The sequence below is a fragment of the Streptomyces sp. NPDC051738 genome (genome assembly GCF_044453205.1).
In the GTDB taxonomy this organism is placed as follows: Bacteria; Actinomycetota; Actinomycetes; order Streptomycetales; family Streptomycetaceae; genus Streptomyces.
This window is the reverse complement of sequence record NZ_JBITCM010000027.1, coordinates 1-57,671: the sequence shown is the minus strand read 5'-3', so window position 1 is coordinate 57,671 and position 57,671 is coordinate 1. Positions and strand designations below refer to the sequence as shown.

Below are 57,671 nucleotides of genomic sequence, written 5' to 3'. Positions count from 1 at the left end.
GCCGGTGAGAAGAGCCACGGTGCCGGCGGACAGCCAGGGCGCCGTTCCCGCACGGGTCAGAGCGGCGAGAAACAGCCCGGTCGCCGCGAACACACCGGCCGCACCGAGCCAGTCCACGCGTACCGACGTCCCTGTCTGAGGTTGATCGTTCAGGTGGCGCCGGATCTGGAGCAGGCAGAACAGTCCGAGGGGCAGGTTGAGCAAGAAGATCCAACGCCATGAGGCATACGTCACGAAGACGCCGCCCAAGGCCGGCCCGGCCACCGCTGCCGAGACCCAGACGGTGGACAGGGCAGCCTGGATCTTTCCGCGCTCCTGCTTGTCGTACAGGTCCCCAGCGATGGTCTGAACCAGCCCCTGGATGGCTCCGCCGCCCAGGCCTTGCAGGACACGGAAGGTGATCAGCGACGGCATGTTCCACGCCACGGCACACAAAGCCGATCCCAGCAGGAAGACCGATACCCCGACGATGAGCGCGCGCTGACGCCCGTACAGGTCGGCCAACCTGCCATACACAGGAAGCATCACGGTCACGGCGAGCAGGTAGCCCGCGATCAGCCACGCGAAATAGGCCAGTCCGCCCAGGTCGCTGACGATCTGGGGAATGCACGTGGCGATCACGGTCGAGTCCATGGCCGCCAGCGCCATGACGAGCATCAGGGCGACGACCACGGGCCGACGGCGGACCGTCGGCCCGCCGGGAACCGGACCGTCGACGACGTCCGCCCGGTTTCGGGCGAGGGCGCCACCCGCTCCGGGTCGCACGTCACCTGGCGGTTCGTAGGATTCCTCGGGTGTCTTTGGCTGCTTCCTGCTTCGCATGCGTCTCGTCTCACTATGTACGGGAAAACGGCCCGTCGGCTGCGGCCTGTTCAGGCTGCGATCAGGTGGAGCCCGTCCACCACGGCAGAGCTGAGGGCCGGCAGAGCGAGGCTCGGGAGGCGTCGAGCAGACCAGCCGTGATGAAAGCGTCCCGGGCGCCGGGCAGTCGCCGGGGGCCGGGACGCTTTCATCAGGCGGGGGTGGCCGTCAGCCGTCAGGCGCTTCCGAGTGCGCGATCCGTCCTCAAAGCCCAGCCGCTCCAGCACCTCGCAGTTTGCCTCCAGCAAGGCGCTGGTCGCCGGGGCGGACGCGCAAGGCACACTGTGCGAGAGCTCCACGAACGAGCTCAAGACCGACTCTGTGGTCTCCTTGGCGGTCACCGAGGCACATACTGGCCGACCGTGCTGAACCAGGGCCTCCACGGAGAACTCCTGACCCCCGACCTTCTCCTCGACGAGTACGTTCTAGCTGGGGGAAAGCCGGTGAGGGTCGTAGCCCGTCTCTCGTCGCGATATCCAGGTCATGCCATATTCAGCACAGTTCGGCCGGCGTATCAGAGAATCGAGTACTTCCCATCCTGGGGTTCGTTGCAGTGGTCCGAAGCGCCGGTACCGACTCCCACACAAAGCCTTCCAGGCTTCATCGGTTCTGCTGATGAAATCCGACGCATTCTCCGGCCGCATGATGTCTTCGAACTCGGCGTCCTGTGCACCAGCCGGGCTAAAGCCCGCCGCTGGATATCACTGAAGGCTGGAGTATTGCGCGAGGAGGGGCGAGTCGCACCGACTGGCTTGAAGTCCAGTTCAAGCATGAGTTCCTGGACAAGATGGGTGCCAATTTTCTGAGGGGAGGTAATCAATACACGCTCAGAGAGAAACACGGAAATCCTGTCGGCCATGTACGGGACTGAAAGTTGGCACGAGGAACGGAATTCCGCCCCCGCGACTTACGATCATTCCGATCCTCCGTTGCCTCGTCAACGATCATTTCAGGCCGCCAAGGTGTCTCATAAGAGTCCTGGGAGAATCTTGAGCAAGTGCGGTGAAGTTTTTGCCGGATCTCTGTTTGCTGGCCCTGCGCTGAGGGAATCACTGGCACTCCGCATACCCTCGCTTCGATTTGACCGGTTTAACGGCGTTTGTGACATACTTTCGGCGCGCCTTATGAGCTTGTTCACTCAGAGCTCGTGACGCAATCCTCTGCAACTACCTGGCCTGCGGCCGGCGTCGACCAGCTGCACCGCATCCTGCTCGCCGAATCGAACGCGGCCGACGAACTCGACTGGTCTCGGGCGTGAGTGGACGGCTCCGCACACCCCCGCGGAAAGAAGGGGGAGCCGACACCGGCCCGTCGCCGGTCGACCGGCGGAAGACGGGCAGCGGACACCACCTGATCTGCGACGGACACGGCACCCCGCTCAACGTCATCGCCACCGCGGCCAGAGGCCGATGACCTGGGTCCTTCGGGGCGAAATCCGGGTCCGGGTGACCCAGGGTGAGGGCGGCGTCGGCGGAGCCCCTCGGCCGGCAGGATCCGCCGCACCCCGGAGCGGTGGATGCCGATGTCTGAGCGTGAGGCGGTGGTAGGGGTACTCAAGGGTCCACTCACCAAAGCGGTCGCGTCATCGGCCACCCGGGGGCGCTGCGCGCCAGCTCGGTGACTCGCGAACGTCTTCCGCCCTGGCGTCGAGTGGTCTGCCGCGACGGTGCAAGACGGCATGCGGGACGGCCAGGGGGGAGCCGAGGGAGTGGGCGATGACCACGTGGGGTTGGCGCGCGGCGATCGTTTCGGCGACCCGTGTGCGTGCCGCGATTGCGGGTGGGTCCTTCTGGGTGGCGCAGGTAGGCGGTGACCTCGCGGAAGAAGAGGGCGACGAACCACTCGGTGGCGTGCCCGGCGGGTACGCCGGCGGGCACGCCGATCTGGGCCGGCAACTCCTGGAGGAGCTCGCGTTCGAGGCCGTAGAGGTCTCCCTCTCCTTGGCGGCCGGGGCGCTGCAATTGAACTCCTCCTCGTCGGGCATCCCGATCTCGATTCGAAGGTTGGCGACCTCTCGGCTGTGCGTCGCGACTTGGTCTTCCGGGAACATGACCGCGCCCACAGCGACGAGCTCGCCGAGGCTGCCGCTGCCCGCTGTCGTCCACGAAGACCAGCCGCATATCGCCACCTCGGCCCCTGGTTCCGTTGCACCGGTTGCACGCGAGTGGGCTCGCTGATCGTCCCAGATGGTTCATCGGGTACCCGTGCAAGTCGGCATCCGCCCGCGGCGCGCCATCACCACCTCTGCGCCGCGGCCGAGGAAACGGAGGCATGAGCAGGGACTTCCGTATGAGGCCCACGGGGAACGCATGCTCAGCTGCCCCGGCCTGGCGTCATGAGCTGCATGACCAACGCCTTGGCGGCGCCGTCGAGTTTGCGCCTGTAGAGGACCTCGCGCCGGTGGACGATCCGGGGCGTCGCGAGGGGGACGGCCGTTCCGACGGTGCTCTCCCTCGCCACGGACCACGGCAGTACGACCTGGCCGAGACCCGCTTCGGCCAGTCCCTGCAGGGTTCGTACGTCCAGGCCCTCGTAGCGGAGGGACACCGGAAACGCTTTGCTGTGACAGATCGCGCGCAGTTCGGTGAGGGCGGCCGACGTGCTGGGGGCATCGATCCATTGGGCGTCGCAGAGGTCGGCCAGGTGGAGCCTGGGGCGGCCCTTGAGGGGGTGGTCGGCGGGGAGGAGGACGGCCACGGGTTCCTCTGCGACGCGTATGGCCTTGAGAGGGCCGACGTCGACCAGGGGCAGTGGGTCGTCGGGGGCCCCTATGCCGTCGATGAGCCCGAGATCGAACGTGCCCGTCGAGACCTCCGCGGCGATGGCCTCCCGCGTGGCCATGCGCAGGGTGATGGCGGTGCGGGGGCTCGCGGCGCGCGCCAGGGCGAGGGCGGACACGGCCTCGCGGGTCATCGCGAGGGGGCTGACGCCGAGGACCAGTGCGCCCGCGGGGGCCGTCAACTGGCGGGTGACATCGCTGCGGGCGGCTTCCAGACGGTGCAGCAGGGGCTGTGCGTGCTCCAGCAGTCGATGCCCTTCCGCAGTGAGGGACACGGGCCGCCGGTTCAGCAGCTGAACTCCGAGGTCATTTTCCAGGGCGGCCACTTGCTGGGAGACGGCGGACTGCGTGTACCCCAGTGCGCGTGCGGCATCCGAGAACGACCGTCGCTGAGCCACCGCGACGAAGGTCTTGAGCACATGAAGATCCACACCGATCAGTATGGCTAATGATTCTGTAGCGATTGTTGTTGGAGTCCGCCGGGGTCCGATTGCGATGATGCGTCTTATGACCGCAGCCCGGGGGGGACGTATGACTTGCGTTGCGCTGGTGGGTGACAGGGCCTCGCACGTACGTGCGCACAGCCATGTACCGCAACTTTTGGCCGCCATCGCGGACAGCCATGACCTGCTCATCGACACCTACTGGGTGCGCACCAGCGACGTGGACGAACGCAGCCTGAAGGAATTCGACGCGATCTGGCTGGTCCCCGGGAGCCCCTACCGGAGCGAGAAGGGTGCCGTGGAGGCCGCGCGCATCGCCCGCGTACACGGCATCCCCTTCCTGGGAACGTGTGGCGGATTCCAGCACGCCATGCTGGAGTTCGCGCGCAACGAGTGCGGGTTCCCCGACATCGGCCACGCCGAGAACGCGCCCTGGGCCGACGAGCACCTGATCATTCCCCTGGCCTGCTCGCTCATGGCCTGGGAAGGCGCCGTACACGTACAGTTCGGCTCCCTCGCGGAGCGCATCCTCGGCACGGATCTGATCATGGGCCGCTATCAGTGTGCCTACGGCCTTTCCTCCGCCTACCACGACGTGCTGCAACAGCACGGGATGCGGTGGAGCGGCGTCGACGAGGACGGGGAGGTCCGCATCGCGGAACTCCCGGACCACCCCTTCTTCCTGGCCACGCTGTTCCAGCCCGAGCTCGCCAAGGACGACGAGAGCGCGCAGGCGATCACCGCGGCCCTGGCAACGGCCGCGGTCGCTCACAAGGCAAGGCGGCTGACCCCCGTCGGGCCCTCGGCCTGAGCCGGGCGATCCGAGCAGAACGCGGCAAGCGGAACGCACCAGGCGGAACGCACCAAGCAGACCACTGCGGACAGGGCCGCCCAGCCGGGCACGCACGCGTCCGGCACTGAGGCCTGACCTGCCTCCGTACACAACCCCTGCCCGAATGCATCCCACATGGATGCCTTCGTTCATTTCGACCGCAAGGAGTAGCTCCGTCATGGATCCCTATCACCAAGTTCTCCTCGTGTACTGCCGCGGCGGCGCACCGCTCGAATACGCGATCCCGAAGATCGCGGAGCGCGCGCAGGTGCACGTCCTGGCACTGCAGCAGATGCCGTCGCACACGGAGGACGCCTGGCGTCCGCACGTCAGCGCCGTCATTCCGGCGTGGGACGAGCGTGTCGAAGGCGACGCCCTGGTCGGCCTGATCGTCGAGGAGGCCCAACGGGTCGGCGCGGACGCGGTGTTCACGCTGTCCGAGTTCGCCGTCCTCGCCGTGGCCGAGGCGGCCGAGCGGCTCGGTCTGCGCGGCGCGGGGCCGAAGACGGCCCAGTCCCGGGACAAGCGCCTCATGCGGGAGATCTGGGAGCAGCAAGGCGTGCCCAGCCCCCGCTTCCGTCGCGTCACCTCCGAGGACGAACTGAAGTCGGCCTACGCGGAGTTGACCCCTCCGCTGCTGCTCAAGTCCGCTTGGGGCGCCGGCGCCGTCGGCCAGCTCGTCATCGACTCTCCCGAGCGGATCGCCGAGGCGTGGGCCGAGACGACCGCGACGGTGGCGGACGCCCACGCGACCGGCTTCATGGAGCTCCAACAGGTGGGCGCCGAACACGACTTCCTCGTCGAGGAGATCATCCCCGGCTCCATCCGGAGCTGGTGGGACGCCGACAGCGGTTACGGCGACTACCTCAGCGTCGAAGGCATCGTCGCCGACGGCGTGTACCACCCGCTGTGCATCACGTCGCGCATCCCGACCATCCCGCCCTTCACCGAGCTCAGCAACCTCGCCCCGTGCGCCCTGCCGCAGGACCTGCAGCGCAAGGTCGAATCGGTGGCCCGCGCCGCCGTCGACGCGCTGGGCCTGGAGACGTGCGGCACGCACACCGAGATCAAGCTCATGGATGACGGCGGCCTGTCCGTGCTGGAGTCGGCGGCGCGGCTCGGTGGCGTCATGGTCGCCCCCGAGATCGAGCACGTCTTCGGCTACGAACCGGTCGGCATGCTCATCGACTGCCTCCTGGGGCTGCCGGTCACGTTCCCCGAGCGGATGCTCACCGACGAGGACGCCAAGGGCGCGGCCGGTTCCCTCTCGCTCATCGCGACGGACGACGAGGGCAACCCGTGGGCCGAGGAACTGACGTGGGACGAGGACCTCGTGGACTGGTCCGGCATCCTCAGCCCGGGCAGCCGGATCGAGGCCGTTCCGGGGCTCAGCATCACCAAGGGCACCGCGATGCCGCGCTACGACTTGTCCAGCGGAGCCCTCGGCTACGGCGGCATCTTCTTCCTGCGCACCACCAGCGCGGAGACCCTGGTCCGCGACTCCCACTCCGTGCTCAACAACCTCGAAGCCGCCCTGTCCAAGGGCTGGCGTGAGAAGAACGCCCAGACGGAAGGCCACTGAATTGATCATCTGTGGGCTCAAACTGACCCACGACGGTGCGGTCGCCCTCATAGAGGACGGACAGCTCGTCTTCAGTGTCGAGGTGGAGAAGCTCGCCAACAACCCTCGCTACAGCCAGGTGGAGAGCAGCTCGATCATCACCACGCTGCTCAGGGAGTTCGGCTATCAGGCCTCCGACGTCGACCGCTGGGTCATCGACGGCTGGGACGGCAGGCACACCGGCTACGCGAACCTCGCCGACCAGGGCAAGCCCGTCACCCTGAACCTGGCGCCCTACCGGGAGACCGACGCGGTCCCCGACGTGTTCCGGCCGGGCCGCGAGGGCACGTTCCCGCTGGCCGGGGCGGCCGTACCGTACAGCAGCTACGTGCACATCGCGGGGCACATCGCGAGCGCCTACTGCACCAGCGAGTTCGCGCAGCGCGGCGAGCCCTCGCTCGTCCTCGTCTGGGACGGCGGCCTCTTCCCCCGCCTGTACTGGGTCGACCCCGAAACCGGCGTCGAGAACGGCGGCGAGCTCTTCCCGCTGATCGGCCACACCTACGCCACGGCGGCCCACCACTTCGGGCCGTTCCGCCGCGCGAACGAGGCGCGTACGGTCGACGACCTGTCGGTCGCGGGCAAGCTGATGGCCTACATCGCCCTCGGCAAGCCCCAGCAGGGGATCCTCGACGTTCTGCGGGCGACGTTCGACGAGCACTTCGAGGGCGCGTCGGACAAGGCGTCCGAGTTCCGGTCGAAGGTCGGCGGGTTCGGCAGCACGTCCGAGCCGTCGATGTCCTTCGTGCACGCCTACTTCAACGAGGTGCAGGAGCGGCTCGCCGGGGCCGGGTTCTCCGACGAGGACGTCCTCGCCGGCGTCCACCAGTTCCTGGAGGACCTGCTCATCGAGCGTCTCGTGGCCAAGGTGAAGGAGTGGAAGGGCGACGGCCCCTGGAATCTGTGCTTCGTCGGCGGCTGCGCGCTGAACATCAAGTGGAACAGCGCCATCCGACGCCAGGACGTCTTCACCGACGTATGGGTCCCGCCGTTCCCGAACGACTCGGGGTCCGCCATCGGCGCGGCCGCCCTCGGGCTCGTCGCTGAGACGGGCCGCCCGGTCGCCATCGGCTGGAACCCCCGCCTCGGTCCGGCCCTGAAGCCCACTGCCGAGGTACCGGAGGGCTGGCGGACCACGCCCTGCTCGCCGGAGGAGCTCGCCGCCCTGCTGCACGAGACCGGTGAGCCCGTGGTGGTCCTCGACGGCCGCGCCGAGCTCGGCCCCCGGGCACTCGGTGGACGCAGCATTCTCGCCGCGGCGGTGGAGCCGCGGATGAAGACCGTCCTCAACGACGTGAAGAAGCGCGAGCCGTATCGGCCGGTCGCCCCGATATGCCTGGAGGAGCACGCTCCCGCGATCTTCTCCCCCGGCACCCCGGACCCGCACATGCTGTTCGACCACGTGGTCCGCCCCGAGTGGCGCGACCGCGTCCCGGCGATCCTCCACCTGGACGACACCGCGCGCCTGCAGACCGTGGGCACGGACGACGACGAGACGCTGCGGCGCATCCTCGTCGCCTACCACGACCTCAGTGGCATCCCGGTCCTGTGCAACACCAGCGCGAACCTCAACGGCAGCGGCTTCTTCCCCGACGTGGCCTCGGCCCTCGCGTGGGGGCGCGTGGACATGGTGTGGAGCGAGAACACGCTCTACCGCAAGGTCCCCTCAGCCTGACGAGCCCGCAGCGGCACCACGGCACGACGGCACCACGGCACAGCCGCGTGCCCAGACCATTCCTGCACGGAAGCAAGGACCAAAGGATCAGATGAGCTACGTCCTCGGAATCAACCTCAGCCACGACCGCTCCGCCGCCATCGTCAAGGACGGTGAGCTCGTGGTCGCCATCGAAGAAGAACGCCTGGACCGGATCAAGCACTCCGAAGGGTTCCTCATACAGGGCCACTTCGAACGCCTGACGAAGACCATCCCCATGAAGGCGATCGCCTACTGCCTCGACGCAGCGGGCATCGGCATCGACGACGTCGACCTGGTTCTCGGCAACCGCCCGCTGGGCGACGGCGCCGTATGGCGCATCCTGCGCGAACTGCCCATCAAGGACAAGAGCAAGGTCCACGCCCTGCCCTTCCCCTCGCACCACCTCGGGCACGCGTCGGCCACCTACTACACCTCGCCCTTCGACGACGCGGCCGTCCTCATCATCGACCAGGCCGGCAGCCGCAGCGCCGACGGCATCATCGAGAAGCACACCGCCTTCGTCGGCGAGGGCACCGCGCTGCGCTCCGTGGCCGCCACGTCGTACCCGGCGGACTACACGGACATGAGCCTCGGCCTGTTCTACGACTTCTTCACCGCGAAGATGAACTTCCTGACCCGCTACGGCACCCCGGACTTCGGCGTCTTCGAGTGCGGCGGCTACCCGGAGGCGGGCAAGACCATGGGCCTCGCCCCCTACGGCCGCCCCCGCCCGGAGTGGGGCGACTGGCTGGTCCTCGACGGCTTCGACATCAAGGTCTCCCAGGCGGACCTGGAGCAGATCTGGAAGGAGCTCCTGGCGGCCGAGGGAGCCGACTACGAGCCGTCCGCACGCGGCTCCTGGAACCACCAGTTCGCCAAGGACGTGGCCTACAAGGTCCAGGACGAGCTGGAGCGCGCCGTCCTGCATCTGGCGCGCCACACCCACGAGTTGACCGGCAAGCGCAACCTCTGCCTGGCCGGCGGTGTCACCCTGAACTCGGTCGCCAACCAGCGCGTGCGCGCCGAGGGTCCCTTCGACGACGTCTACATTCCCGCTCCCGCCGGCGACTCCGGCGTGGCCATCGGCGCCGCCCTCTACGGCTGGCACGAGATGCTCGGCGGGAAGCAGCGGTTCCGTATGCGCTCGGCGGCGACCGGCCGCACGTACACGCGTGAACGCGCCGAGCAGGCGCTCGCCCGCTACGAGGGCACCCTCGAATGGCGCGAGGCGACAGTCGACGAGGTTGCCGAACTGATCGCCGGGCACCACTTCGTGGGCTGGTTCCAGGGCGCCTCCGAGATGGGCCCCCGCGCGCTCGGCCACCGCAGCATGCTCGCCGACCCGCGCCACCCCGAGACCCGCGACTACCTCAACACCACGATCAAGCACCGCGAGGTCTTCCGCCCGTACGCCCCCTCGGTCCTCGCCGAACACGTCTCGGACTGGTTCGAGTTCACCGGGGAGAGCCCGTTCATGCTGCTCGTGCCGGAGGTGCGCGAGGAGCGGCGCGCCGAGGTCCCGGCGATCACGCACGTCGACGGCACCGCTCGGGTGCAGACCGTGCACGCGGACATCGACCCCGCGTACCACGCCCTGATCAGCGCCTTCCGTGAGCGGACCGGCGTGCCGATGCTGCTCAACACCTCGTACAACGACAACGGCGAACCGATCGTCGAGACGCCGGAGGACGCCCTGCGCACCTTCCACCGGACGGAACTCGACTACCTCTACCTGGACGGTCTGCTGGTCACCAAGACCGGCCGCTCGCTGCCCGCGGGGCACCCGCGCGAGACCCCGCTCGCTCAGCGCTGACGGTTCCGAGGGCGGCCGCCGCGCCCGGCGGCCGCCCTCGGGCCACGCACGTCCACCCCACGTCCGAGAGGCACCATGTTCCCGTCACACGCGCCGATGCCCGAAGTGAGCGCCTTCCGCAACTGGTACGAACGCGCAGGCGTCCGGGCCGATCCGAGACGGCTCCTCGACATCGAGGACGACATCCACAAGAGGTTCTTCCCCGAGGAACTCGTACCGCACCTCGCTCACCCCCACGTGGACCCCGACGACCACCTCCTGCGCCGCTATCTGATCGCGCAGCACTGCTACCAGTGGCTGCGCTTCACCATGCACTTCGAGGTCGCCGTGGTCTGCCGCGCGACCCAGCTGATAGCCGACGGCAGCACCGGTCTGTCGCTCACCGACGCCTCGCGCATGGACGCGTACCGGATCGTCGTGGACGAGGGCTACCACTCGCTGTACAGCCTCGACGTCCAGAGCCAGTTGGAGAACCGCTCCGGCATCAAGGCCCTGGAGTACGACTTCGGCCCGTTCATCAAGGGCCTCGACGCGGTCGGCGCCGACATGCCCGACCACCGGCTGCTCGTGCAACTGCTCCAGGTCGTCGTCTTCGAGACCCTGGTCACCTCGATCCTGTCCGACATCCCCAAGGACGAGGGTGTCGTCGAGCTGGTGCGTGAGACCGTGCGCGACCACGCGATCGACGAGGGACGCCACCACGCCTTCTTCTCGGCCTTCTTCAAGCACCTGTGGGGCCAACTGGACACCCCTACACGGAAATGGGTGGCCGAGTACCTGCCCGATCTGATCATCCGGTCCCTGCAGCCCGCGACCCGTCCCGCCCACGCGGCGCTGCTCGCCTCCGGGTTCGACGCGGGCAAGGCCCGGGAGATCGTCGCCGAGTCCTTCGCGCCCAAGCCCGTCCTCGCGGGCATCCGCCATTCGGCCGCCAAGACCATCCGCCTCTTCGAGGAGGTCGGCGTGCTCGACCTCCCCGGCGCGCGCGAGCGCTTCTACAACAAGGGACTGCTCACCGCCTGAGGCGGGCCAGGAACCGGTCCCCACGCCGGTACACAGAGAGAGAAGACATGACTGACACAGACGGTGTGCTGCTCGTCCTCGGGAGCGGACACCAGCAGTTCCGCGAGTACCTCCTCGCCTCGGCCGCACAGCGGGGCAAGGTCTGGCTGTTCGACCCGGAGGCCCCCACCTGGCAGACCCCGTACATCGTCGGATCGACGGTCCTCGACGTCTTCGACCCGGCGGCGTCGGTGCCCGCGGCCCGGGAACTGGCCGCGCGCATGCCCGTACGCGGCGTCTACTGCTATCACGAGGCCGGCATCCTCGCCGCCGCCCACGTCGCCGCCGAACTCGGGGTGCCGGGGCCCACCCCGGAGGCGGTGGCCGCTGTGCGGGACAAGAGCGTGACCCGGGACATCCTCACGCGGGCCGGCATCCGCCAGCCCGCGGTCGCCCTGGTCACGACCGAGGAGGAGGCCGAGAAGGCCGCCGCCCGGATCGGCTTTCCCCTGGTGGTCAAGCCGCGCGGCCTGGGCGCGAGTCAGGGGGTGGTCAAGGTCTCCGCCCGCGAGGAGCTGGCCGAGGCCCTGAAGATCGCCGGCTCGGCGACCCAGGCGGGGATGGCCCATCATGCGGAGGTGCTGATCGAGGAGTTCCTGACGGGCCCCGAGATCAGCGTCGACGCGGCCGTATTCGACGGCGAGTACGTCCCCTACCTGATCGGACACAAGCAACTGGGCGGCGAGCCCTACTTCGAGGAGACCGGTCACACCGTCATCGCCGACGACCCGCTGTTCGCCGACGAGGACCTGTGGAAGATGGTCGGCGACGCCCACCGGGCCCTCGGCTGGTCCCACGGCATGACCCACACGGAGGTGAAACTCACCCCCGCCGGACCCGTGATCGTCGAGGTGAACGGTCGTCTCGGGGGCGACCTCATTCCGTATCTGGGACGGATCGCGAACGGCATCGACTCCGGCGAGGTGCAGGCCGACGTGACCCTGGGTGTCCGTCCCCGCCTCGACCGCAGCCAGAACGCGACGGTCGCCATCCGCTTCCTCTGCCCGCCCGCGAGCTGCACGGTGCGCCGCCTCGTGCTGCCCGCCGCAGACCCCGACGCGGGCCTGTACGAGTCGGTGCCGCTCGTCGAGCCCGGCACGCGCCTGCTCATGCCGCCCGAGGGCTACATCGCCCGCTACGGGTACCTCATCGCACGGGCCGGCTCCCCGCAGGAGTGCGAGGCGGTCCTGGACCGGGCCGAGGCGCAGGTCGTCTTCGAAGGCGAGTGCTGACCCGTGTCCGACGTACGGCCCGGGACGGGCTCCCCGGAACAACCGGAACAACCGGAACAAGAGGACTCTGCGGCGCAGCAGGACGAGCACGCGGGTGTGCTGCGGACGCTGCGTGAACTGCCCAACCCCGTAAGGGTCCTGCTGTTCGGCATCGCACTCAACCGCATGGGCAGCTTCGTCGCGCTGTTCCTGGTGCTCTACCTCACGGACATCGGCTACAGCCCCTCGCGGGCCGGTCTCGTGCTGACCGCGTTCGGCGTCGGCACGATCGCCGGCAGCTTCCTCGGCGGCACCGTCACGGGCCGGTTCGGCCCGCGTCGGGCGATCGTCGGGTCCACGCTGCTCGCCGGCGTGGCCACGGCGGGCCTCGGCTTCGTGGACCAGTACGTTCCCCTCCTGGTGATCAGCCTCGCGGCGGGCACGTTCACCCAGGTCTACCGGCCCGCCGCCGCCACCCTGCTCGCGGAGCTGACGCCGCCCAAGCGGCTCGTCATGGCGTCCGCGGCCACGCGCCTCGGCCTGAACGTCGGCGCGTCGGCCGGTCCGCTGCTCGGCGTGTGGCTGTCCGGATACTCGTACACCGGTCTGTTCCTGGTGAACGCGGCCACGAACCTGGGCTTCGCGCTCGTCGCGCTCGTCGCGCTTCCGGACACGGGGCGGGGAGAGACAGAGGCGGGAGCGTCCGGGAAGGAAGGGCAGCGAGGGAAGTCCAAGGAGGACGGGAAGAGCGGCGGGGGGTATCTGGAAGTCCTGCGGGACCGCAAGTTCCTCCTCGTGATCGTCGCGATGTTCCTCACCGCCTTCACCGAGGCCCAGTACCAGGCAGTGCTGCCGCTGGAGATCAAGGAACGCGGCCTCTCCACGGCCCTCTACGGCACGGTCCTCGCCCTCAACGGCGCCCTGGTCATCATCTTCGAGCTGCCGTTGACCCGGTTCACCCAGAAGCTGCCGATGCACACCATGATCGCCTTCGGCAGTCTGCTGATCGGCGGCGGCCTCTCGCTGTTCGGCATAGGCGCCGGGATCTGGATCTTCTTCACGGGCACCGTCGTGTGGACCCTCGGCGAGATCATCAGCGCGCCCTCGATCGTCGCCTATCCCGCACTGGCCGCACCGAGGGAACAGCTGCGCAGCCGCTACATCGGAGCCCTGACCACCGCGCAGACCGCCGGCTACGCGGTCGGCCCGAGTGTGGGGACGACCCTGTTCCAGTACAGCAGCACGGCGGTGTGGGTCATGTGCGCGGCCCTCGGCCTGATCGCCTTCGCGGGCATGTGGGCCGGGGCGGTGCCGGGGCCCGCGCGCTTGTCCGCCGCGGCGCCCGGGGATCTCAAGGAAGCGGATACGACTGCCGCCAGATGACGGGACGTTGACGGGGGTCGGGGGCCGGGGGCCGAGGGCCGGGGTCAGCGCCGATGCCGGTCTCACCGCGCGGACTCGGCCGGCCCCCGCTTCACCGCGCGGACTTGACCGGCGCCCGCTTCACCGCGCGGCCTCCACGAGCCCCCGCATCACCCGCAGGTCCTGCCCCATCTCGGGATGCCACTGCACCCCGAGGAGCCACCCGGAGGCGGAGGGCAGCTCCACCGCCTCCACGGTGCCGTCGCCGGCGTACGCGGACGCCACAAGTCCCTGGCCGAGGCGGTCCACCGCCTGGTGGTGATACATCGACACCTCCGTCTCCTCCGGTACCAACTCCCCGTACAGGGAGCCCGGAACCGGCTTCACCGGATGAGTGCCGAAGCAACCGATCTGCTCGACGTGCCCCTCCAGGTGCTGCGTCAGCGTCCCGCCCCGGGCGACGTTGATGAGCTCCATGCCCCGGCAGATCCCGAGGAGCGGCGTGCCCGACGCCAAAGCCGCCTCGATCAGGGCGAGTTCCCATGCATCGCGCTCCCGCGCGGGCGGGCCCGTGTGCTCCTCGCGCTCCGCGCCGTACCGCTCGGGTTCGACATCCGGGCCGCCCGCGATGACGAGCCCGTCGAGCCGGCCGACGGCCGACGCGGCGTGGGCGGGGTCGTCCGGCGGGAGCATCACCGCGAGCCCGCCCGCCGCCTGGATCAGCCACGGGTATCTGGCGGGCAGGAGCGCCGCCGGCAGCTCCCACACGCCCCAACTCACCTTCTGCTCAAGGTATGTGGTGACACCGATGAGTGGCCGGTTGTTCATGGGGCTCCCCGTCTTCGCCGGAACGTGCGATCGCCACCACATATATCGCGGTCTTCGCGGGCACCGCCCTGACATCCGCGAGAAAGATCGCGACGCGCCTAGGTGCCATGCGGCCGGCGCAGACGGCTACCGGTTCGCGATCTGCGGGCGGTCGCGGCGGGCGTCGTGGAGGACCGAGCCCCACCAGAGCAGCTGATCGAGCATGGCCCTGGCGGCGTCCTCGGGGCCCTGCGGGTCCCTGAGCGTGCCGTCGGGGGAGAAGAGACGGTAGTAGCTGGGGAAGGCGACGTAGTCGCGCACGGTGTGGGCGTGCAACTCGTTGAAGACCTGGCGCAGTTGCTCGATCGCCAGCAGACCGCCGCTGAGGCCGCTGTAGCCGACGAAGCCGATCGGCTTGGCCTTCCACTGGGTGTAGTGCCAGTCGATGGCGGCCTTGAGGGACGCCGGGAAGCTGCGGTTGTAGTCCGGCGTCACGATGACGACCGCGTCGGCGGCGTCGAGCCGCCGGGTCAGTTCGGCCATGCCCTCGGGGCGCGGCAGGTCGGGCTGCAGGGCCGGCGGTGTGGGCGGCAGCGCGAGCGGGAGGTCGACGTCCGCCAGATCGATGAGGTTGATCGTGAACTCGTCGTGGCGCTTGGCCTGTTCGACGAACCAGTCGGCCACCACCGGGCCGAAGCGGCCCTCCCGGACACTGCCGACGATCACCGCGAGATTCAGTCGTGCGTGGGACATGGTTGTGCTTCTCCTACGGAAGGGCCGATGCTGCCCCGGGCCGGGGCGTGCGCTCCACCGTGCCGGACGGGTGGCGGACGAGGGAGGCCGGGCGGAGGGTGGTAGCGACAGGGCCACGATCGGCCGCAGCGGCCGGTGTTACGTTCGGGAGATGAGCGACAACGAGCTCGGCCTCTTCCTGCGGCTGCGCCGGGAAGCCGTCACTCCGGCCGAGGTGGGACTGCCCGTCGGGCCGCGCCGCCGTACGCCGGGACTGCGCCGCGCGGAACTGGCCACGCTCGCCGGGGTGAGCGTCGAGTACGTCACCAGGCTGGAGCAGGGGCGGGACCGCAGGCCCTCGGTGCAGGTGCTGGCGGCCCTGGCGGACGCGTTGCTGCTCACCCCCGGTGAGCGGGTCCATCTGCACCGGCTCGCCAAGGGTGCCGACCCCGGCTTCAGCTGCCGGGGCGGGGAGGGACCGAACAGGGCGGTCAGGCCCACGGTGCGGGCGCTGCTGGAGCGGCTGGAACCGGCGCCCGCCGTGCTGGTGAACCGGCTGAGCGAGATCCTGGCCTGCACGGACGGATACCGGCGGCTGGCCGAACCGCTCGGCCTGCTGGACGGCGTCCGGCCCAGCCTCGCCCGCTTCGTCTTCACCGACCCGCGGGCGCGCACGGTCTACCCGGAGTGGGACACGGTCGCCGACGAGCAGGTCGCGGCCCTCAAACAGGGGCCGGGACAGACCGACGTCCATGTCGGCACACTGATGGACGAGTTGACGGTGTCCTCCGGGGAACCGTTCGCCGGCCGGCTGCGGACGCTGCCGGGGCTGCCGCGGGCCAACGGGGTGGTGCGCATGGTCCACCCGCAGGTGGGGGAGGTACGGCTGGCGTACGAAACGCTCGACCTGACCGCCGACGACGACCAGCAGCTCGTCGTCCACCTGCCGGCCGACGACGCGAGCGCGGCCGCACTCGACCGCCTCACGGGCCGCCGCCCCGGCGCCCTGCGGGCGGTCTGAGCGACACCCTCGTCACCTGCGTCAACGGGCCGTCTCGCGGACACCCGCGGGAACGAGCCGTCTCACGGACACGCGCGTCGACGAGCCGTATTCCGCCGCCCGTTGACCGGTCCGGAACAGAGGGTCGGCGGTCTTTGGACCCGCCCAGGCCATCGCCTGTGCCCTGGAACCCGAGACCGCCCCCGGCACGGGCGCCGGCCCCGAGGCGGCCGCTCCACCAGCGGCTGCGAGCCCGCTGACCCGCCGGGAGCAGCAGGTCGCCGCGCTGGTCGCCCGCGGCATGACCAACCGGCGCATCGCCGCCGAACTCGTGCTCTCGCCGCGCACCGTCGACGGGCATGTCGACCACATCCTGACCAAGCTCGGCTTCTCCGGCCGTGCGCAGATCGCCGCCTGGTGGGCGGCGCATCAGGCACCCACCCCGTAGAACTGCAACTGCCCGGGGCGCGCAGGGTGTCACTCGGTGAGGTCACGCTGCCGAGAGGCGTAGCGCCGTGCCTTCGTGCGGTTGCCGCACACCCGCATCGAGCACCAGCGGCGGCTGTGGTTCTTCGAGGAGTCCCAGAAGACCCAGCCGCAGGTGTGCTCCGCGCACCGCTTGAGCCGGTGGACCTGGCCGGAGAGCACGACCTCGGCCCACGCGGCGGCGAGCCGGGCGAGGGCCGACCGTGCGGGCGGGCCGCCCGGAGCCGGAACCAGAAGCGCGTGCGGCTCGCTCAGGCGGACCAGGACCGGGACTTGGGACAGCACCGCGTCGGCGACCGCGAGCCGATCCGGTGCCACGGGGTCGTCGGTGTCCAGGGCCTCGCGGATACCGGCCCGCAGGTCGAGGAATGCCTGGTGGTCGGCGGCGGTCAGCCGCAGGGCCGACTCCGCCAGGCGCCGGCCGGTCAGCCAGCGCGCCAGTGCGTCGGGGGTCGCGACGTCGTCGTCACCGCTCTCCAGGTCGACGGTGTTGGTGAAGGCCTCGACCAGCCCGGCGGCCGGGGAGGGTTGGAGCACGGTCGTGCCGCCTTCCTGCTCGCTGTGGAGAGCTGACGGGAGGTCCGATGAGGCCATCAGATGTCGTGATGGCCCGATGGCCGAATGACGCTGCACCCACACGATACCGCTGCCATACTGACCACCAAAAGACTTTAGGCGGTTATTCATGGACGTCGTGACGGACCAGTCGGTGCACGGAACGGAGGCCGGGCCGACGCCCGGGAAGGCGGCGCCTCGCGATCACAGCAGCCGCAACACCGCCGTCCTGGTGGGCTTCACCGCGATCACGAACCTGGCCGACGGCGTGACCAAGGTCGTCCTGCCGCTGATGGCGACCGCCCTGACCGACTCCCCCGCGCAAGTGGCCGGCGTGGGCCTCACCCTCACGCTGCCCTGGCTGCTGGTCGCTCTTCATGTCGGCGTCCTGGTGGACCGCTTCGACCGCCGCCTGCTGCTGTGGCTGGCCGACGGCGCGCGCCTCCTCGTCGTCGGGGCGCTTCTCCTGCTGGCCCTGAGCGACAACGTGACCGTGCCCGCCCTGTACGCCGGAGGCCTCGCCCTGGGCGTCGCCGAGGTCGTCGCGCTGACCTCCGCGGCCACCCTCGTCCCCTCCGCGGTGGCCCCGGCCGGCCAGGAACGGGCGAACGCCTGGGTGGCCGGCGCCGAGACCGCCTGCAACGAGTTCTGCGGCCCGTTCGTCGGCGGGCTGCTGGTGGCCGCCGGCGCCAGTGTGGCGCTCGGCTGGACCGCGGTGGGCTACTTGATCGGCACGCTGATCCTGATCCTGCTCGTCGGCCGATTCAAGCCGCGGTCCGACGACACCCGTCCGGCAGGTTCCGTCAACCAGCGCATCACCGAAGGGCTCCGCTTCCTCTGGCGGCAGCGGCTGCTGCGGCTGATGGCGCTCTCCCTGTCCGTGCTCTCCGCCTGCTGGGGGGCCTGGCTCGCCCTGATGCCGCTGCTCGCCACCACGCTGATGAACCTCGACGCGCGCCAGTACGGCATCCTGCTCAGCGCGCTCGGCGCCGGCGGTCTGGTCGGCGCGCTGACCGTCACCACCGTCAACCGGCTGCTCGGGCGCCGCTGGGCCATGTTCGCCGACCTCCTCGGCACCGCCGCCATGGTCGCCGCTCCGGTGATCACCACCAACCTCTGGGTGGTGGCGGGCGGCGCCTTCCTCGGCGGCATGGGAGGCATCCTGTGGACCGTCAACGCGCGCACCATCGGCCAACGCCTCGTCCCGGACGCGATGTTCGGCCGCTACAACGCCGCGGCACGGCTCTTCAGCTGGGGCGCCATGCCGCTCGGCGCGGGCCTCGTGGGCGTGCTGGCCGAGTGGTTCGGCATGCGCGCCGCGTTCGCCGTGTTCGCCGTGGCGACCGTCCTGATCACCGTTCCCTTCCTGCGCACGGTGACCCCCGGCGCGCTCGCGGAGGCCGACGCGGTTCGCGCGCCGTAGGCCGCCGCGGCCGGCTGGAACAGAAAGTTCGGCAGTGGCCACCCCCACCGGGGTGTACGACCGACGAGGAGCCGCGGTGTCACGCCCAGCACCCGTTGACCGTTGCGGCGAGGCCGTCGAGGGCGTCCTTGCTGTCGGCGGTGCCGGCTGTGGGGCCGTTGTCGATGAAGGAGAAGACCTTCCAGCGGCCGTCCTGGGCCTTCGTCAGGCCGCTCAGTGCGACGGCTCCGGTGAGGGTGCCGGTCTTGCCCTTGACCTGTCCGACGGCGCACTGCGAGTCGGGGGTGTCGAAGCGGCCGAACTCGGGGCCCAGGGTGGCGCCCGCCTCGCCCGATACGGGCAGGCCGTCCACGATGTACTTCAGGGTGTGGCGGTGACGCGGGTCGGCGGCCAGGTCGAGGATGTCGGCCATGGTCCGGGCCGGGATACGGGTGGCGCGGGACAGTCCGCTGCCGTCGTGGATCTCGAAGTTGTCGAGCGAGATGCCGTAGTAGCTGAGGATCTCGCGTACGACCTCCGTCCCGTCCTCGAAGGTGGCCGGGCGGCCGGCGCCGAGCGCGGTCATGCGCAGCAGCGTCTCGGCGATGTCGTTGTCGCTCACCTTGAGCATGTGCTTCACGATCTTGGACAACTTGTCGGAGGTGTGGCGGGCGACCGGGACGTCCCGGGTTCCGGCCGCGCCGTGGGTGACCTCGCCGGTGACGGTGACGCCCCGCTTGGCGAGGAGCCCCGCGAAGACGCCGCCCGCGTCAAGGGCGGTGTCCGTGACGTTGTGGCTGTCCACGACCAGTGAGCGCATCGGCGCGATGGAGTCCGGGTAGTAGTCGGCGTTCCAGCCGGTGGCGAGGGTGGGCTCGGGGAAGAGGGTGTCGTCGACCCGGACCTTCACCGAGGTGAGGCCCGCGTGCCTCAGTCCCGCGACGGCGGTTTTGGCGAGCGCGTCGAGGTCGTCGGTGGTCAGGGTGCGGTCGCCGCCACCGACGAGGGTGAGCGTGCCGTCGCCGTAGACGACCCTCGTGGTGAAGCGGTGGTGGGGGCCGAGGACCGTCAGCGCTGCGGTGGCGGTGGCGAGCTTGGTGTTGGACGCGGGCATCAGCGCGGTCGTCGCGTTGTGGCCCCAGATGACCTTGTCGGACTTCGCGTCGATGACGACGCCGCTGAGCGTGCCACCGAGGCGCTTGTCCTGACTGCGCGGGCCCAGGTTGTCCGCGACCTTCTGCTCGGCGGCGTCGAGCCGCTCGGCGCCGGTCTGGGAGGCGGCCGCGTTGTCGGCGGCGAAGGCGGACGGACCGGCCAGGATCGTCCCGGCGACCGGGGCCGCCACCGCGATCACGGCCGCTCTGCGGAGCGACGGGTTCGCATGTCTGGGCCTACGGTGACGACCGCCCGCGCGGGCGGCAAGGGGGGAGCTGGGCATGGGGCCTCGATCGCGCGAAGGGGAGGAGAGAGAAGGCGGCCGACGGGACACGCCCGCCGCTCGTGCCCTGGTCCGCCGCGGGGGGTGCGGCGGACCAGGCGCAACCGACTCTCGCGGCGCGAACCCTTGTTAATCAACCCAGTTCAAGGGAGTAAACAACCGTGTCTGGCAGGACTCCTCGGACATCCCCGTGAGGCCCGTCGATCCGACGGCACGCTCGGCCCGGTCCTCACATCCCCCGGCGCAGCGCACCCGCATCCAAGCACCGACCGGTCGTTCACTTCCGATTCAGTGCCTGGGCCACCGTCTTCGCGTAGAGCTTCGCGGCCGTGGGGCCGGGGTGGATGCCGTCGTCTGCCAGGAGGTCGTCCTTGCCCTGGATGGCGCGGTCCCAGTCCGCTACGACCACGTTCGAGTGCGCCTTGGCGGTCTGCCGGATGGCGCTGTTCACTCGGTCCTTCCAGGTGACGGGACCGTGCACGGTGACGAGGACGACGGTGCGGTGGCCCGCTGCCTGGACGACCTGTTCGAGGGCCTCGCGACCGCCGACTCCGTTCGTGCCGAGGCCGATGAGTACGACCTTGTTCAGGCGGCCGGCGTCGCTGAGGGAGCGCACCTCGTCAGGGGCGATGGCCAGCTGGCGGCTGACCTTGGCGTCGATGACGATGCCGGGGAAGCGCTCCTTGAGCGCCGGGGCCGAGGCGAGCATGACGGAGTCACCCAGGGCCGTGATCCGTTTGGTGTGGGGGTGCGCGGACGTGTCCGGCGATGTCTTTTCGGCGCCGTGGAGGGCGCGTTCCCCGGCGGCGATCTGGTCGGCGGCGTTGTTGCCGCCATGGCCCGAGGTAATACCCCAGGTGGCGACGAGTACGGCCGGCACCGCCAGAACCGCCACCGCGAGCGGGAACCGTACCGACCCGTTTTCGTGGCGCGGGCGCCGACGGCGCAACGGTTCTTCCACCCAGCGGTAGGAGGCGGCCGCCACAGGCAGGGAGAGCAGTCCCGCGGCCAGGGCCGTCCGCGGTGCCTGGGCGGCGGTGTGGCCGTCCGGCAGGTCCAGGGCTATCAGCGGAAGGTGCCAGAGGTAGATGCCGTAGGAGCGCTGGCCGATCCAGCGCAGCCACGAGGCGCCCAGCAGCGTGGCGAAGGCCGAGTCGGCCCGAGTGGCGGCCAGGACCACGGCCCCGGCGGCGCACGCGGCGGCGGCGAAGCCCCACGGGTACAGGTACGCGGAGTCGGAGTGGACCCCTCCGGCCAGCAGTCCGAGGGCGGCCCATCCCAGAACACCGGCCGCGCCGCACAGCCATCGTGCCCAGCGGTGCTTCCAGGCACGGGCCGAAGGAACGGCGAGCGCGAGCGCGGCTCCGAGGAGGAGGCCGAAGGCGTGGGTGTCGGTGCCGAAGTACACCCGCGAGGCGTCCTCGCCGGGCCGGTGCAGCAGTGCCATCGCGGTGAGCGACGCGATCGCCCCCGCCAGGACGACGGTCACCCGGAACCGGCTGCGGGCCCGGCCACCCGTCATCCACAGCAGGGTCAGGATCACCAGGGGCCAGGCGAGATAGAACTGCTCCTCCACCCCGAGGGTCCACAGGTGCTGGAAGAGGGGAGGGGGGCCGAAGGAGGCGAAGTAGGAGGCGTCGGTGCTGATCTGCCACCAGTTGTTGGTGAAGGTGAGCGCCGACATCACGTCCCGCCCGGAGGCGTCGATCCGTTCCGGACGCCACAGCGCCGCCACTGCGGTCACGGTGACCAGGAGGGTGACCAGCGCGGGGAGCAGTCGTCGGGCCCGCCGTACCCAGAACTGGGCGAGGGCGATACGACCGGTGCGGTGCCGCTCGGCGCACAGCAGGTCGGTGATCAGGTAGCCGCTGAGGACGAAGAACACATCGACGCCGAGGAAGCCGCCGGGCAGCCAGGAGGGGTGGACGTGGTACACGACGACGAGCACGACGGCCATCGCCCGGACTCCGTCGAGCCCGTGCAGATAGGCAGGGCGGGCGGGGGCGAGCTCATGGGCGGCGGGGCGCCTCATCACGAGGGTCCTGCCGTCCCTCGCGGGGTTCCTGCCGTCCCCCATGGGGGACCTGGTGTTGATCACGATCGTCTCGGGCTCGTTCACGACTGCCCACCGCCCTCTTCACTCCGGGCCGGCAACGGCCGGTCCGCGCGCAGTGCCCGCCACACGGCGTTCGCCTGCGGTTGCCGGGGGACGACCCGGTCGGGGTCCTGCGGGGCGGGAGCGACCGGCAGGGTGCGGAAGTCGACCCGGCCTGCGTCCAGGCCGTCGAGGGAGCGGGCGAAGGAGGTCAGTGCCGACAGTGAGCCGAGGGCCTTGTCCGTGGTGAGGGCGCTGGTGAGGCCGTCGAGCAGCCGGTACAGCCGCACGGGATCCGTCAGCAGGTCGGCGGAGCGTATCTGGGTGATCAGGGCTTTCATGAAGGTCTGCTGGAGCCTGATACGGCCGAGGTCGCTGCCGTCGCCGATGCCGTGCCGAGTCCGTACGAGGCCGAGGGCCTGTTCGCCGTTGAGGCGCTGTGTGCCCTTGGCGAGGTGGGCGTGGCTGTAGGGGTCGCGGATGTCCTGGGGGACGTTCACGCGTACGCCGCCGAGCGTGTCGACCAGCTTCTTGAAACCGGTGAAGTCGATCTCCACGACGTGGTCCATCCGCAGCCCGGACAGCCGCTCGACCGTGGCGACCGCGCAGGTCATGCCGCCGGTTTCGTAGGCGGAGTTGAACATGACCGCCCGCGCGGCCGGCGCGACCGAGGACTTGGTGGGACAGGCGGGCCGGTCCACCAGGGTGTCCCGGGGGATGCTGATCACCGAGGCGTCCCTGCGGCCGTCGGCCATGTGGACGACCATGGCCGTGTCGGAGCGGGCGCTGCCCTCGTCGCGGCCGTACACATGGTTGGCTCCCGACCGCGAATCCGACCCGAGCAGCAGCACGTTCAACGCTCCCGGTGCCTTCCGCTCCGGGCGCGCGTCGGCGTTCAGCTGCCCGTCGACGTCCTGGGACGCGATGTTGTCGTTGAGATCCTGGTAGGCGAGTGCCCCGCCGGCTCCCAGGAACGTCAGAAAGACGGTCGCCATCAGCATGAGCCGGCGCGTCCCGCGGTGCCGGCGTGGCTCGCGGACCGCGAGGCGTGGGTCGGTCATGCGCTACTCCGTCGGACAGCCCGCGAGGTGCTTCGCGGTGGTGCTGCCGATGGTTGATCGCGCAGGTGTACGGCCCGTCTCCGTTGGTTCTCAGCCGTTACGCGAAAGCCGCGCGGTTGTGTGTCGGCTTTGTATCGGTGGGATCGGCGGGTTCCGTGGGTTCGGGCCCTCCATCGGGATTCGCCGGACCCCGTCCGATCGGCGCGTTACCGTACGGAGGTGCGGCGTTACCCGCCGCGGTCGTCCGAGGAGGAGTTCTGTGTCGTCGCCCTGTGACCCCGAGTGCGCTCCCGTCGGCGATGTGGGCGCGGTGCTCATGATGGTCGACTCTCGGCTCAAGGCCATTTACGACAGCAAGACGGAGACCGATCCCGAACAGCAGCGGATGGTCGACCAGTTCGCCGCGTCCTTGGGCCCGGCGGAGTTCGATGCGCTGCTGGACGGCGCGTGCACGCTCATCTACATGTTCATGCAGTGGCTGCGGGCGGTGTGCGAGGAGCACGACAAGGACGTCATCGAGTACATGGTCCCCACCCTCGTGGCCACGATGCGGATGATGCCCAAGACCTTCCGTCCCGAGGTCATCCCCACCATGGCCGGACTGCTCATCGCCGCGGGCACCGGCCTGAGCCCCAATTTGTGGCGTGCGCAGTACGGGGAATGGACCGACGCCGAGATGAATCCCCTGGAAGCCACAGCCGTCCTGCTCGCGGAGCGCATCAACGTGATCTCCGGCGACCACGACTTCGCCACCCGCCTGATCACCGAGGCTCTGTCCGGGGCCGACCAGGACTGATCAGCGGCGTCACTCGCAGACGATCTCGTCCCGCGGCGTGTAGTGGGTGCGGAACGGCTCCCGCCTCACCTCTTTGCCGTCGGCCAGGAAGACCCGCTCCACGGTGACGTCGAAGCCCTCCAGCGGAGTCTGCGCCACGCACTTCTTGTCGGTGCTGACCTTCTTCTCCGGCTGCTTCACCTTGGTGCGCGGACCCGTGACCGACTCGATCTGGTCGTACTTCTTGGTGCCGAGGAAGGTGATGGTCACCGAGGTGTCGGTGGACTCGGCCTGGATGTAGATCGCGTTGCCCGAGTCGTTGTTGAACTTCAGGTCCAGGCTGCCCCAGGCGACCGTGGCCTCGCGGCCCTCCGGGTAGCGCTCGATGTAGAAGGAGTGGGCGCCGTACTCCACGGGCTTGACCCCGGCGAAGAACATCGCGTTGAACATGGTCGTCGCCACGGCGGAGACACCGCCGCCGGGGGCCTTGGTGAACTCGTTGTTGAGGATCATGACGCCCTCGGTGAAGCCGTTGGCCTCGGTGCGCTCGCCGACCGTCTTGTTGAAGCTCCAGGTGTTGCCCGGCATGACGACGGAGCCGTTGATCAGCTCCGCGGCCCGGCCGATGTTCTTCGTGCGGTACGGCGCCGGCTCGAAGTTGACGGTGAAGGAGGACATCTCCTCGGTCAGGCCCAGCCGCTCGGCGTTCTCGGCGGTCACCTGAGGCTGTGTCACCCGCGCGGCGATCTCGCCGGTGCGGGCGGATCCCGACTTGGTGAGCAGCGGCAGTACGGCCTTGCCCAGCGCCTTGTCGGTGACCAGGACGCCGGCCCTGGCGTCGTCGGCCGCGACGACCTGGCCGCCGTCGAGGCTCAGCGTGGCGTTCTGCGGCTTCGCGGACAGGTCGGCCAGGGGCTCGGTGACCGCGGGGGCGGCGCGCAGGCCCTTGGCGTCCAGTTGCGGGGTGAGCTTGCCGGTCTTGTCCGGCCGCATCGTCAGGTACTCGCCGAGGACCGCGGGGCCGATCGTGAACCGCTCGCCGGCCGCGGTGAGCATGACCGGCGCCGACATGGCCGGCTGCGCGAACTCGCGCACCGCCCGTCGCATCTCCGTCGCCGTGACCTTCGGCTTGGTCTCGCGGGCGGGCAGGGCGGTGACGGAGTCGGCCTTGCCGCTCAGGAAGGCGGTGCGCAGGGGGGCGACGGCGGCGTCCGTGTCGAGGGCGTGGCCGTCGCGCGGGGTGACCTGGCGGACCTGGCCGTCCGTGAAGGTGACGGCGCCGTCGCGGACCTTCTGGTCGAGCGACTTCGCCAGATTGCCGAGGGCGCGGTGGGCCTTGTTCTCGTCGACGCTCGCGACCGGCTCCACGGCATCGCCGGAGCGGAAGAGGCCGCCGATCACGGTGAACGGGTCGGCGGTGTCGGCGCGGGACGCGCGGTCGACCGTCTTGTCGTAGTCGTAGGTGATGCCGGCCTGGCGCGGATCGACCGTGCCCTTGCGGTCGCCGACCGTCACGGTCAGCTCGCGAGAGGCGGCCGGGTCCAGCCGGTCCTCCAGCTTCCGGACGGCTTCCGCGCGGCTGAGGCCGCCGATGTCGACGCCGCGCACGGTCGTACCGGCGTCTATGTCCCCGCCCGCGAGCAGCAGCCCGGCGACGTACAGGCCGCCGAAGCCGACGGCCAGGGCGCCGCCGGCGAGGGCGAGGGGTGGTACAGAGGCAATGCGGGGTGTTGAGGCGTTTCGAAATGTGGGGGGTACGCGCAGGCGCATGGGTCTCCCGGGCGGACGATCGACAGGGACGACGCGTCGGACGACGCGACACTGTGCGCGAGGCAAGCACATCCAGCTAGCCATATTCGGACGAAAACGCATATGTCGCAGACCACGTATGTTTCAGGTCACGACTCTCGGTGCCCGGGTCACAGCCGCCCCAAACGACGAACGTCACATCGCGGATCGCACCTGAGCCTTCTCGTCCGGCGTCGCCTCGGCCGCCCCGGACGCCGCCAGTGCCTTGTTGCGGCGGACGGAGGCCAGGAAGGACGCGGCGATCAGGACGACGCCGATCAGGCCGGTGATGATCTCGCTGATCTGGTGCTGGATGGTGATCAGCAGGATCGCGGCGAGGGCACCGATGGCGTAGTGGGCGCCGTGCTCCAGATAGACGTAGTCGTCGAGGGTGCCCTGGCGGACCAGGTAGACCGTGATCGACCGGACGTACATGGCGCCTATGCCGAGGCCCAGCGCCATCCAGAAGATGTGGTTGGTGATGGCGAAGGCGCCGATCACACCGTCGAAGGAGAAGGACGCGTCCAGGACCTCCAGGTAGAGGAAGAGGAAGAACGCGGCCTTGCCGGCCAGGGCGACCGCCGAGACCGGCCTGCCCTCGGCCCTGGCCTTCTCCTCCTCCTCGTGCTCGTGTTCCTCCTGCTCTTCGAGCCGGCCCTCGAAGTAGCCGGAGAGGCCGCCGACCACGAGATACGTGATCAGGCCGGCGACGCCGGAGAGCAGGACCGTGGCGGTCTTGTCCGCGTGGCCCGTGCTGACGTGGGCGTGGGTGGCGAAGGTCATCGCCGTGGCGAGCAGGGCGGCCAGCGCGAGGCAGACCGCCAGCATGTCGATCTTGCCGAGTCTCGCGAGCGGGCGCTCCAGCCAGGCCAGCCACTTGATCTCGCGGTCCTCCAGGATGAAGTCCAGGAAGATCATCAGCAGGAACATGCCGCCGAAGGCCGCGATCGCCGGGTGGGCGTCGGTGACCAGGTCCTGGTAGCGGTCGGGGTCGTCCAGGGCGAGCTGGACCGCCTCCACCGGGCCGACCTTGGCGCTGATCGCGACGATCACCACCGGGAAGACCAGCCGCATGCCGAACACCGCGATCAGGATGCCGACGGTGAGGAAGAGCCGCTGCCAGAAGGCGTTCATCTTCTTCAGGATCCCGGCGTTGACGACCGCGTTGTCGAAGGACAGCGAGATCTCCAGGACCGACAGGATCAGGACGATCCCGAAGGCCTCCCAGCCCCACTGCCACGCGGCGAAGGCGAGGCCCAGCGCCGTGACGCCGAGCGACCAGCCGAAGGTTCGCAGCACCACGGTCAGCCCTCCGCCTTCACCGCGAGGACCGGGCAGCCCACGCCCAGCAGGATCTGCTGGGCCGCCGAGCCCATGATCAGCTTGCCGACCGCGCTGCGGCGACGCAGCCCGATCACGACCAGCGACGCGTCCGTCTGCTCCGCGAGGTCGATGATCTCCTCGGCCGCGTCGCGGGCGCCGAGGACCTGGCGGATGTCGAAGTCGACGCCGAGGGCCGCGAGGTCCTCGCGCACATGGGACAGGTCGGGTTCCTGGGCGAAGCGCGGGTCCACGATCGCGTCGCCCCGGGAGGTGTTCACCACCAGCAGCTTCTCGTCGCGCCGCCGGGCCTCGTCGATCGCCGCGCGCAGCGCCGCCTCACCCTCGGGGGAGGGGACGTAGCCGACCAGAATGGTCATCTCGGTCTCCGGGAACTATCGGGCGCCGCTTCGCGCGCGCAGTGGACGTACGACGAACCGGCCTACCAGCGGCCACACCAGGACCAGCGCGATCACCGCGTAGACCGTGTACGACACCGGCCCGCCCAGCAGCCCCGACAGTTCGCCGCCGGACAGCTGGAGGGAGCGCCGGCCCTGGAGCTCCGCGCGCGGGCCCAGGATCACGCCGACGATCAGCGGCAGGACCGGGAGCCCGAAGCGGCGCATGGCGAAGCCGAGGAGGCCCAGGGTGAGCAGGATGAACAGGTCCAGGGGCTGGGCGTTGACGGCGTAGGCGCCCATCGTGGCGAAGAAGAGGATGCCCGCGTAGAGGTAGGGGCGCGGGATCTGGAGCAGCTTCGCCCATACCGGGGCCAGCGGGAGGTTCAGGAGCAGGAGCAGCAGGTTGCCGATGAAGAGGCTCGCGATCAGGACCCAGACCAGGCTCGCCTCGCGCTCGAAGAGCAGCGGTCCGGGCTGGATGCCGTACGACTGGAAGGCCGCCAGCATCACCGCCGCCGTGGCGTTGGTCGGCAGGCCGATCGCCAGCATCGGGACGAGGGTGCCCGCCGCCGACGCGTTGTTCGCGGCCTCCGGTCCCGCCACGCCCTCGATCGCGCCCTTGCCGAACTCCTCGGGGTGCTTGGTCAGCCGCTTCTCGGTGGCGTACGACAGGAAGGTCGGGATCTCCGCGCCGCCGGCCGGCAGTGCGCCGAAGGGGAAGCCGTACGCCGTCCCGCGCAGCCAGGGCTTCCAGGAGCGCTTCCAGTCCTTCTTGCCCATCCACGGGCGCCCGACCGGGATCACCTCGGCCGGTTTGCGGCGCAGATGCGCGGCCACCCACAGCGCCTCGCCGACCGCGAAGATGCCGACCGCGACCACGACGACGTCGATGCCGTCGGCCAACTGCGGTATGCCCAGGGTCAGTCGCTGCTGGCCGGACACCGTGTCGATGCCGACCAGGCCGATCGTCAGGCCCAGGAGCAGGGATATGAAGCCACGGATGCGGGACGAGCCCAGCACCGACGTCACCGCTATGAACGACAGCAGCATCAGCGCGAAGTAGTCCGGGGCGCCCAGGCTGACCGCGAAGTCGACGACGAACGGGGTGATCAGGACCAGCAGCAGGGTGCCGATGGTGCCCGCCACGAAGGAGCCGATCGCCGCCGTGGCCAGGGCCTGGGCCGCGCGGCCCGCCTTCGCCATCTTGTTGCCCTCGATGGCGGTGACCACGGACGAGGACTCGCCGGGGGTGTTGAGGAGGATCGAGGTCGTCGAGCCGCCGTACATGCCGCCGTAGAAGATGCCGGCGAACATGATGAACGCCTGCACCGGCTCCATGCCGTAGGTGACGGGCAGGAGCAGGGCCACCGTCATCGCCGGGCCGATGCCCGGCAGGACGCCCACCGCGGTGCCGATGACCACGCCGACCAGGGCGAGCAGCAGGTTGAGCGGGTCCATGACATCCGCGAAGCCCTGCATGAGGTTGTTCAGGTTGTCCATCAGGGCCTCACAGGATTCCTTGCAGGACGCCGGCGGGGAGGTTCACGCCGAGTCCGATCGCGAACGCGTAGAACGTCGTGAGGGAGAGCGTCGCGGCGATGAGCAGATTGCGGATGTAGTGGCGGTTGCCCAGGGCGAACGCCGTGCCCCAGAAGAGCAGGCCGCCGCTGATCACCCAGCCGAGCCGCTCGATGAGCAGCGCGTTCGCCAGGAACACCGCGATCAGCAGCACCACGGTGCGCCAGTCGCTGCCGGCCGACAGGTCGACGTCCTCGCCGGCCTCCGGCTCACCGTGGCCGCCCCGGGCCACGTCGACGGCGTACAGCACCGCGAGCAGGACGAGCAGGCCGCCCAGGATCAGCGGCACCGCGCGCGGGCCGACCGGGTCGGTGCCGCTGGTGATGTGCGGGATGCCGAGGGCGTCCACGATCACGGCGGTGCCCAGCAGGGCGAGGAACACGCACACGCCGTACTGCGCGCGGTCCCCGCCCTCCCGGGGCGGACGGGAGTCCTCCACGGTCCGGTCCTCTACCTGGGAGCTCATGCCAGCCCGAGCTCGGCCAGCAGGTCGGCGACCGCCTTGTCCTGCTCGGTCAGGTAGGTGGCGAACTCGTCGCCGGTGGCGAAGGCGTCGACCCAGCCGTTCTTCTCCAGCTGCGCCTTCCACTCGTCGGAGTCGTGCATCGTGGTCATCGCGTCGATCCAGGTCTGCTTCTGCTCGTCGGTGATGCCCGGAGGGGCCACGATGCCGCGCCAGTTGGTGAAGACCAGGTCGATGCCGGAGTCCTTGAGGGTGGGGGCGTCCTTGAGCGCGTCGACCGGCTTCTCGCTGCTGACCGCGAGGACCCGCACCTGGCCCGCCTCGACCTGGTCGAGGAACTCGCCGAAGCCGCTCGCCCCGAACGCGATCTTGCCGCCGAGGATGGCCGGAAGCAGCTCACCGCCACCGTCGTAGGAGACGTAGTTGACGTCCTTCGGCTTGATGCCGACGGCCTTCGCCAGCTGCATCGGCAGGAGGTGGTCGGGGCCGCCCGCCGTCGAGCCGCCGCCCACGGCGAACTTCTTGGGGTCCTTCTTCCACGCGGTGACGAGGTCGTCCATCGTCTTGTACGGGGAGCTCTTCGGCACGACGATCGCGCCGGCCTCCTCGATCAGCTTGGCGATCGGCGTGGTGTCGGTCAGCGTCGCCTTGGACTTGGAGGTGTACGAGGCTCCGACGACACCGAGGCCCATCTGCATGGCCATCTTGCCGTTGCCCTTCTCGTTCACCAGCCGCTGCAGACCGACCGTGCCGCTGGCGCCGGGCAGGTTGAACACCTGGACACCGGAGGCGACCTTGGTGTCCTGCATGACCTGGGTGACGGTGCGGGCGGTGAGGTCGTACCCGCTGCCCGGGGTGTTGGGGACCATGAGGCGCAGGCCGGTCACGGGCTTCCCGTCCCCGCCCCCGCTCCCGGAGTCCTTGTCGGCGGTGGCGCCACAGGCGCTGATCGCGACCATGGACACGGCGGCAAGAGCTCCGACAAGTGCGGCTCGTCGACTTCTCATGGCTCATCTCTTTCGCTCGGCTCGATCCGGCGCCATGATTGTGCGATTCCTGAGACACCCCGTCTCGGTTCTGTGACCATTGAAGGTTGAGTTCATAGTGGTCATAACGGCACGACAACAGAGGCGTCAGACGCTCGCAGGTGAGCTGCTGGTTTGGCAGCTCGCCATTGTCGTGATCGTGCTCGCCGCCGTGGCCGCGGTCTCGCTCGCCCAGTCGAAGTCGACGTTCGACCGGGTCGAGGGACGCCGGGTGACCGCGCTCGCCGAGGAGATGGCCGGCAACCCCCTGGTGCGCACCCAGCTGGTCCGGCCCGCCCCCGCCGAGATGCTCGCGCCACTGCTCCAGTCCACGCTGACCAGGTCGGGCGTCACCTCCGCCGCGGTCGCCGGCCCCGACGGCGAGATCGTCGCCTCGACCAACCCCACCCTCGTCGGCAGCCGGATGCCGTCCGGCGGCCCGCAGGTCGTGGACGGCCGCGGCTGGTCCGGGGAACTGCCGGTGAACGGCGTCACCGAGCTGGTGGCGCAGGCGCCGGTGCTCGGGGCGGAGGGCGAGGACGCCGGGGACCATCTCGGCACGGTGATGATCGGGCGGGCCTCGCCGTCGGTGTGGCAGCGGCTGGTGGGCGCCTCGTCCTATCTGCTGGTCTACCTCGGCGTCGCCAGCGTCCTCGGGGTGGCCGGTTCCTGGCTGCTGGCCCGGCGGATCAAACGGCAGACCTTCGGCATGGAGCCGCGCGAGATCGCCGGGCTCGCGGAACACCGGGAGGCGATGCTCTTCGGGATCGCCGAGGGCGTCGTGGCCCTCGACCCGCACCAGCGGCTGACGCTGGTGAACGCGGTCGGCCGGGGACTGCTGGACCTGCCCGAGAACTGCGTCGGGATGAGCCTCGCCGATCTGGGGATCGAGGGGCGGCTGTACGACGTCCTGGCCGGGACCGCGCCCGAGAGCGAACCCGGCGAGGAACTCGCGCGACGGGACGAGGTCGTCGTACGCCGCGGCCGTGTCCTGGTCATGAACCGGATGGACGTCACCAAGGACGGCCGCCGCCTCGGGTCGGTGACGACCCTGCGCGACCGCACCGAACTCGCCCAATTGGAACGGGAGTTGGGCTCCTTCCGCAGCACCACCGAGCTGCTGCGCGCCCAGGCCCACGAGTTCTCCAACCAGCTGCACACCATCTCCGGGCTCATCCAGATCGGCGAGCACGACGAGGTCGTACGGTACGTCCGCGCCCTGCGCAAACACCGCGAGTCGCTCGACCTGCACCTCACCAGCCGGGTCCGCGACCGGGCCGTCGCCGCGCTGCTCATGGCCAAGTCGGCGCTCGCCGCCGAACGCAAGGTGCGGCTGAAGATCTCCGAGCGCACGGCGCTGGACCGGCTGGAGCCGACGGACTCCGCCGATGTGGCGACCGTCCTGGGCAACCTCGTGGACAATGCGGTCGACGCGGCCGCGAGCGGGTCCAGGACGGGGGACGGCGACCCGGACGCGTGGGTGGAGGTCGAGCTGCGCCAGGACGCCTCCAGCGTGGAGATCGTCGTACGGGACTCGGGGCCGGGGGTGGCGCCCGAGCTGGCGCAGGAGGTGTTCTCTCACGGGTTCACCACCAAGGCCGCGCAGGGCGGCGACCGGGGGATCGGCCTGGCACTGACCCGGCTGGTGTGCAAACGGCGGGGCGGTGAGGTGTCGGTGGCCAACACGCGGGCGGGGGCCATGTTCACTGCCCGGATGTCGGTGGGCCGTCCGGCCGACCGAGCGACGGAGGGGGTCCGATGATCGATGTCCTGGTCGTGGAGGACGACTTCATGGTGGCGCGGATCCACCGCGGATTCGTCAACGACGTCGCCGGGTTCCGGGTGATCGGCACGGCGAACTGCGGCGAGCAGGCGCTCACCGCCGTCGCCGAGCTCCAGCCCGACCTGGTACTGCTCGACCTCTACCTGCCCGACATGTTCGGCCTGGAGATCATCCCCCGGCTCCGCAGCGCCGGCCACGACTGCGACGTCATGGTGATCAGCGCGGCACGCGAGTCGGACGCGGTCCGGGGTGCCGTACGCCAGGGCGTAGTCGACTACCTGCTCAAGCCCTTCGACGCCGGGGACCTCAGGGCGCGCCTCGAGCAGTACGCGGCCCGGCGCAGCAACCTGTACGCGGCGGTGGTCAGCGGGCAGTCCGACGTGGACCGGGCGCTGGCCCGCGGCGCGGCGCCGGTCACCACGGCGGCCACCCTCCCCAAGGGCATGAGCGTCGAGACCGCCGAGCTGATCGAGCGCGAGCTGCGCGCGACCGACGGCAGCCTGTCCGCCGCCGAGTGCGCGGGCCGGCTCGGGGTGTCCCGGGTCAGCGCCCGACGCTATCTGGAGCACTTCAGCGTCACGGGCCAGGCGGAGGTGTCACTCCGGTACGGGCAGGCGGGGCGGCCGGAGCGGCGGTACAGCTGGGTGGACGTCTAGGCCCTGTCGACAGGTCCTGTCCCAGGCCCTGCCCTAGGGCTTCTCCCACGCCTGGCCGCGTCCCTGGTCGACCGGGCCGGTCAGCTCCACGATGTCGTCGGACGCGATGTCGTGCAGTCTGATCGCCAGGTCCTCCAGGGCGCGGCTGGCGGCGAGTTCGTCGCCGATCTCGGGGATGGGGCGGTCGATCGGATTGCGGTGGGCCACGCCTCGCCCGGTGACGGCCGAGCTGCCCGCAGACGCGTTCTGAGTGGTCAGTACGGCCTCGGCGCGGGTGTCGTCGCCGTCCTCGGTGATGTGGATCCGGACGGTCCAGTTCTTGTCTTCCATCGAGATCACTTCCGTATCACTTCCGTACGGGGTCGGGAACCCTACTGATGAGCGTGCGCCTGTTCCCGTGCCGGGGGCAACGCGAGTCGACGGGCCGGGGGCCGCGCCGGACGATGGAAGGAGAGCCGGAAGGAGGCATGACATGACTGACGTCCTGACACGGCCGGCAGCTCGTACGGAGTTCGATCTCGGGAAGAACCGCAAGGGAAACCACCCCTGGGAGATACGGGTCGTCAAGCACCCGGAGCGCTCGGAGTCCTCGCACTTCAGGGCCGCGAAGAAGACCGCCAAGAAGATCCTCGCGGAGCTGGAGGCCGAGGAGGCCGAGCTGCCCTACGGGCCGGGCCCCTGGGAAATGCACCACGGCGGCAGCCTCTGGGTGAAGGCGGACAGCGGCTGGCGGATGTACCGGGCCCGGGTCGGCATCGAGTGGAGTGCGCAGTTCTGCGCCGACCCCGCGAAGGTCGACCGGCTGCGGCGTGAGGCCGCAGAACTGATCGAGGCGTTTCCGCTCACGCTGCCGGCCCTGGACGACCTCGGCTACAAGCGGGCCCGCGACCTCCTGGACACACCCGTCACGGACGCCGACGGCGTCGAGGCCTGGACCGACTCCCTGTTCAACTCGTGCGTGCCGCTCAGCGCCCCCCATCACTCGGGCGTCCTGCCCAAGGCGGCCGGCGAGCACCACTATCCCTGGCCCATCAAGTCCGCGGACTACTTCCGGTTCGACGACTTCGAGCTGTGGGTGACCCTCCCCGACGGCACCAACGCCGGCGTCACCCCGGTCGGCCGGCGCGGCTCCGGCGACGGACACGTCCGCATCGTCCACGCCCGGCACGGCACCGCGGCCGGGGACGCCGTCGCGGAGGCGCAGCGGCGCCACATGATGGCCGTCGTGCCGCCGGAGAGCCCGATCGCGCTGGCGGCGTTCGAGCAGCAGATAGCGCGGGGCGCGAAGACCGCGTCCGGGCCCCTGCGCACCCGTCGGCGGGGTTCGCCGAACGGCGCACGCCGCCGCACCCCGAGCTGACTCGGGGGCGCCCTCCTCCCCGGGAAGCAGCCCCGCACGCAACCGCTCCTCCCACGGAGGCATGACAAGTGCCTCCGTGGGCACGATGTGCCGAAAGGTTGCGGAGAGAAGGCTGGACGCAACGGACAGAGGTACGAGGAGGGCGCCATGAACCGCCAGACCCACGTTCGCGTTCGTGTCACCCGCCGGCCGGCCGCTCCCCGCGACACCAGGGGCGAGATCGACCGGCGCACGCCCTCGGGGCGGATCCTGCCGTACTGACCTGCGGTACTGGTGGCGTACGGCTCAGTCGACCATGTCGGTGTCCGCGTCCCCGGTCGTGTCCCGGGCCGTGTTCATGGCCGTGTCCAGCTCCAGCGGCTCGATCCTGCCCTCCAGCATGGTGCCGAGGCCCTGCACGGCGCACACGTCGGGCCGCTCGGCGATGTGCACGGGCATCCCGGTGGCCTGCCGCAGCATCTGGTCGAAGCCGGGCAGCAGCGCACTGCCGCCGACCATCATGATCCCGCGGTCGGCGAGGTCGGCGACCAGATCGGGCGGGCAGTCGCGCAGCACCTTGCCGATGCTGTCGAGCACGGCGGTGAGCGGGGTCTGGATGGCGTCCCGTACGGCGGCGGTGTCGACCCGGACGCTGCGGGCCAGGCCGGTGCAGATGTCGCGGCCGTGGATCTCGGTGGAGGCCGGCCCGTGCGGCGTGATCCCGTTGCCGGAGAGCGCGAGCTGCAGCGGTCGTACGTTCTGGCTGGGCAGCATGAGTTCGTGCTCGTGCCGCAGGTGCTGCACGATCGCGTGGTCCACGGCCTCGCCGCCGACGCGGACGCGTTCGGCGGCGACGATGCTGCTCAGGGAGAGCACGGCGACCTCGGTCGCGGCCGCCCCGCACACCATGATCATGCTGGCCTCGGGCTGCTCCACGGGTAGTCCGCACCCCACGGCGGCCGCGATGAGGGTGTCGACGAGTTCGACGCGGCGAGCCCCGAGCCCGACGAGGGTTTCTATGGTGGCGCGCTGGGCCAGCGGGTCGGCGTCGTGCGGGGTGCAGGCCGCGGCGCGCAGGAACGGCTTGCGGCGCAGGGCACGGCGCATCTTGTCGCCGAGCAGGTGCCGCAGCATCCGCTGCGCCATCTCGATGTCGACGACGGTGCCGCCGGAGACGGGCCGTACGACGCGGATGTAGTCAGGGGTGCGGCCGGTCATCTTCTCCGCGAACTCGCCGACCGCGATGAGCGCGCCGGTGCGGGTGTTGACGGCGGCCGCGGAGGGCTGGTCGACGACGAGTCCGGCGCCCTTAACGAAGACGCGGGTCCTGGCCGCCCCCAGGTCGACGGCGAAGTGGCAGCGGCGCAGCTGCTCCAGCGTGGCGGTCATGGGGGTCCTCCCGATAACGCAGACCATGGGTCCGCCGGGTGGGTGGCGGGCCTCGCTTGAGGTGGTCGGGGTCGTGTGTGCGGGGTCGGCGGGTGACCGGCCTCCTTGGCATCGATCGTGCTCGTGGCCGGGAGGGGGCGCCTTTTGGAGGGGGCCGGGCGGGGTGCCGCTGAATGGGGGGTTCTGGTTCTGAAAGAGCGTCAGGCGGCGTGTCGGATCACCGGGGAGCGGGCGGCTTCGAGTAAAGGCCGGACGTGCGTGGCGCCGACTGGCGTCGTGCGGTTGCCGACGAGGTTCGTCATCCGTGTTCGACGACGTCGAGGATCGGGGCCAGTGACTGCAGCGTCGTCACGCACTCGGTCGCCTGGCGCAGCAGTGTCGCGTGCTGCTCGCTGTGGGCGTAGCCGATGGCCGGCAGGCCGATGGAGCGCGCGGCGGTCAGCTCGGCGACCGACGAGGCGATCAGAACGGCCTGCTCGGGCGCGGTGTGCAGGGCGGTCAGGGCCCGTTGGAGACAGTCGGGGTGAGGCATCAGGAGGGAGAGGTCGTCGGCGCGTCCGTGGACGCCGCCGCGCAGCTGCAGCGCGCGTGGCGCGAGCGCCTTCCGCACGACGTCGGGCGCGTTGTCCGCGACAACGGCCACGTCGCGGCCGGTGGTGCGGAGTATGACCGCCAGGGCGTCGGAGTGCGGGGTGGCTCGTGCCCCGGCGGCCGACTTCTGTTCGATACGGGCGAGTGCCCGACCCAGCTCAGGGCCCAGCCGGTGTGCCGCGAGCGCACGCAGCAGGTCGAGCGGATTGGGCCGTCCCTCCGGTGCCGCCGCCGGCCCGGCCGTCGTCAGAAGCGGTTCGCCGCTCAGGGCGTCGTCGGGATGACGCAGTTCGGTCAGGAGCCGGATGAGTTCGCCGGTGGCCCGGGACTCCCCGTCGGTCCCGCCGTACAGGCGGACCAGTGGGCCGTCGAAGCCCAGGAGGACGGCTCGGGCGTCGGTCAGGACCGTGCGCAGGAGGGAACCGCGGACAGGGGTTGGAGGGCGGAGAGCGGGCGAGGCGGACAGCGCTCTGCACCGCACCATGAGCCCTGGTACCGGCCACCCGCCCAGACCGTTGAGCGCGCGCTGTGCCTGAAACCCGGCGGAGGGCGAGAAGCGCCGGGTGATGCGGCCGCCTTCCTCGCGGAGGTGGTCGAGCAGGCGTTTCTCCACATCGTCGATATCGGCCTGGACGAGAGCCACGGGATCCTCCACCCGCCAGGACATCTCGAACATCAGGTCGAAGAGTTCGTCACCGGAGCTGGGGAGGGCCAGCGAGAACGGGGTCAGGCTTCTGTGGCGGTAGACCCTGTAGTACGTGACGGGGGAGCGGGAGCGCCTGCCGTGCGGCCAGGCATGGTCGAGCAGGGCCAGCGAGCCGTCGGGCATCGTGTGGACGATGGCGGCGCCGCCCGTGGGTGGGCGCAGGGCGTCGGGGTCGCGCGTGATGTACGGGCCGAGCACCGGGTAGCGCCGCTGCTCGGCTCCGGGCAGGGGTTCCGGTTCCGAGGCGGGGCGGGGGAGTTCCAGCGGCCAGTACCAGGCGATGGGCGGGCCCGCTTCCGGCTGCTCCCGGTACAGGGGTCGGAACAGCGCGAGGTCGACGAAGTCGGTGTCGCCGCTCGCGAGTTCCTGGTGGAGCACGGGGGAGAGGACGATCGTGACATCCGTCGTGTCGGCGTCGGAGCGCTCCAGCGCGTCCGCCAGGTCGGGCTGGGCGGCGTGCCAGAACGTCACCCGGATCTTCGGCGGCGGCTGCTCCGACTCCGCGAGGACGGCGGTCAGTTCGCGCGGCACGCTGTCCAGCAGCGGCAGGACGGAATCGCCGGGCTTGGCGGTCACGAGGTAGCCGCCCGTGAGCCCGGCCACTCCGTCGTAGACGCGCCCGGGCTCCAGCATCCGGGGGAGGGCGCGTCCCAGGGCGCGGTGCGGCGGGAGCGGTTCACGCGAGTCCGAGAACTCGATCTGGAATGTGCCGTCCGGCCAGGTGTGCCCGCGAGGGTCCGTGAACTCGATCAGGACCGTTGCGCGTTCCTGCCCGGCGGCGATCAGCTCCTGGTGCGGCTTCCGCAACGCCGCGTCGACCGGCTCGCCGTGCTGCCGCTGTGGACGCTCGGCGTGGGACTCGTACGACTCGATGGCTTCCGAGTCCCGGGCCTGACCCAGAAGCTCCAGCCTCAGGGCGCGCAGCCGGTCCCGGGTGGCCGTCGCGGCGGGACCGGGGAGGCCCTCCAGGGGGTCGCCGTGGAAGAGGTCCAGGGCGTCCTGGACCAGGGAGCGTTGGAGCTGCGGGTCCATGTCGTCGGTGCGGCCGGCGACGAGTTCCTCGCAGTGGTGTACGTCGATGTAGTCGCCCGGCAGGTGGAGGGCGTACCCGTCGGAGAGTTCCGCGAGGGTGCCGGGGCCGAGGCACTGCCTGATCTCCCTCGCCACCGCGTCGAGGCGGCGTAGCGCCTCCAGTCCCGACGGAGGCTCCTCCCACAGGCCCGCGGCCAGTTCGGCGCGGCCCACCCGGCGGCCCTGTTGGAGGGCGAGCATGCACAGCAGGGCCTGGGCGTCCGGGGAGGGGAGGGGGAGGAGACGGTTCTGGCGGCTGATGTTAAGCGGGCCGAGCAGGGCGATGCGCAGCCGGTCCGCGCCGATCCCGTCCTGCGCCCACCCGAGGGGGATCGTGCGCCGCAGCCTCCGCAGGAAGCGGACCGGGTCCGTGTCCGATGCCAGTTCCGCCTGCATCCGCTGGAACCCCGGACTGACCGGGCTGTGGGCGGCCAGGTCGCGCAGCAGCGTGCCGAACCGGAAGAGGTCCGACCACGCGTCGGGTCCCTCCGACTGCTTGCCCAGCGCGAACCTGCTGATCACCACCGAGCCGTCCGGCCGCAGCAGCAGACCGTCCCAGCCGTCCTGCCCGCGCACCAGACCGCGCTCGTGCAGGGCCTCCAGCGCGGGCAGGACATCCGTCGCGAGCCGGGCGAACACTCTGAAGGAGACCCCCGGCCCGCTGCCGTGCTGCAGTTCGGCCACGGTGACGCCGTCCACGAACTCGGCGACCAGATAAGGCCGTTCGTCGTGCACGCCGTGGTCCAGTACGCGCACCACGTTCGGATGCCGCAGCTCCGCCAGCGCCCGCGCCTCCCGCAGGAACCGCTCGTGCGGAGCCTCCTGAGGCGGGTAGAGGTGGACGACCACGGTCTGGTCGGTCCGTACGTCGACGGCCGCCCACATCCGCTCGCTCGGCCCCCGCTGCCCCAGCAGCCGATACCGCCCGCCGACCAGCTCCTCCGCCGGCTCGCCGCCCAGCCGCCGTACGGTCTCCGCACTGACCGTCGCGAACGCCGAACCCGTACCGGCCGTCGCGAACGCCGGCCCCGCACCCCCGTCGCCATCCGCTGCCCCCCGGCGCACCTCCGCCCGGAACTCACCCGCCGCGAGCCCCGCCCGCTCGTCGATCAACCCGCCCACCCGGGCCAGGAACTCCCGGGTCCGGGTCCGCGCCGTACGCGGCAGGGAACGCAGCAGCAACTCCCGTACGCCCGGCCGGAACTCGTACGACCCCGGCGGACCGGGAAGCGCCGTCAGCATGCCGCTGAGGATGATCTCGGCCAGGTGCTGGGGGCGGGGGCTGCGGTCCAGGGCGCGCTGGACCAGCCGCATCACCGGCAGGGACGGATTCGCCAGGGCGAGATGACCGGCGATGCGGAACGCCTCCGGGGACGCCGTCGCCCGGAAGCGCAGCACCAGCTCCTCGGCCGGCAACGAGGAGACGCCGGGGGCGGGTTCGGCGGGCGGGAGCGGCGCGGGGGCCAGCCAGGCCAGGGCACCGGGTGCGTGGCCGCCGCCCGGCGCGGCGATCAGGGCGGCCCAGTTGGCGAGCCAGGCGGGGGTCGGTTCCAGGACGGGGAGGGGGACGGCACCGCCGTGCGGGTTGTGGGGGTCATGCGGGTTGCGGGCGTCGTGTGCGCCGTACGCGAGGTGCGGGTCGTGTGCGTCGTACGGCGTGAAAGTGAGCGCGGCCGACGGTGCCGCCGAGGACGGGGCGGTGAGCAGGCCCGGGGCGGCGGGCAGGGCCGTGGTGTGCCAGAGGTGTTCGGGCAGCGGCTGGACCACGGCCAGCGGCATGCGCGACGCCCAGCGGCGCAGGGTGCGGTACCAGCGGTCGCCCGCCGGTCCTGGGCGCCATTGCGGGCCCATGCAGTCGCTGACGATCAGGGTGACCGTGCGGCCGTCGGCGAGCGCGGGAACCTGACGGGCGCGGCCGTCGGGGGTGGCCCGGTGCACGGTGACCGTGCGGAAGATGCCGGACTGTGCGAGCACGGTGTGCAGTTCGCGCACCAGCGGGCGCCAGACGGGCATCGTGGGGCCCGCGTCGTACACGAGGTTGAGGCGCAGCCAGCGGTCCGGGGCCGGGCGCAGCACCGGGAACCAGGCGTCCGGGTGCGCACCGAGCCGGGCGATCCGGTCGGCGGTGGCGTGCTCGTCGAGGAGGCGGGCGTGGGGTGCGGGGACCTTGCGCTTGAGGGGGCGCAGGGCGCGTTGCAGGGCGAGGGGGTGGGGGAGCATCGGGGGCGCGGGGGCGAGCAGCGGGGTGCCCCTGCCGCGACCGGGGCCGCCTGGCGCGTCGGGGTGCGGGGGCTCCGGGAGGTGGAGGGGGATTCGGGTGTCGGGGGGTGGGGGCGAGGGCTGGTGGCGGTGATCGGTGGGGTGCGGGGCGGTGTCGGGTGAGGGCGGTACGGCGGTGGGGGTGGTGCTTCGCCGGGCGTGCGCGGCAGGTGCGGCCTGACCGGAGGCCGCCGGCCCCTCCTGTCCCGCCTGCTCTTCCGGGCCCAACTGCCGGGCGAACCAGAGGAGTTCGGCAAGCTCGCGGGGCGTGGCGGCGCCCTCCGTCGACGGGTCCGCACCCGTGACGGAGCCCAGCACGACGGCCAGCCGCGCAACGGCGGATCCTTCGGGCGCCCCCGTCCTCCGCCCCTCAGAATCCATCGCCGTCAGCCGCCGAGCTCAGATACGGCATCAACCGCTCGGCCAGCTCCTCGCGGGAGTCGGCTTCGAGGCCGGCGATGCCCGTGAGGTAGATGGCGTTGAGGAGTTGGTCCGTGGCCAGTTCGCCGCTACCGGCGCGGGTCAGGAACTCGGTGATCAGGCTTGCCGCCCGTGCGTCGGGCTCGCCGAGGTGGGCGCGGACGATGTCCGTGAGCTGGGTGCGGTCGGGGCGGAGCAGACGCAGGCGGACGCAGCGGCGCAGGAAGGCGGGCGGGAACTCGCGCTCGCCGTTGCTGGTCAGCACGACGAACGGGAAGGCACGGCAACGGACCCGGCCGCGGACGACCGGCACCGGCGTGTCCGTTCCGTCGGCCAGGACCCGGGCCTCGCCGTCGGTGGAGTGGCGGGCCGCGCGGACCAGTTCGGGGATCTCGTACTGGCCCTCCTCCAGGATGTTCAGCAGGTCGTTCGGCAGGTCGAGGTCGCTCTTGTCGATCTCGTCGACGAGGAGGGCGCGCGGGCGGTCGTAGGGGAGGAGGGCCGTGCCCAGCGGGCCCAGCCGCAGATGGTCCTCGACGCCGTCCGGGGTGGGGGCGGGGCCGGGGCCGGGTTCCTTCCGGCCCGCGTACAGGCGGGACAGGGGGTCGTACTGGTAGAGGCCGTCGGCGAGGGTGCTGCGGCTGGTGATGTTCCAGCGCAGGACGGGGCCCAGGCACAGCTCGCGGGCCACGGCGTAGGCGAGGGACGACTTGCCCGTGCCGGGCGGGCCGGTGACCAGCAGCGGACGGCGCAGACACAGCGCGGCGTTGACCAGCTGCACGCTCTCCGGCGTCGGAACGTACGTCCGCGCCCGGTGCACGCGGTCCGGCGAGACCGCCGACTCGTCGTCGCCGTCGCCGGGCCGCGGCAGTGCGGGGCCGCCGTCGAACGCCCGCCAGGGCGGCGGGTCGGGCAGTTCGGCGATGCCGTCGTGCGGCTCGTCGGTGCCGGTGTAGACGGACCAGTTGGGCATGGTGCGCTCTCTCCGGTTGCTCTCCGATTGGCGGTCTGCGGTCCCGGCGGGCGGCCGGGTCAGGCGACGGGTGATCTGGTGTGTACGGCGGTGGTGTGCGGGTCGGTGAAGCGGCGTGGGTCGTCCCACAGGAGCTGGATGTCCCGCGCCCAGTGGTCGTCCTCGGCGTCGGCCCGCTGGCGCAGGCTGAGGAACCGGCGGGGGAGTTGGGCGGGCGGCACCTGGGAGACGAGGTCGTCCAGGGCGTCCAGGAACGCCGTACCGGGGCAGTCGGAGTTGCCCGCACACTCCGCCTCCTCCGGGTCGCAGCCCTGCCGGGACCAGACGATCACCGGCGCCGGCGCGTTGAGCGACGTCTCGAAGTGCGGGCGGGTGCGGGCCGCCCGGGACGTCGCCCCGAACCCCGCCAGGCAGGCCTCGGACTGCTGCAGGACCACCCGGAGCTTCCTGGGGTCCTCGCCGCCGCCGCACGCGACGCGGTGCATACGGGCGCCGGTGCGGCTGTCCAGGCGCTGCCAGGCGCTGGTGAGGAGGAGCCGGGTGCTGGATCTGCGCCTGGCCTGGTCGGTCACCACCACCGGGTGCACGCAGCCGAGCGGCGTGTCGTCGTCGGGGCCCCTCTCCCAGCGGTCGACCGGCCAGTCGAGCCAGTCGCGGGGCAGCGCGAAGGCGATCAACTCGTCCGCGCCGGGCGTCAGATGACAGAAGGCGTCCTCTATACGGTCCTGGACACACGCGCGCAGCCGGGCCCGCGGAACCGTCTCCGCGGGGACCGGATGCCGGCGCCCCGCGCTGTACGCCGACACCTCGACCCGCACCAGGTCGTCACCGGCGCCGCTGTGGCCCAGCTCGACGAGGATGGCGCCGGTCTCTGCCGGGGGCGGGGCGGGGAGCCGGGTGTCGCTCCCGGCATGAGGCGGGGTGGTGAGCCGGGTGTCGGTCTCGGCCTTGGGCGGGGCGTTGAGCAGTGCGTCGAGGCGATCGGCGAACCGTGTCACGGTGGCCGCGTCGTCCACCTCGCACAGCACGAACCACGCCGCCGACCACAGGGACCCGAAGCCCTCGGCGGGCGGATTCGGATCGAACGGCCCGGCAGCGGCGGCGTAGAGCCGCACGGGGTCGCAGTCGAGGCCGGCCCGCGCGGCCTTCTCGACGAGCGCGCGAAGCCGGGGGCCGCCGGGGTGGCCGGGGTTCGGGGTGGGGGTCCCAGGGGCGTACGCGGTTTCCGGCGGCGCCGTGAGGAAGTGCGCCGGAAGCGGAGCGCGCGTTCCGCGGTGCGGTGGGCGTCGCGCGGGCGTGGGGTGGGCGGGTCCGGATCCCCGGGCCGGCGCCGCCCCACGCACGTACCCGGACCCCGCGACCGACGCCGCCGGCACGGGCCCGGCACCCACGACCGGCACGAGTTCGCTCAGGTGGGACCAGTAGCGGGCCAGCACATGCGTCGGCATCATCCGGCCGGTGTGTACGGTGCGGGCGCCGGCCGCCGCCGTGACCATGCCGACGACCTGACCGGTGTCGACCAGGGTGACCGCGGCGCCGCTGAAACCGACGGCCAGCGGCTGGCCCTGTCCGCTCCAGGCCTCAAGCTGGATCCACTCGCCGCCGATCAACAGCTCGGTCACGGCACGTAACTCGGCGATCGTGCCGTCGTCGTACCCGGCGGGGAACCCGTAGGCCATGAGCCTGCGGTCGCCGTGCGCGACGTCGGCCGGGGCGAGCGGCGCCGGGGTGATCGGCACCTCGCGGTCCAGTTCCAGTACGGCCAGGTCCCCCAGCTCGGAGACACGGCCGTCCCAGCCGCCGTGCGCGACGACCCGCGCGGCCACGGGGGCGTCCCCGGGGCGCTGCGGGAAGGTCACGGTCACCGGGGCCAGGTCGCTGTTCTCGACGACATGCGCACAGGTCAGCACCTTGTCGCGGGTCACCAGGAAGCCCGCGCCGGACACCGTGCCCCCGCATTCGATGCGGGCGTGCCACTCGGCACTCCTCAGGCCCGTCATGACGCCCCCGTCACCTGCGATCCGTCGATCACGACCATTGTCCCGGACGGCCGCCGAGGCTGTCCCGGTTTCCAGCCACCCTCTTCACTCTCTCCCCACGACTCCGCGAAGCACGCCCAGCTCCACCAAGTCCTGTGGCCGGATACGGAGTTGATCGGCCGTCGCCTCGACCTCCTCCGGCGTCCGCTTCAGGATCGCAGCCGCCAACTCCGGCGCGATGACCGAGAAGTAACTGTCCGGCGTGGCCCACGTGTTGCCCGGCGCCGCCAACGCCAGTGCCCCGCCCGAGCCGCCCTCGCCGATCAGCAGCGTGGTGATCGGCACCCGGGCGGCGGCCACCGCGCCGAACAGGTCAGCGATCGCGGCGCCGACGCCCTGCCGTTCCGCCTCCGCGTCGTTGGCGGCGCCAGGCGTGTCCACCAGGGTCAGCACCGGGATACCGAGCCGGTCGGCGAGGCGGATCAGCCGGGCGGCGGTACGGAAGCCCGCCGGGCGGGTCGCCGTGCCGGTCTGGGCGGCGTACGCGACCGTACGGCCTTCGTGCCTGCCGAAGCCGCACAGCATGCCCTCCGGGTCGGCGCCGCCGCTGCGGTCGCCGCTGATCGTTACGCGGTGGCCGAAGTAGGAGTCCAAGTAGCGCTCGGCGCGCGGGCGTTGCGGTGCGCGGGCGCGTAGGACCGCCTCCCAGCCGGTGGCGGGCATCTGGTCGTGCGTGCCCGCAAGCGCGGAAGGCAGTGGTGCCTCCCGGGCGGGCCGTCCCGTGAACAGCCCCAGCCAGCGGCCCAGCGCCTCCCCCAGATTCTCCGGCGCGACGACCGCGTCCACCGCCCCCGCCGCGACCTGCGCCTGAGCTGTGTATGCCGCCGGATCCGCGTCCGCCGGCCGCACCCGGGAGCCCGCGAAGCCGACCTGGGCGCCGGGCAGGGCGAGGATCACGTCGGCGCCCGCGCCCAGCGTCGCCCAGCCGCCGCCCGTCGTCGGGTCTCTCAGGACCGCGACCTGAGGGAGTCCGGCTTCCCGGGTGAGCGTCGACTGCCGTGCCACGCGCTGGAGTTGGGTCAAGGCGAGCATGCCCTCCTGCATCCGGCTGCCCCCCGTCGCGACCAGCGGGACGACCGGGAGGCGGTGGGCGCGGGCGTACGCGTACGCCGCCTCCAGCCGGTCCCCGGTGCGTTCGCCGAGCGAGCCGCCCAGGAAGCCGAACTCGAACGCCAGGAGCACGGCCCGCGTGCCCGCCACGCTCGCGGTGCCGCAGACGACCGACTCCTGCTCGCCGGTGCGCTCGGCGGCACGTGCGCGCGAGGCGTCGTAGCCCTGCCAGGCGAGCGGGCCATCCGGGCCGGACTCCCGTTCCGGGTGGGGGAGTTCGGCGAAGGTGGAGTCGTCGGCGACCAGTGCGAGGACCTCCCGTGCCGACAGGCGCCGCTCAGTCATGGCGCAGCGCCCGCTTCATGATCTTCCCCATGTCGTTGCGGGGGAGGGCGGCGAGGTGGTGGACGACGCGGGGGCGCTTGTGGGGGGCCAGACGGCGGGCCACGTGGTCCGCCAACTCCTCGTCCGCAGGCGGGGATTGGGGATCCTCCGGCACCACCCACGCCACGATCCGCTCGCCCAGGTCCGCGTCCGGCTCCCCGGTGACGGCCGCCTCCCGCACGCCGGGGTGTTCGAGGAGCGCGTTCTCGATCTCGCCCGCCCCGATCTTGTACCCCCCGCTCTTGATCAGGTCGGTGGCCTTGCGGCCGACGATGCGGACGTACCCGTCGGGATCGCGCACCGCCATGTCGCCGGTGCGGAACCAGCCGTCCGGAGTGAAGGCGGCGGTCGTCGCGTCGGGGCGGTTCAGGTACTCCGTGAACAGGTTCGGGCCGCGCACCTGGATCTCGCCCACCGTCTCGCCGTCGTACGACGGGATCGGCGCCCCGTCCTCCTCGACGAGCCGCAGCTCCACGCCCGGCAACGGCACGCCGACCGTCCCGGCCCTGGCCTCGCCGTCCGCGCGGACGCTCGTGTTCATCAGCGTCTCCGTCATGCCGTACCGCTCGATGACGCGTTGTCCCGTCGCGGAGGTGATGCGCTCGTGGTCGTGCACCGGGAGCGCGGCCGAGCCCGAGACCAAAAGGCGGGCCCGGCCCAGCGCCTTCGCCAACTCCGGCTCCTCGGCGAGCGCCCCGGCGATGCGGTGGTACATCGTCGGTACGCCGAACAGCATGGTCGCGCCGTCGGTCAGCTCACGGGCCACTCCCTGGGTGCTGAACCTGCCGAGGTGGCGTACGGATCCGCCGCGGCGCAGCGGGCCGAGGATGCCGAGGACCAGGCCGTGCACGTGGAACAGGGGCAGGCCGTGGACCAGGACGTCGTCGGCGGTCCACTGCCAGGCGTCGGCGAGCGCGTCCAGGGTGGTGGCGATCGCCCGGCGCGGGATGACGGCGCCCTTGGGCGGGCCCGTGGTGCCGGAGGTGTAGACGACGAGGGCGGGGTCCTCGTCGGACACCTGCGGGTCGGGGAGAGGGGCGGGGAGCGGGTCTGCGGCACGCACGTCGACGTCGACGTCGATGCGCTCCAAGTCACCCAGAGCAGCGGGCAGTTCGTCCCCTGCGGCGGCCAGCACCGCCGACGGCGCACTGTCGGACAGGATGTGCCCGAGCTCCTTCTCCCCGGACTTCGGGTTGAGCGGTACGGCGGCGACACCGGCCTGGAGCGCCGCCACCACCGCCACGGCGGTCTCCAGCGCCGGGGTCGCCCACACGGCCACCCGTCCCGCCCCGCCGATCCGCGCCGCGAGGGCGCCGGAGACGGCGCCGAGTTCGCCGTACGTCAGGGAACGGTCGCCGAACCGCAGGGCGGGACGGCCGGCCGGAGCACCCGTCAGGGCGGGGAAGAGTGAGGACACGCGTCGTAACTCCTTCAGTGTTGTCATCGAGGTCGTCGTACGTCTGCCTGTCTACCCCCAGCCCGGCACGACCATCACCAGCCACACCACCGCGGGCACCACCGCCACCACGATCCCTCCGTACATCATGAGCTGCCGGAAGAAACGCTCGCGGTCGACATCCGGTGCCGCGGCCAGCACCAGCGCGCCGTTCGTCGAGAAGGGGCTGACGTCCACGACGGTCGCCGACACCGCGAGCGCCGCCACCATCCCGACCGCCCCGATCTCGCCCTGCGCCAGGAAGGGAACGGCGAGCGGGATGAGCGCGCCCATGATGCCGACGGACGAGGCGAACGCCGACACGATCGCGCCGATGTAGCAGAGCAGCACGGCTGCCAGCAGCGGTACGCCGATGCCGCCGACGCCCTCGCCCGCCCAGGTGATGGTGCCCATCTCGTCCAGGACGCCGACGTACGTCAGCACACCGCAGATCAGCAGCACGGTGGGCCAGGCGATCTCGCCGACCGCCTTCTTGCTGTCCGCCGGCCAGACGGTGCTCAGGACCACGGCGAGGGTGATCGCGGTCAGACCGGCGTCCAGGTCGAGGACGAGCACGGCGACGACGAGGGCGACCAGGGAGACGAGGGTGGCGATGCGGGGTGGGGTGAGGGGGAGGGTGGGGGCGGGGGCCGTTTCGCGGGTGGCGGTCGTGGCGGTCGTGGTGGTTGTGGGGGAGGGGTGGGTGCCGGGATCTGTCTTCGTCCCTGTGCCGCTCCGTTGTGGCTGGTCGCGCCCGCGCGGCGGTAGCCGCACATCGTTCGCAGCCCCGCGCCCCTTTGGGGCGCTTCCGCTGCCCTCTGTCACTGAGCCCTGCCTCCACAGCCCGAGCCCTCCGCACACGACGAACACCACCCCGGCGATGACGAGGTTGACGACGAGGGACGCCAGGAACAGCGCGACCTCGTTCCCCGGCAGCTTCTCCCGCTCGACGATGCCGTTGACGATCGAGCCGTAGATGCTGATGGGCGAGAAGCCGCCGCCCTGCGCGCCGTGCACGACCATCGCGCCCATCAGCAGCGGGCTGATCCCGTAGCGGGCGGCGAAGCTCAGCGCGACCGGCGCGACGATCGCCACGGCGGCCGGACTGACCGCGCCGATCGCCGTGAGCGCGCCGGTGAGGGCGAACATCACCCACGGGATGAGCGCCACCCGGCCCCGGACGAGCCGGATCGCGGCGTGCACCAGCCAGTCGGTGGTGCCGTTGGCGCGGGCGATCGCGAAGAGGTACGTGACACCGACGAGGACGACGAACAGGTCGCCCGGGAAGCCGGCGAAGATGCCGTCCGCGTCCAGGTCGGCGACGAGGGTGCCGACCCCGAAGGCGGCGGCGAAGGCGAGCGCGCCCATGTTGATCGAGCGGGTGGTGGCGATGACGAACACCACGACGAGGACGAGGATCGAGATGAGCTCGGGGGACATACGGGCTCCCGTCTTTGGGTCCCGGAGCGGTTGCGTGCTGCACGCCCCTTCGGTGGCCGAGTGGCTGAGCCACTTCAGGGTGATGGCTGGTTAGCGTGGGCGCGCGGGACAGGGACGTCAAGGGGTCGCGCATGAATTGGCTGAGCCACTCGGCCACCCGCCACCCCGGTGTTACGCTCCCGGCGAGAGGGGGACCCCATGACCGACGCCCTGCGCCCCATGAGCAAGCAGCGCCTCTACGAGCAGGTGCTCGACCGGCTGCGCGCCTACGTCGCCGAGGGCGGCCTCGGCGCCGGGGACCGCCTCCCGACCGAGCGTGACCTGGCCGCCCGGCTGGGGGTCAGCCGGGCCTCCGTGAAGCAGGCGATCGTGGTCCTGGAGGTGCAGGGCCTGGTGGAGGTGCGGCACGGGGGCGGCACGTACCTCGTCCGGGACAGCCTCGACGTGGAGCCGGTGGAGCGGATGGTCGAGCGCCGCCGACGCCTGCCCGACGTGCTGGAGGCGCGCGAGGCCCTGGAGACCAAACTCGCCGAACTGGCCGCCGAGCGCCGCACGGAGGAGGACCTCGCGGCGATGCGGTCGGCGCTCGCGCACATGGCGAAGGAGATCGACGACAACCGTCACGGCGTGGAGGGCGACCGCCTCTTCCACGCCGCGGTCACCGCCGCCGCGCACAGCAGCATCCTCGCCGAGTTCATGCGCTCCATCGCCGACCAGATCGCCGAGAGCCGCACCGAGTCGCTCCGCCAGCCCCACCGCCCGGCCCGCTCCCTGGCCCAGCACCAGGCCATCCTCGACGCGATCGCCGAGGGCAGGCCGGGAGCGGCGGCCGCCGCCATGCGCCGCCATGTCCGTACGGTCGCGAAGGTGCGGCTGCTGGACTGGGAGCCGGAGGAAGAGCGGCCCTAGGCCCTGGCGGGGCGAACCTCCTTGCCATGCACGCGTAATCGCAATGTGGCTGTTACACCACCGCAGGTGAGCTGTCACAGCGCTCTGTGAGGCTCAAGATCCCAACTCCCCTTGTTTTCAGGGGGAGTACGACAACCAGGTCCTCCCCCCACATCCGAACAGGATTGGACCCTCATACATGCACACCGAACTGAGGCGCGCCCCTGCGCCCCGGACCACTCCGGCATGCCCGCCAACTGGCGGATCGCCGACCGACGGGTCGGCGACCGAAGGGCCGGCTCAAGGTCATGTCCTCGCGGTCGGCGCCCCCGGCCCTCGACGCGAAAGGCTCACCCGCACCCTCGAATCCACCGGCTACGCGGTCACCCACGCCGTCCCCGGCGACATCGGCCGCAGCGTCCGGCAGACCCCGCCCGACGCGATCGTCGCCCTCGACGGCGGCCACGGCGGCCTTGGCGGTGTCGACCAGGCCGTGGCGGTCGTGGAGGAGATACGCACCGCACCTCAGGGCCAGGTCCTGCCCCTCGTCATGGTCACCGCCGACCGCGAACCCGCCGGTGTCGCCCGCCTGTTGCGCAGCGGCGCCGACGACTGCCTGCCCGAGGCCGCCGACCCCGTCGAGCTGTCGGCCCGTATCGCGGCGAAGCTGCACCGGGTCCCGGTCCCCGTCGACCGGCTGGCCCTGGACCCGCGCACCGGCCTGTACTCCGCCCCCCACTTCCACGACGAACTCGACCGCGAACTGCGCCGCCCCGGCCCCGGCCGCCGCCAAGGCGTCCTCGCGGTGGTCGGCGTGGCCGAGGCGGACGCGCTGGAGGAACGGTTCGGGGCGCGGGTGCGCCGCGAGGTCGCCGAACGCCTCGCCGGCGTCAGCGAGCGGCTCGGCGACGGCAGCGGCCGGCTCGGCTGGGACGACAAAGGGCGGCTGCTCGTCCTCATGCCCGGCGTCGACGAGGAGACGGCCCGGCGCGCGTTGCGGGACTTCGCCAACGCCGTCGCCGGTACCCGGTTCGTCGTCGCCGACGAGAACGTACGGCTGACCCCGGCCGTCGGCTGGCTCCCCCTGGCCGACGCCGACGGCAGGCGCGCCGACCGGGCCGTCGGACAGGCCGCCGACGCCGTCGCCGAGGCACTGCGCCACCGCGACCTGCGCCCCGTCCGCTACGAGCCGTGGATGCGCGCGGCCACCGCACCACGCCGCCGCGCGAGGAAGGTCGTACGCCCCCTCCTGCTCGCCCTCTCCCCGCTGCTCGCGCTGCTGATCGGCGTGGGCGTGCCGTTCGCGCTGTACGAGCAGACGTACACGGTGCTGGGCTGGGACATCGCCTCGGGGGTCTACTGGGTCGTCGTGGCCGGACTGGTCCTGTCCGCCTCGCTGATCCTCCTCGAATGCCTCTTCTCACTCGACGCGCCCACCCGGCCCGCGACGCCCGCACAGCCGTACCCGCCCGCGAGCGCGGTGATCGCGGCGTACCTGCCGAACGAGGCGGCGACGATCGTCGACACGGTGGAGTCCTTCCTGCGCCTGGACTATCCGAACGACCTGGAGATAGTCCTCGCCTACAACACGCCTCACGGGTTGCCGGTCGAGGACACCCTGCGTGAAATAGCCGACCGCGACCGGCGGTTGGTGCTGCTCCCGGTGCCAGGGAGCACCTCCAAGGCGCAGAACATCAACGCCGCCGTCACGCGGGTGCGCGGCGAGTTCGTCGGCATCTTCGACGCCGACCACCATCCCGCGCCGGACGCCTTCCGCCACGCCTGGGACTGGCTGTCCCACGGCTACGACGTCGTCCAGGGCCACTGCGTGATCCGCAACGGTGACAGCTCCTGGGTGGCCCGGCAGGTCGCCGCCGAGTTCGAGGCGATCTACGCCGTCAGCCACCCGGGTCGCACCCGCCTGTACGGCTTCGGCATCTTCGGCGGCTCCAACGGCTTCTGGCGCACCGACATGCTGGCCCGCATCCGGATGCACGGCTCGATGCTGACGGAGGACATCGACTCGACGCTACGCGCGTTGCAGGAGGGCGCGCGCATCGCCACCGACCGCACGCTGATCTCGCGGGAACTGGCACCCACCCGCCTCAAGCCCCTGTGGAACCAGCGCTCACGCTGGGCACAGGGCTGGCTGCAGGTATCCCTGCGCCACCTCGGGCAGGCACTGCGCCACCCGAACTTCACGCTCCGCCAGAAGGCAGGATTCATAGCCCTGTTGGGCTGGCGCGAGATCCAGCCCTGGCTCTCCCTCCAGATCCTCCCGATCCTCCTCCACTCGGCCGTGCGGGCCGGTGGAGCGGACCGCATCGACTGGGCCACCCCCGCCTGCCTGCTCGCCTTCGCGTTCACGCTCTCGGCGGGCCTGGTGCAGACGGCGTTCGCGGGCCGCCTGGCTCTGCCCGAACTACGCCGCAGGCGCGGCTGGTTCTGGCGCCACGCACTGATCTCCACCGTCTTCTACACCCACTTCAAGAACATCGTGGCCCGGCAGTCCCACCTCAAGGAACTGCTGGGGGACCGGCGTTGGCGGGTGACGCCGCGCGTGGCGGCGACGACGGTCACGCCGGGGACGGCGAAGGCGGTGGGCGGCCGGTGACGAACGCCCCCGCACAGCAGCCGCCGAAGTCCTCCGGTGGCTCCCGCGGCTCCGGTGGCTCCCGTGGCTCCCGCAGTGTCGAACTCCAGGGCTTCCGGGGCCTGGCCGCCCTCAGCACGGTCGTCTTCCACGTCTGGCAGCAGTACTACGTCTACGACGCGCAGGGCGCCCACGCTCCGATCGACAACCCCTACCTCGGGGCGCTGATCTCCCTGGAGGTCATCGACCTGTTCTTCGTCATGTCGGCGTACCTGCTGACGCTCTCCTACGCCCGAGCCGCGATCGACGGCGAGGACCGCACCCGCCCGGGCCGGGACTTCCTCTTCCGCCGGGCGACGCGCATCCTCCCGCTCTACTTTCTCGCGGTCCTGATCGTCTGGTCCGCACGCAACCCGTCCCTCCCCGGCGACTGGCGGGACCTGCTGGAACACCTCACGTTCACGCACGTCTTCGACCAGCAGCGCATCTTCTACACCCTGGGCCCGACCTGGTCGCTCTCCCTGGAGATCGCGTTCTATCTCACCCTGGTAGCCGTGGGCCCCCTGGCGATCCGCGCCTGCCGCCGCCTGGGCACCCGCCGAGCCCGGGTCGCCCTGTGCGCGTCGGGCTGCGCGGCGCTCTACCTGGCCCCGGTCGCCTGGATCGCCGTAGCCCACCACGCCCTCGGCGTCCCGCACACCAACTGGCCGGTGTACTTCGGCCCCCAGGCCCGCCTCGGCGGCTTCGCGGCGGGAATGTTGCTGGCGGTGGTGCTGGTCGCGCTGGGCGAACGGGGGAGGGTGGGCGCACGCCGGGCGACGGCGATGGCGTTGACCGCGGCGGCAGGCCTGTACGCGCTGTCGTACTTCTCCGCACCGGAAAACCCCTGGCACACCTACTACCACCCCTTGGCCGCCCTCCTCTGGTTCGCCCTGCTCTACGCCACCCTCCACATCCGCACGACGGCCCGCCCCCGCTGGCACGCCGTGTTGCGCTCGGGCTGGCTCACGGGCGTGGGCCTGGTCAGCTACAGCCTCTACATCTGGCACGAGCCCCTGATGCTCCTCCTGTACGACACCGGCGCCCTGCCCCGCTCCCAGGCGGGGTTCCCGCTGGCGGTGCTGTTCGTGGTCGCGGCCGGGGTGCTGGTGGCGACGGTGAGCTACTGGGCGGTGGAGTATCCGGGGAGTTTGCTGGCGGGGTTGCGGGACAAGAGGGGGCGGCCGCGGGAGTTCTATCCGGAGCCGGAGCCGGAGCCGGAGTCGAAGCCGGAGCCGGAGTTGGAACCGCGGCCGCTGAGGGAGGTTGAGCCCGCGGGGCGGTGACTCCGACGCGGGACCTTGCTTGATGAGCCGCTGCCCCGCCCACCCAGGGTCGGGGCAGCGGCGCATCAGGATGCGGTGCCCGGTGGCGATGGAGCCGCAAGCCCCTGCGCCACTTGACCCGAACTTTCCTCGCCCTGGGGTGCGCACTCATGTGCCGGCGGCGTCCGCGCCTGCCGCTTCCTGGGCGGCCATGACCTCATCGCCGTACTCGAAGGCCCATGCGCCGACGGCGTCGATGGGCGCCAGCAAGGTCCGGCCCAGAGCGGTGAGTTCGTACTCGACCCGCGAGGGTGCGCCCGGGTGTTCCTGCCGGTCGACCAGACCGTTGAACTGCAGCCGCCGCAGAGTTTCGGTGAGGACCTTGGAGCTGATACCCCCGATCCGCTCCCGCAGTTCGACCGGGCGCCTGGGGCCGTCGCGCAAGGCCCAGAGGACCACGGCGTTCCAGGTGTTGGAGAGCAGGTCGAAGGCGAGTCGGGCGCGGCAGTCGGCGAGGAAGGCGTCGGTCGGCACGTACCAAATGGTGCCTGAGAGGCCCTCTAGCGTCGGTGCGAACGGTGGAAGCCGACACGGAGAGGGCTCGCGTGATGAGAATCGGTGTACTGGGAACGGGCAGCATGGTCGACGCGCTCGCCACCCACTGGGTGCGGGCCGGGCACGAGGTGACCATCGGGGGACGGGACGCACACAAGGCCGAGCGGCTCGCGACGCGCATCGGAGGCGGCGTGAAGCCTGCCGGTCTGCGCTCGGCGGCCGAGTCGGGGCAGGTGGTGCTGGCCGCGTTGCCCTTCGGAGCGGGAGTGGACGTGGCACGGGAACTGGGCGCGGCTCTGGAGGGCAAGGTGCTGCTCGACTGCTCGAACCCGGTCGGCCCGGGTTTCCGGCTGCTCACCGAAGCCGGCCCGTCAGCCGCGCAGCAGTTGGCCGCCGCGGCACCGGCAGCCCACGTGGTCAAGGCGTTCAACCTCTGCCACGAGGACGTATGGCGCATGCGGCCGCCCGTCTTCGGCGGGAGGCCACTGGCCGTGCCGGTCTGCGGGGACGACGAGACGGCCCTCGCGCGGGTACGCGAGTTGGTGAGGGACGTGGGCTGTGAACCCGTGGCCGGCGGCGGTCTCGAACGGGCGGGGCTCCTGGAGGCGACCGCCGCGCTGTTCATCGGGTTGTGGGTCGGCGAGGGAGCGGATGCGCAAGCAATCGCACCTCCGCTGGCGTACGCGGCCGGACCGAGTCAACCGGACATGGAAGGCGACACGGCAGCTTTCCGCCAGGGGTTCTAAGCCTTTTCAGAGTGGCTCATCAACGTGTATGCGTCGCCCCCGTCGCCAACCATGTCACGCCAGTGCTTTTCGGCGGAGCGGATGAGGTCGTCGCCGAGGCGTTCCAGGAATCGGCCTGCCAGGGCGAGCCGGGAGCCGGCAGCGGTCTCGGCCCCGAAGAGCTCGGCGCCGCGCAGCGCGGTGGCGGCGAACCGCTGGTTGGCGGCGACGCTGGCCGCGACGGTCCGCAGGCCCGCCTTGTCGTCGAGGAAATACCGGTGGCGGCGGCCACGGTCGTCGCGGCCGCGGCGGATCAGTTCCTGCTGTTCCAGCAGGCGGACCGCGTACGAGATGGTCGCCGCGCTGACTTGCAGGTGCTGCGCCATCTCGATGGCGGTGCGACTGCCGGTCTCGGAGGCGAACAGGCAGGCCATCACGCGGGCGGCGGTGCGCGGGAGGCCGGTTTCGACAAGTGCCGTGGTGAGGTCGGTGACGAACGCGGCCGTTGCCTCGGGGTCGGGGCCGAGATGCTCGATGGTCCGCCGCACCGGGGCGGGGGGCTGCGGTCGGCGCTGGGCTCGGTAGGTGGTCGCGAGCTGTGCCAGTTCCGCGCGGTATCGGCCAGGTCCGCCGTTGCGCGCGACCTCGCGGCTCACCGTCGAGGCGGGACGGTTCAGACGTCTGGCGATATCGGCGTAGCTCAGGCGCTGCGCCAACCCCGCGGCGATCTGTTGCCGGTCGGCTCGGGTCAGCCTGCGTCCTGGCATCGGGGTCGGTTCCTCCGATTCGGTCGGCTCGGCACACAGTGTGTGCACGGGGCGTCGATCGTTGCAACACCCCTTCTTTCGCCGTGCATTGACCATCACTGTCATTGCAATCGACAGTTGCGCAGCTGACCAGCGCAAATGGCACGGTTCCGAGGAGATCGCCGTTGACTGGCATTTCGCCTCGTACCTAACGTTCGGCACCCCGAGTCGCAACGCGGCAACAGATGTCGATCGATGGTCAGGAGCATCCTTTGCGAGCCAAAGGCATCACCTACGACACTGGCTTCACTCCGGGCGGAAAGAGTTCGCGGCCCGTCTTCGACGCCGAGGCGGTGCGACGCGAGATCCGCGTCATCGCGGACGACCTGCACTGCGATGCCGTGCGGATCACCGGCGGCGACCCCGGGCGACTGGCCCTCGCGGCCCGGCACGCCGCCGACGCCGGGCTTGAGGTCTGGTTCTCTCCATTCCCTTGCGAACTGTCCGCCGAAGAGCTGCTGCCCTACTTCGCCACCTGTGCCGACCGCGCCCAGGAAGTGGGAGCGGACGTCCTCGTCACCGGCTGCGAGCTGAGCCTGTTCGCCGCCGACATTCTCCCCGGAGCCGGAGACGACAGCCTCGCCAGAATCGAAGCCCTGACCAGCGGCGTCCCCGAGGCATTGGCCGGGCTCGCCGAGGTTCCCGCCCGGCTGAACTCCTTGCTGGCCAATATCGCGGAGACGGTGCGCTCACGATTCCGCGGAAAGATCACCTACGCTTCCGGAACGTGGGAACAGGTCGATTGGGCGCCCTTCGACATCGTCAGTGCGGACGCCTACGGCGATTCCAGTGACGCCTTCCGCCAGGGCCTGCGCGAGTATGTCCGGCACGGCAAGCCGCTCGCGGCGACCGAATTCGGCTGCTGCACCTACCGGGGCGCGGCCGAGCGCGGCGGCATGGGCTGGATGGATGTCGTCGATCACGACGCCGATCCGCCCCGCATCAACGGCGATTACGTCCGCGACGAGGATGAACAGGCCCACTACCTACGCGAGATGCTCGCCGTCTTCGACGAGGAAGGCGTGGACACCGCCTTCTGGTTCACCTTCGCCGGCTACGAGTACCCGCACCACGCCGACCCGCGCTTCGACCTCGACATGGCCTCCTACGGGGTATGCAAGCTGATGCCCGAGGGCAGCCTCGCACCGAAACGCTCATTCCACGCCATGGCCGAGGCATACCGGTCAACAACGTCAACGTTGCCTGTCCAGGCTGAGGACGGCCTCTAGCCGGCACGCCGCACTACAGCCTCGGACTTCTCGACCCAGTCGAGGTACCAATCAGCAAATCCGACGTCTCCGAGGGGACTGAACCTTCCGTCCCCCGCACCCTCGTCAAGCCACACCTGCCCCTGCTGCGGGCCGGACACGACCAGCCAGTAGAAATAGCCGCAACCCTCGTGGCTGAGGCACACGGCACCGGACGAGAACCAGTCGAACAGCCTCTCGTCCTCCACCAGCCAGGCGCGATACGCCTCCCGGAACGCTGCTTCGTCCTCGAAGCCGGACTCGACCGGCTCCTTGCGCTCATGCTCGGCCTGAACACGCGCACTCTCCTCGCCACCAGGAAAGGGGAAGCGCAACCGCTCGTGGACCGTACCGCCGCCCGGATCGCTCCACAGCCACCCGGCATCTGCACGGCCCAGGACGGTGAGCCCATATCCGGGCCCGGCCCCGCCGGCACCGACTTCGAGGAGGAAGGCCCGGTAGTCCACGGGCAGCGAGACACCCCACTGAACCTCCGCCTCGGCGACCTCCGCCTCCGACAGCGGACCAGCAAGCCGGAAGTGGTGCCCCGTTCCTCCGTACTTGTCCCACGCGCCGAAGACTTTCCGCGTCTTGTCAGCACGGGCCAGCGCCTCTACCCGCTCTCGGACACCGCTCCAGTTCACCGCCCCCATGAACCGAAGCGTAGGCCAACGGGTCTATGCCGGGCGGATACTGAGCCGAGCCGAGGGGCAGAGTTCGGGCAAGGTGGGGTGTTTCTCGCCGTCACCCGGAGTCGCAGTGACTGGCCCATCGCGCGATTGTGGGCACCGCGCCCGCACTGTACGTTCCCGCTCACGGATCGATGTAGCTCAGGGGGCGGGGATGTCTGGATTTGGCCGCGCGGACAGTGAATGGGAAGAGCTGGTGGATGCCGGTCGTGGCTTCCTGGTTGAGCGAGCGAAGCTGGGCAAGCTCACCTCGTACACAGAGCTCAACGTGACTCTGGCCAGGCGGACGGGCTGCCGTCCTTTCGACTTCGAGCGTGCTGACGAGCGGGCCGCGATGGGGCGTCTGCTCGGGCTGATCGTGGAACGAGACCAGGAAATCGCTCCCTCGGATCCGCCCGTCATGCTCTCGGCCCTGGTGAACTACCTGGGTGCCAACGACGCCGGCTCTGGCTTCTATCAGTTGGCCAAGGAGCTCCAGCTTCTGCCCGCGAGCGCGAAGGCAGAAGAGAAGTTCGGCTTCTGGGTCAAGCAAGTGAAGCAGCTCTACGAACGCCATGGAGCTGGTCCAGCGGTGGCCTGAGATCAAGCACCCTGGGGGTCTGACTGCGTGACAACGCCGATTGGCCTTGGGTCACGTCCGCTGGAGTGGTGTATCGACGGCCACTCGGTGATCTCGTTTTGAGGCTATGCGGTGAGTTCGGTCGGGAGGACGGTCTCGTCGGT

The 57,671-nt window shown here is 70.9% G+C and carries 46 protein-coding genes and 1 pseudogene (1 of these 47 running past the window's edge); 22 read left to right on the top strand and 25 right to left on the bottom strand.

Annotated elements, in window-relative coordinates:
* On the bottom strand, positions 1-672 hold the 5' portion of the coding sequence (locus ACIA8X_RS41350; RefSeq protein ID WP_399460468.1) for an MFS transporter. 801 nt of this gene lie to the left of the window's left edge; only the first 672 of its 1,473 coding nucleotides appear in the window; its start codon is at positions 670-672; its stop codon lies beyond the left edge, outside the window.
* A gap of 1,360 nt (positions 673-2,032) precedes the next feature.
* Here ACIA8X_RS41350 and ACIA8X_RS41345 point away from each other — a divergent pair.
* Positions 2,033-2,256: pseudogene (locus ACIA8X_RS41345) on the top strand (IS5/IS1182 family transposase); the annotation flags it as partial.
* Positions 2,257-2,576: 320 nt separating this feature from the next.
* Complete coding sequence (locus tag ACIA8X_RS41340; RefSeq protein ID WP_399460467.1) at positions 2,577-3,038, top strand: hypothetical protein; 462 nt, start codon at positions 2,577-2,579, stop codon at positions 3,036-3,038.
* Between the two features lie 136 nt (positions 3,039-3,174).
* Here the strand turns inward: ACIA8X_RS41340 and ACIA8X_RS41335 are convergent, their stop codons facing one another.
* Complete coding sequence (locus tag ACIA8X_RS41335) at positions 3,175-4,071, bottom strand: LysR family transcriptional regulator (protein ID WP_399460466.1); 897 nt, start codon at positions 4,069-4,071, stop codon at positions 3,175-3,177.
* Positions 4,072-4,081: 10 nt separating this feature from the next.
* Between ACIA8X_RS41335 and ACIA8X_RS41330 the strand changes: the two genes are divergently transcribed.
* From ACIA8X_RS41330 to ACIA8X_RS41300, 7 genes are all read left to right on the top strand, one after another.
* Entirely contained in the window at positions 4,082-4,894 is an 813-nt protein-coding gene (locus ACIA8X_RS41330) for a hypothetical protein (RefSeq protein ID WP_399460465.1), read from the top strand.
* Between the two features lie 199 nt (positions 4,895-5,093).
* Positions 5,094-6,497 (top strand): acetyl-CoA carboxylase biotin carboxylase subunit family protein, encoded by a 1,404-nt coding sequence (locus ACIA8X_RS41325; protein ID WP_399460464.1) that lies wholly within the window; start codon positions 5,094-5,096, stop codon positions 6,495-6,497.
* Position 6,498: 1 nt separating this feature from the next.
* A complete protein-coding gene (locus ACIA8X_RS41320; protein WP_393461113.1) occupies positions 6,499-8,211 on the top strand; it encodes a carbamoyltransferase N-terminal domain-containing protein in 1,713 nt (570 codons plus the stop codon).
* Between the two features lie 91 nt (positions 8,212-8,302).
* Positions 8,303-10,045: a carbamoyltransferase gene (locus tag ACIA8X_RS41315; RefSeq protein WP_399460463.1), complete on the top strand. Its 1,743-nt coding sequence runs from the start codon at positions 8,303-8,305 to the stop codon at positions 10,043-10,045.
* 96 nt (positions 10,046-10,141) lie between these two features.
* Entirely contained in the window at positions 10,142-11,068 is a 927-nt protein-coding gene (locus ACIA8X_RS41310) for a diiron oxygenase (RefSeq protein WP_393461117.1), read from the top strand.
* A 47-nt stretch (positions 11,069-11,115) separates the two neighbouring features.
* On the top strand, positions 11,116-12,339 hold the full coding sequence (locus ACIA8X_RS41305) for an ATP-grasp domain-containing protein (RefSeq protein ID WP_393461119.1): 1,224 nt from the start codon (positions 11,116-11,118) through the stop codon (positions 12,337-12,339).
* Positions 12,340-12,342: 3 nt separating this feature from the next.
* On the top strand, positions 12,343-13,701 hold the full coding sequence (locus ACIA8X_RS41300; RefSeq protein WP_393461121.1) for an MDR family MFS transporter: 1,359 nt from the start codon (positions 12,343-12,345) through the stop codon (positions 13,699-13,701).
* Positions 13,702-13,821: 120 nt separating this feature from the next.
* On the opposite strand, the gene ACIA8X_RS41295 is transcribed toward ACIA8X_RS41300, so the two are convergent.
* Both ACIA8X_RS41295 and ACIA8X_RS41290 read right to left on the bottom strand, forming a co-directional pair.
* Positions 13,822-14,508, bottom strand: coding sequence for a gamma-glutamyl-gamma-aminobutyrate hydrolase family protein (locus tag ACIA8X_RS41295; RefSeq protein ID WP_393461123.1), 687 nt, complete (start codon positions 14,506-14,508; stop codon positions 13,822-13,824).
* A gap of 126 nt (positions 14,509-14,634) precedes the next feature.
* A complete protein-coding gene (locus tag ACIA8X_RS41290; RefSeq protein ID WP_393461125.1) occupies positions 14,635-15,240 on the bottom strand; it encodes an NADPH-dependent FMN reductase in 606 nt (201 codons plus the stop codon).
* 151 nt (positions 15,241-15,391) lie between these two features.
* Between ACIA8X_RS41290 and ACIA8X_RS41285 the strand changes: the two genes are divergently transcribed.
* Both ACIA8X_RS41285 and ACIA8X_RS41280 read left to right on the top strand, forming a co-directional pair.
* The gene (locus ACIA8X_RS41285) at positions 15,392-16,240 is read left to right on the top strand and encodes a helix-turn-helix domain-containing protein (protein WP_393461127.1); all 849 of its coding nucleotides are present in this window, start codon (positions 15,392-15,394) and stop codon (positions 16,238-16,240) included.
* Between the two features lie 151 nt (positions 16,241-16,391).
* Positions 16,392-16,667, top strand: a complete 276-nt coding sequence (locus ACIA8X_RS41280) for a LuxR C-terminal-related transcriptional regulator (RefSeq protein WP_399460497.1) — start codon at positions 16,392-16,394, stop codon at positions 16,665-16,667.
* A gap of 29 nt (positions 16,668-16,696) precedes the next feature.
* Here ACIA8X_RS41280 and ACIA8X_RS41275 read toward each other — a convergent pair whose 3' ends face one another.
* Positions 16,697-17,242, bottom strand: coding sequence for a CGNR zinc finger domain-containing protein (locus ACIA8X_RS41275; protein ID WP_393461129.1), 546 nt, complete (start codon positions 17,240-17,242; stop codon positions 16,697-16,699).
* 148 nt (positions 17,243-17,390) lie between these two features.
* Between ACIA8X_RS41275 and ACIA8X_RS41270 the strand changes: the two genes are divergently transcribed.
* Positions 17,391-18,683, top strand: coding sequence for an MFS transporter (locus ACIA8X_RS41270; protein WP_393461131.1), 1,293 nt, complete (start codon positions 17,391-17,393; stop codon positions 18,681-18,683).
* 79 nt (positions 18,684-18,762) lie between these two features.
* Here the strand turns inward: ACIA8X_RS41270 and dacB are convergent, their stop codons facing one another.
* The 3 genes from dacB to ACIA8X_RS41255 form a co-directional block, all read right to left on the bottom strand.
* Complete coding sequence (dacB, locus tag ACIA8X_RS41265) at positions 18,763-20,100, bottom strand: D-alanyl-D-alanine carboxypeptidase/D-alanyl-D-alanine-endopeptidase (RefSeq protein WP_393461133.1); 1,338 nt, start codon at positions 20,098-20,100, stop codon at positions 18,763-18,765.
* Positions 20,101-20,377: 277 nt separating this feature from the next.
* A complete protein-coding gene (locus ACIA8X_RS41260; protein WP_393461135.1) occupies positions 20,378-22,219 on the bottom strand; it encodes an acyltransferase family protein in 1,842 nt (613 codons plus the stop codon).
* Positions 22,216-23,256: an LCP family protein gene (locus tag ACIA8X_RS41255; RefSeq protein ID WP_393461137.1), complete on the bottom strand. Its 1,041-nt coding sequence runs from the start codon at positions 23,254-23,256 to the stop codon at positions 22,216-22,218. The genes ACIA8X_RS41260 and ACIA8X_RS41255 overlap by 4 nt, the downstream gene beginning before the upstream one ends.
* 259 nt (positions 23,257-23,515) lie before the next feature.
* Here ACIA8X_RS41255 and ACIA8X_RS41250 point away from each other — a divergent pair, with 259 nt between their 5' ends.
* Entirely contained in the window at positions 23,516-24,052 is a 537-nt protein-coding gene (locus ACIA8X_RS41250; RefSeq protein ID WP_393461139.1) for a hypothetical protein, read from the top strand.
* Between the two features lie 9 nt (positions 24,053-24,061).
* Here the strand turns inward: ACIA8X_RS41250 and ACIA8X_RS41245 are convergent, their stop codons facing one another.
* The 6 genes from ACIA8X_RS41245 to ACIA8X_RS41220 all read right to left on the bottom strand — a co-directional run bounded on the left by ACIA8X_RS41245 (position 24,062) and on the right by ACIA8X_RS41220 (position 30,588).
* Complete coding sequence (locus ACIA8X_RS41245; protein WP_393461141.1) at positions 24,062-25,801, bottom strand: VanW family protein; 1,740 nt, start codon at positions 25,799-25,801, stop codon at positions 24,062-24,064.
* A 174-nt stretch (positions 25,802-25,975) separates the two neighbouring features.
* Positions 25,976-27,121 carry a DUF475 domain-containing protein gene (locus ACIA8X_RS41240; RefSeq protein ID WP_393461143.1) on the bottom strand — a complete coding sequence of 382 codons (1,146 nt, stop codon included), beginning with the start codon at positions 27,119-27,121 and terminating at the stop codon, positions 25,976-25,978.
* A 2-nt stretch (positions 27,122-27,123) separates the two neighbouring features.
* Positions 27,124-27,519, bottom strand: coding sequence for a universal stress protein (locus tag ACIA8X_RS41235; RefSeq protein ID WP_393461145.1), 396 nt, complete (start codon positions 27,517-27,519; stop codon positions 27,124-27,126).
* A gap of 15 nt (positions 27,520-27,534) precedes the next feature.
* On the bottom strand, positions 27,535-29,040 hold the full coding sequence (locus ACIA8X_RS41230) for a tripartite tricarboxylate transporter permease (protein WP_393461147.1): 1,506 nt from the start codon (positions 29,038-29,040) through the stop codon (positions 27,535-27,537).
* A 7-nt stretch (positions 29,041-29,047) separates the two neighbouring features.
* Positions 29,048-29,584, bottom strand: coding sequence for a tripartite tricarboxylate transporter TctB family protein (locus tag ACIA8X_RS41225; protein WP_393461149.1), 537 nt, complete (start codon positions 29,582-29,584; stop codon positions 29,048-29,050).
* Positions 29,581-30,588 carry a Bug family tripartite tricarboxylate transporter substrate binding protein gene (locus tag ACIA8X_RS41220; protein ID WP_393461151.1) on the bottom strand — a complete coding sequence of 336 codons (1,008 nt, stop codon included), beginning with the start codon at positions 30,586-30,588 and terminating at the stop codon, positions 29,581-29,583. The genes ACIA8X_RS41225 and ACIA8X_RS41220 overlap by 4 nt, the downstream gene beginning before the upstream one ends.
* A 97-nt stretch (positions 30,589-30,685) precedes the next feature.
* Here ACIA8X_RS41220 and ACIA8X_RS41215 point away from each other — a divergent pair, with 97 nt between their 5' ends.
* Together ACIA8X_RS41215 and ACIA8X_RS41210 are read left to right on the top strand one after the other, a co-directional pair.
* On the top strand, positions 30,686-32,368 hold the full coding sequence (locus ACIA8X_RS41215; RefSeq protein ID WP_393461153.1) for an ATP-binding protein: 1,683 nt from the start codon (positions 30,686-30,688) through the stop codon (positions 32,366-32,368).
* The gene (locus ACIA8X_RS41210) at positions 32,365-33,045 is read left to right on the top strand and encodes a response regulator (protein WP_399460462.1); all 681 of its coding nucleotides are present in this window, start codon (positions 32,365-32,367) and stop codon (positions 33,043-33,045) included. Before ACIA8X_RS41215 ends, ACIA8X_RS41210 begins: the two co-directional genes overlap by 4 nt.
* A gap of 33 nt (positions 33,046-33,078) precedes the next feature.
* Here ACIA8X_RS41210 and ACIA8X_RS41205 read toward each other — a convergent pair whose 3' ends face one another.
* The gene (locus tag ACIA8X_RS41205) at positions 33,079-33,375 is read right to left on the bottom strand and encodes a DUF1876 domain-containing protein (RefSeq protein WP_393461157.1); all 297 of its coding nucleotides are present in this window, start codon (positions 33,373-33,375) and stop codon (positions 33,079-33,081) included.
* A gap of 142 nt (positions 33,376-33,517) precedes the next feature.
* On the opposite strand from ACIA8X_RS41205, the gene ACIA8X_RS41200 reads away from it, so the two are divergent.
* On the top strand, positions 33,518-34,405 hold the full coding sequence (locus ACIA8X_RS41200; RefSeq protein ID WP_393461159.1) for a DUF6424 family protein: 888 nt from the start codon (positions 33,518-33,520) through the stop codon (positions 34,403-34,405).
* A 285-nt stretch (positions 34,406-34,690) separates the two neighbouring features.
* Here ACIA8X_RS41200 and ACIA8X_RS41195 read toward each other — a convergent pair whose 3' ends face one another.
* The 7 genes from ACIA8X_RS41195 to ACIA8X_RS41165 form a co-directional block, all read right to left on the bottom strand.
* Positions 34,691-35,773, bottom strand: coding sequence for a rod shape-determining protein (locus ACIA8X_RS41195; RefSeq protein ID WP_393461161.1), 1,083 nt, complete (start codon positions 35,771-35,773; stop codon positions 34,691-34,693).
* 298 nt (positions 35,774-36,071) lie between these two features.
* A complete protein-coding gene (locus ACIA8X_RS41190) occupies positions 36,072-40,718 on the bottom strand; it encodes an SAV_2336 N-terminal domain-related protein (protein WP_399460461.1) in 4,647 nt (1,548 codons plus the stop codon).
* Positions 40,719-40,770: 52 nt separating this feature from the next.
* Positions 40,771-41,793, bottom strand: coding sequence for an AAA family ATPase (locus tag ACIA8X_RS41185; protein WP_393461165.1), 1,023 nt, complete (start codon positions 41,791-41,793; stop codon positions 40,771-40,773).
* Positions 41,794-41,852: 59 nt separating this feature from the next.
* A complete protein-coding gene (locus tag ACIA8X_RS41180) occupies positions 41,853-43,793 on the bottom strand; it encodes a trypsin-like peptidase domain-containing protein (protein ID WP_399460460.1) in 1,941 nt (646 codons plus the stop codon).
* Positions 43,794-43,877: 84 nt separating this feature from the next.
* Positions 43,878-45,227: a carboxyl transferase domain-containing protein gene (locus ACIA8X_RS41175; protein WP_393461169.1), complete on the bottom strand. Its 1,350-nt coding sequence runs from the start codon at positions 45,225-45,227 to the stop codon at positions 43,878-43,880.
* Positions 45,220-46,683, bottom strand: coding sequence for an acyl-CoA synthetase (locus tag ACIA8X_RS41170; protein ID WP_399460459.1), 1,464 nt, complete (start codon positions 46,681-46,683; stop codon positions 45,220-45,222). The genes ACIA8X_RS41175 and ACIA8X_RS41170 overlap by 8 nt, the downstream gene beginning before the upstream one ends.
* Before the next feature lie 51 nt (positions 46,684-46,734).
* A complete protein-coding gene (locus ACIA8X_RS41165) occupies positions 46,735-48,141 on the bottom strand; it encodes an SLC13 family permease (protein ID WP_399460458.1) in 1,407 nt (468 codons plus the stop codon).
* Positions 48,142-48,339: 198 nt separating this feature from the next.
* Here ACIA8X_RS41165 and ACIA8X_RS41160 point away from each other — a divergent pair, with 198 nt between their 5' ends.
* The 3 genes from ACIA8X_RS41160 (at position 48,340) to ACIA8X_RS41150 (ending at position 52,947) form a co-directional block, all read left to right on the top strand.
* Positions 48,340-49,050, top strand: a complete 711-nt coding sequence (locus ACIA8X_RS41160) for a FadR/GntR family transcriptional regulator (RefSeq protein WP_399460457.1) — start codon at positions 48,340-48,342, stop codon at positions 49,048-49,050.
* A 178-nt stretch (positions 49,051-49,228) separates the two neighbouring features.
* The gene (locus ACIA8X_RS41155; protein WP_399460456.1) at positions 49,229-51,643 is read left to right on the top strand and encodes a glycosyltransferase; all 2,415 of its coding nucleotides are present in this window, start codon (positions 49,229-49,231) and stop codon (positions 51,641-51,643) included.
* A complete protein-coding gene (locus tag ACIA8X_RS41150; RefSeq protein ID WP_399460455.1) occupies positions 51,640-52,947 on the top strand; it encodes an acyltransferase family protein in 1,308 nt (435 codons plus the stop codon). The genes ACIA8X_RS41155 and ACIA8X_RS41150 overlap by 4 nt, the downstream gene beginning before the upstream one ends.
* Positions 52,948-53,094: 147 nt before the next feature.
* Here ACIA8X_RS41150 and ACIA8X_RS41145 read toward each other — a convergent pair whose 3' ends face one another.
* On the bottom strand, positions 53,095-53,460 hold the full coding sequence (locus tag ACIA8X_RS41145) for a winged helix-turn-helix transcriptional regulator (protein WP_399460454.1): 366 nt from the start codon (positions 53,458-53,460) through the stop codon (positions 53,095-53,097).
* A gap of 74 nt (positions 53,461-53,534) precedes the next feature.
* On the opposite strand from ACIA8X_RS41145, the gene ACIA8X_RS41140 reads away from it, so the two are divergent.
* Positions 53,535-54,227 (top strand): NADPH-dependent F420 reductase, encoded by a 693-nt coding sequence (locus ACIA8X_RS41140; protein WP_399460453.1) that lies wholly within the window; start codon positions 53,535-53,537, stop codon positions 54,225-54,227.
* On the opposite strand, the gene ACIA8X_RS41135 is transcribed toward ACIA8X_RS41140, so the two are convergent.
* Positions 54,224-54,973 (bottom strand): helix-turn-helix domain-containing protein, encoded by a 750-nt coding sequence (locus tag ACIA8X_RS41135; protein ID WP_399460452.1) that lies wholly within the window; start codon positions 54,971-54,973, stop codon positions 54,224-54,226. The genes ACIA8X_RS41140 and ACIA8X_RS41135 overlap by 4 nt on opposite strands.
* 224 nt (positions 54,974-55,197) lie before the next feature.
* Here ACIA8X_RS41135 and ACIA8X_RS41130 point away from each other — a divergent pair, with 224 nt between their 5' ends.
* Positions 55,198-56,241 carry a hypothetical protein gene (locus tag ACIA8X_RS41130; RefSeq protein WP_393461187.1) on the top strand — a complete coding sequence of 348 codons (1,044 nt, stop codon included), beginning with the start codon at positions 55,198-55,200 and terminating at the stop codon, positions 56,239-56,241.
* Here the strand turns inward: ACIA8X_RS41130 and ACIA8X_RS41125 are convergent.
* The gene (locus ACIA8X_RS41125) at positions 56,238-56,912 is read right to left on the bottom strand and encodes an SMI1/KNR4 family protein (RefSeq protein WP_399460451.1); all 675 of its coding nucleotides are present in this window, start codon (positions 56,910-56,912) and stop codon (positions 56,238-56,240) included. The genes ACIA8X_RS41130 and ACIA8X_RS41125 overlap by 4 nt on opposite strands.
* Positions 56,913-57,102: 190 nt before the next feature.
* On the opposite strand from ACIA8X_RS41125, the gene ACIA8X_RS41120 reads away from it, so the two are divergent.
* Entirely contained in the window at positions 57,103-57,528 is a 426-nt protein-coding gene (locus ACIA8X_RS41120; RefSeq protein WP_393461191.1) for a hypothetical protein, read from the top strand.
* Positions 57,529-57,671: the final 143 nt, after the last annotated feature.

Bases quoted from the DNA above. Each gene is read 5' to 3' on its own strand.
- ACIA8X_RS41340 (WP_399460467.1), top strand. From the start codon at position 2,577: ATGACCACGTGGGGTTGGCGCGCGGCGATCGTTTCGGCGACCCGTGTG.
- ACIA8X_RS41330 (WP_399460465.1), top strand. From the start codon at position 4,082: ATGGCTAATGATTCTGTAGCGATTGTTGTTGGAGTCCGCCGGGGTCCG.
- ACIA8X_RS41325 (WP_399460464.1), top strand. From the start codon at position 5,094: ATGGATCCCTATCACCAAGTTCTCCTCGTGTACTGCCGCGGCGGCGCA.
- ACIA8X_RS41315 (WP_399460463.1), top strand. From the start codon at position 8,303: ATGAGCTACGTCCTCGGAATCAACCTCAGCCACGACCGCTCCGCCGCC.
- ACIA8X_RS41310 (WP_393461117.1), top strand. From the start codon at position 10,142: ATGCCCGAAGTGAGCGCCTTCCGCAACTGGTACGAACGCGCAGGCGTC.
- ACIA8X_RS41305 (WP_393461119.1), top strand. From the start codon at position 11,116: ATGACTGACACAGACGGTGTGCTGCTCGTCCTCGGGAGCGGACACCAG.
- ACIA8X_RS41295 (WP_393461123.1), bottom strand. From the start codon at position 14,508: ATGAACAACCGGCCACTCATCGGTGTCACCACATACCTTGAGCAGAAG.
- ACIA8X_RS41290 (WP_393461125.1), bottom strand. From the start codon at position 15,240: ATGTCCCACGCACGACTGAATCTCGCGGTGATCGTCGGCAGTGTCCGG.
- ACIA8X_RS41285 (WP_393461127.1), top strand. From the start codon at position 15,392: ATGAGCGACAACGAGCTCGGCCTCTTCCTGCGGCTGCGCCGGGAAGCC.
- ACIA8X_RS41270 (WP_393461131.1), top strand. From the start codon at position 17,391: ATGGACGTCGTGACGGACCAGTCGGTGCACGGAACGGAGGCCGGGCCG.
- dacB (WP_393461133.1), bottom strand. From the start codon at position 20,100: ATGCCCAGCTCCCCCCTTGCCGCCCGCGCGGGCGGTCGTCACCGTAGG.
- ACIA8X_RS41255 (WP_393461137.1), bottom strand. From the start codon at position 23,256: ATGACCGACCCACGCCTCGCGGTCCGCGAGCCACGCCGGCACCGCGGG.
- ACIA8X_RS41245 (WP_393461141.1), bottom strand. From the start codon at position 25,801: ATGCGCCTGCGCGTACCCCCCACATTTCGAAACGCCTCAACACCCCGC.
- ACIA8X_RS41235 (WP_393461145.1), bottom strand. From the start codon at position 27,519: ATGACCATTCTGGTCGGCTACGTCCCCTCCCCCGAGGGTGAGGCGGCG.
- ACIA8X_RS41230 (WP_393461147.1), bottom strand. From the start codon at position 29,040: ATGGACAACCTGAACAACCTCATGCAGGGCTTCGCGGATGTCATGGAC.
- ACIA8X_RS41225 (WP_393461149.1), bottom strand. From the start codon at position 29,584: ATGAGCTCCCAGGTAGAGGACCGGACCGTGGAGGACTCCCGTCCGCCC.
- ACIA8X_RS41220 (WP_393461151.1), bottom strand. From the start codon at position 30,588: ATGAGAAGTCGACGAGCCGCACTTGTCGGAGCTCTTGCCGCCGTGTCC.
- ACIA8X_RS41210 (WP_399460462.1), top strand. From the start codon at position 32,365: ATGATCGATGTCCTGGTCGTGGAGGACGACTTCATGGTGGCGCGGATC.
- ACIA8X_RS41205 (WP_393461157.1), bottom strand. From the start codon at position 33,375: ATGGAAGACAAGAACTGGACCGTCCGGATCCACATCACCGAGGACGGC.
- ACIA8X_RS41200 (WP_393461159.1), top strand. From the start codon at position 33,518: ATGACTGACGTCCTGACACGGCCGGCAGCTCGTACGGAGTTCGATCTC.
- ACIA8X_RS41195 (WP_393461161.1), bottom strand. From the start codon at position 35,773: ATGACCGCCACGCTGGAGCAGCTGCGCCGCTGCCACTTCGCCGTCGAC.
- ACIA8X_RS41185 (WP_393461165.1), bottom strand. From the start codon at position 41,793: ATGCCCAACTGGTCCGTCTACACCGGCACCGACGAGCCGCACGACGGC.
- ACIA8X_RS41180 (WP_399460460.1), bottom strand. From the start codon at position 43,793: ATGACGGGCCTGAGGAGTGCCGAGTGGCACGCCCGCATCGAATGCGGG.
- ACIA8X_RS41175 (WP_393461169.1), bottom strand. From the start codon at position 45,227: ATGACTGAGCGGCGCCTGTCGGCACGGGAGGTCCTCGCACTGGTCGCC.
- ACIA8X_RS41165 (WP_399460458.1), bottom strand. From the start codon at position 48,141: ATGTCCCCCGAGCTCATCTCGATCCTCGTCCTCGTCGTGGTGTTCGTC.
- ACIA8X_RS41160 (WP_399460457.1), top strand. From the start codon at position 48,340: ATGACCGACGCCCTGCGCCCCATGAGCAAGCAGCGCCTCTACGAGCAG.
- ACIA8X_RS41155 (WP_399460456.1), top strand. From the start codon at position 49,229: ATGCACACCGAACTGAGGCGCGCCCCTGCGCCCCGGACCACTCCGGCA.
- ACIA8X_RS41140 (WP_399460453.1), top strand. From the start codon at position 53,535: ATGAGAATCGGTGTACTGGGAACGGGCAGCATGGTCGACGCGCTCGCC.
- ACIA8X_RS41135 (WP_399460452.1), bottom strand. From the start codon at position 54,973: ATGCCAGGACGCAGGCTGACCCGAGCCGACCGGCAACAGATCGCCGCG.
- ACIA8X_RS41130 (WP_393461187.1), top strand. From the start codon at position 55,198: ATGTCGATCGATGGTCAGGAGCATCCTTTGCGAGCCAAAGGCATCACC.
- ACIA8X_RS41125 (WP_399460451.1), bottom strand. From the start codon at position 56,912: ATGGGGGCGGTGAACTGGAGCGGTGTCCGAGAGCGGGTAGAGGCGCTG.
- ACIA8X_RS41120 (WP_393461191.1), top strand. From the start codon at position 57,103: ATGTCTGGATTTGGCCGCGCGGACAGTGAATGGGAAGAGCTGGTGGAT.